The 57,671-nt window shown below is 35.4% G+C and carries 46 protein-coding genes and 1 pseudogene (2 of these 47 cut by a window edge); 36 read left to right on the forward strand and 11 right to left on the reverse strand.

Annotated elements, in window-relative coordinates; all coding sequences use genetic code 11:
- From ACTQ5K_RS01505 to ACTQ5K_RS01520, 4 genes are all read left to right on the forward strand, one after another.
- A protein-coding gene (locus ACTQ5K_RS01505; protein WP_441993338.1) for a sensor histidine kinase crosses the window boundary here: on the forward strand, positions 1-702 show its 3' end. Its footprint begins 1,104 nt before the window's first position; only the last 702 of its 1,806 coding nucleotides appear in the window; its start codon lies beyond the left edge, outside the window; it ends in the stop codon at positions 700-702.
- The gene (locus ACTQ5K_RS01510; RefSeq protein ID WP_441993340.1) at positions 683-2,257 is read left to right on the forward strand and encodes a response regulator transcription factor; all 1,575 of its coding nucleotides are present in this window, start codon (positions 683-685) and stop codon (positions 2,255-2,257) included. The genes ACTQ5K_RS01505 and ACTQ5K_RS01510 overlap by 20 nt, the downstream gene beginning before the upstream one ends.
- 111 nt (positions 2,258-2,368) lie before the next feature.
- On the forward strand, positions 2,369-2,923 hold the full coding sequence (locus ACTQ5K_RS01515; RefSeq protein WP_441993470.1) for a methyltransferase: 555 nt from the start codon (positions 2,369-2,371) through the stop codon (positions 2,921-2,923).
- 344 nt (positions 2,924-3,267) lie between these two features.
- Positions 3,268-5,208, forward strand: a complete 1,941-nt coding sequence (locus ACTQ5K_RS01520; RefSeq protein ID WP_441993342.1) for a bifunctional diguanylate cyclase/phosphodiesterase — start codon at positions 3,268-3,270, stop codon at positions 5,206-5,208.
- Positions 5,209-5,326: 118 nt separating this feature from the next.
- Here ACTQ5K_RS01520 and ACTQ5K_RS01525 read toward each other — a convergent pair whose 3' ends face one another.
- Entirely contained in the window at positions 5,327-5,521 is a 195-nt protein-coding gene (locus ACTQ5K_RS01525) for a hypothetical protein (protein ID WP_235249026.1), read from the reverse strand.
- Between the two features lie 134 nt (positions 5,522-5,655).
- On the opposite strand from ACTQ5K_RS01525, the gene ACTQ5K_RS01530 reads away from it, so the two are divergent.
- A complete protein-coding gene (locus ACTQ5K_RS01530; protein WP_235249024.1) occupies positions 5,656-5,886 on the forward strand; it encodes an excisionase family DNA-binding protein in 231 nt (76 codons plus the stop codon).
- Positions 5,887-5,957: 71 nt separating this feature from the next.
- Here ACTQ5K_RS01530 and ACTQ5K_RS01535 read toward each other — a convergent pair whose 3' ends face one another.
- Positions 5,958-6,269: a winged helix-turn-helix transcriptional regulator gene (locus ACTQ5K_RS01535; RefSeq protein ID WP_235249011.1), complete on the reverse strand. Its 312-nt coding sequence runs from the start codon at positions 6,267-6,269 to the stop codon at positions 5,958-5,960.
- A 151-nt stretch (positions 6,270-6,420) separates the two neighbouring features.
- Here ACTQ5K_RS01535 and ACTQ5K_RS01540 point away from each other — a divergent pair, with 151 nt between their 5' ends.
- Entirely contained in the window at positions 6,421-7,275 is an 855-nt protein-coding gene (locus tag ACTQ5K_RS01540; RefSeq protein ID WP_441993345.1) for a VOC family protein, read from the forward strand.
- Between the two features lie 108 nt (positions 7,276-7,383).
- Positions 7,384-8,223 (forward strand): STAS domain-containing protein, encoded by an 840-nt coding sequence (locus tag ACTQ5K_RS01545; protein WP_251627738.1) that lies wholly within the window; start codon positions 7,384-7,386, stop codon positions 8,221-8,223.
- Between the two features lie 273 nt (positions 8,224-8,496).
- On the opposite strand, the gene ACTQ5K_RS01550 is transcribed toward ACTQ5K_RS01545, so the two are convergent.
- The 3 genes from ACTQ5K_RS01550 to ACTQ5K_RS01560 all read right to left on the reverse strand — a co-directional run bounded on the left by ACTQ5K_RS01550 (position 8,497) and on the right by ACTQ5K_RS01560 (position 11,872).
- A complete protein-coding gene (locus ACTQ5K_RS01550; RefSeq protein WP_235248996.1) occupies positions 8,497-9,162 on the reverse strand; it encodes a hypothetical protein in 666 nt (221 codons plus the stop codon).
- Between the two features lie 167 nt (positions 9,163-9,329).
- The gene (locus ACTQ5K_RS01555; RefSeq protein WP_031537162.1) at positions 9,330-10,715 is read right to left on the reverse strand and encodes an alkaline phosphatase; all 1,386 of its coding nucleotides are present in this window, start codon (positions 10,713-10,715) and stop codon (positions 9,330-9,332) included.
- Positions 10,716-11,164: 449 nt separating this feature from the next.
- Positions 11,165-11,872, reverse strand: coding sequence for an aspartate/glutamate racemase family protein (locus ACTQ5K_RS01560; RefSeq protein ID WP_251627737.1), 708 nt, complete (start codon positions 11,870-11,872; stop codon positions 11,165-11,167).
- 115 nt (positions 11,873-11,987) lie between these two features.
- Between ACTQ5K_RS01560 and pdxR the strand changes: the two genes are divergently transcribed.
- The 5 genes from pdxR to ACTQ5K_RS01585 all read left to right on the forward strand — a co-directional run bounded on the left by pdxR (position 11,988) and on the right by ACTQ5K_RS01585 (position 21,562).
- On the forward strand, positions 11,988-13,394 hold the full coding sequence (pdxR, locus tag ACTQ5K_RS01565) for a MocR-like pyridoxine biosynthesis transcription factor PdxR (RefSeq protein WP_031540244.1): 1,407 nt from the start codon (positions 11,988-11,990) through the stop codon (positions 13,392-13,394).
- Between the two features lie 91 nt (positions 13,395-13,485).
- Positions 13,486-14,526 (forward strand): SepM family pheromone-processing serine protease, encoded by a 1,041-nt coding sequence (locus ACTQ5K_RS01570; RefSeq protein WP_048716468.1) that lies wholly within the window; start codon positions 13,486-13,488, stop codon positions 14,524-14,526.
- 213 nt (positions 14,527-14,739) lie between these two features.
- Positions 14,740-14,931, forward strand: coding sequence for a hypothetical protein (locus ACTQ5K_RS01575; protein WP_031540242.1), 192 nt, complete (start codon positions 14,740-14,742; stop codon positions 14,929-14,931).
- A gap of 818 nt (positions 14,932-15,749) precedes the next feature.
- Positions 15,750-18,401, forward strand: coding sequence for a PBP1A family penicillin-binding protein (locus tag ACTQ5K_RS01580; RefSeq protein ID WP_053094386.1), 2,652 nt, complete (start codon positions 15,750-15,752; stop codon positions 18,399-18,401).
- A 431-nt stretch (positions 18,402-18,832) separates the two neighbouring features.
- Positions 18,833-21,562, forward strand: a complete 2,730-nt coding sequence (locus ACTQ5K_RS01585; protein ID WP_035416695.1) for a tetratricopeptide repeat protein — start codon at positions 18,833-18,835, stop codon at positions 21,560-21,562.
- A 68-nt stretch (positions 21,563-21,630) separates the two neighbouring features.
- Here the strand turns inward: ACTQ5K_RS01585 and ACTQ5K_RS01590 are convergent, their stop codons facing one another.
- The 5 genes from ACTQ5K_RS01590 to ACTQ5K_RS01610 all read right to left on the reverse strand — a co-directional run bounded on the left by ACTQ5K_RS01590 (position 21,631) and on the right by ACTQ5K_RS01610 (position 26,384).
- A complete protein-coding gene (locus ACTQ5K_RS01590) occupies positions 21,631-23,280 on the reverse strand; it encodes a glutamine--tRNA ligase/YqeY domain fusion protein (RefSeq protein ID WP_048719018.1) in 1,650 nt (549 codons plus the stop codon).
- A 357-nt stretch (positions 23,281-23,637) separates the two neighbouring features.
- Entirely contained in the window at positions 23,638-23,964 is a 327-nt protein-coding gene (locus tag ACTQ5K_RS01595; RefSeq protein WP_031539531.1) for an AzlD domain-containing protein, read from the reverse strand.
- The gene (locus ACTQ5K_RS01600; protein ID WP_031539532.1) at positions 23,961-24,686 is read right to left on the reverse strand and encodes an AzlC family ABC transporter permease; all 726 of its coding nucleotides are present in this window, start codon (positions 24,684-24,686) and stop codon (positions 23,961-23,963) included. The genes ACTQ5K_RS01595 and ACTQ5K_RS01600 overlap by 4 nt, the downstream gene beginning before the upstream one ends.
- 181 nt (positions 24,687-24,867) lie before the next feature.
- Complete coding sequence (locus ACTQ5K_RS01605) at positions 24,868-25,083, reverse strand: hypothetical protein (protein WP_048719012.1); 216 nt, start codon at positions 25,081-25,083, stop codon at positions 24,868-24,870.
- A gap of 83 nt (positions 25,084-25,166) precedes the next feature.
- Positions 25,167-26,384 (reverse strand): MFS transporter, encoded by a 1,218-nt coding sequence (locus ACTQ5K_RS01610; protein WP_031539538.1) that lies wholly within the window; start codon positions 26,382-26,384, stop codon positions 25,167-25,169.
- Between the two features lie 487 nt (positions 26,385-26,871).
- Between ACTQ5K_RS01610 and ACTQ5K_RS01615 the strand changes: the two genes are divergently transcribed.
- The 14 genes from ACTQ5K_RS01615 (at position 26,872) to ACTQ5K_RS01680 (ending at position 44,801) form a co-directional block, all read left to right on the forward strand.
- Entirely contained in the window at positions 26,872-28,218 is a 1,347-nt protein-coding gene (locus ACTQ5K_RS01615; RefSeq protein WP_031539540.1) for an aspartate kinase, read from the forward strand.
- Between the two features lie 330 nt (positions 28,219-28,548).
- On the forward strand, positions 28,549-29,358 hold the full coding sequence (locus tag ACTQ5K_RS01620; RefSeq protein WP_031539541.1) for a basic amino acid ABC transporter substrate-binding protein: 810 nt from the start codon (positions 28,549-28,551) through the stop codon (positions 29,356-29,358).
- Between the two features lie 195 nt (positions 29,359-29,553).
- Positions 29,554-30,210, forward strand: a complete 657-nt coding sequence (locus ACTQ5K_RS01625) for an amino acid ABC transporter permease (protein ID WP_031539543.1) — start codon at positions 29,554-29,556, stop codon at positions 30,208-30,210.
- Positions 30,207-30,929 carry an amino acid ABC transporter ATP-binding protein gene (locus tag ACTQ5K_RS01630; protein WP_031539545.1) on the forward strand — a complete coding sequence of 241 codons (723 nt, stop codon included), beginning with the start codon at positions 30,207-30,209 and terminating at the stop codon, positions 30,927-30,929. Before ACTQ5K_RS01625 ends, ACTQ5K_RS01630 begins: the two co-directional genes overlap by 4 nt.
- Positions 30,930-31,246: 317 nt before the next feature.
- Positions 31,247-32,452: an amidohydrolase gene (locus tag ACTQ5K_RS01635; RefSeq protein ID WP_031539569.1), complete on the forward strand. Its 1,206-nt coding sequence runs from the start codon at positions 31,247-31,249 to the stop codon at positions 32,450-32,452.
- Between the two features lie 43 nt (positions 32,453-32,495).
- Positions 32,496-33,710: a M20 family metallopeptidase gene (locus ACTQ5K_RS01640; protein WP_441993354.1), complete on the forward strand. Its 1,215-nt coding sequence runs from the start codon at positions 32,496-32,498 to the stop codon at positions 33,708-33,710.
- Positions 33,711-34,083: 373 nt separating this feature from the next.
- Positions 34,084-35,106 carry an ABC transporter ATP-binding protein gene (locus tag ACTQ5K_RS01645; RefSeq protein WP_235248897.1) on the forward strand — a complete coding sequence of 341 codons (1,023 nt, stop codon included), beginning with the start codon at positions 34,084-34,086 and terminating at the stop codon, positions 35,104-35,106.
- Positions 35,103-36,113, forward strand: coding sequence for an ABC transporter ATP-binding protein (locus ACTQ5K_RS01650; RefSeq protein WP_235248885.1), 1,011 nt, complete (start codon positions 35,103-35,105; stop codon positions 36,111-36,113). Before ACTQ5K_RS01645 ends, ACTQ5K_RS01650 begins: the two co-directional genes overlap by 4 nt.
- Before the next feature lie 15 nt (positions 36,114-36,128).
- The gene (locus tag ACTQ5K_RS01655) at positions 36,129-37,079 is read left to right on the forward strand and encodes an ABC transporter permease (protein ID WP_031539562.1); all 951 of its coding nucleotides are present in this window, start codon (positions 36,129-36,131) and stop codon (positions 37,077-37,079) included.
- Positions 37,080-37,091: 12 nt separating this feature from the next.
- Positions 37,092-38,018, forward strand: a complete 927-nt coding sequence (gene opp4C, locus ACTQ5K_RS01660) for an oligopeptide ABC transporter permease (protein WP_031539559.1) — start codon at positions 37,092-37,094, stop codon at positions 38,016-38,018.
- Between the two features lie 49 nt (positions 38,019-38,067).
- Positions 38,068-39,687, forward strand: a complete 1,620-nt coding sequence (locus ACTQ5K_RS01665; protein ID WP_031539558.1) for an ABC transporter substrate-binding protein — start codon at positions 38,068-38,070, stop codon at positions 39,685-39,687.
- Between the two features lie 519 nt (positions 39,688-40,206).
- On the forward strand, positions 40,207-41,964 hold the full coding sequence (locus tag ACTQ5K_RS01670; RefSeq protein ID WP_441993358.1) for an ABC transporter ATP-binding protein: 1,758 nt from the start codon (positions 40,207-40,209) through the stop codon (positions 41,962-41,964).
- The gene (locus ACTQ5K_RS01675) at positions 41,927-43,756 is read left to right on the forward strand and encodes an ABC transporter ATP-binding protein (protein ID WP_441993360.1); all 1,830 of its coding nucleotides are present in this window, start codon (positions 41,927-41,929) and stop codon (positions 43,754-43,756) included. The genes ACTQ5K_RS01670 and ACTQ5K_RS01675 overlap by 38 nt, the downstream gene beginning before the upstream one ends.
- Positions 43,757-44,102: 346 nt before the next feature.
- A complete protein-coding gene (locus ACTQ5K_RS01680; RefSeq protein ID WP_031539551.1) occupies positions 44,103-44,801 on the forward strand; it encodes a GTP pyrophosphokinase in 699 nt (232 codons plus the stop codon).
- A 556-nt stretch (positions 44,802-45,357) separates the two neighbouring features.
- Here ACTQ5K_RS01680 and ACTQ5K_RS01685 read toward each other — a convergent pair.
- Positions 45,358-46,635 (reverse strand): annotated as a pseudogene (locus tag ACTQ5K_RS01685) (IS110 family transposase).
- Positions 46,636-47,363: 728 nt separating this feature from the next.
- On the opposite strand from ACTQ5K_RS01685, the gene ACTQ5K_RS01690 reads away from it, so the two are divergent.
- From ACTQ5K_RS01690 to ACTQ5K_RS01735, 10 genes are all read left to right on the forward strand, one after another.
- Entirely contained in the window at positions 47,364-48,518 is a 1,155-nt protein-coding gene (locus tag ACTQ5K_RS01690) for a DEAD/DEAH box helicase (protein WP_031540218.1), read from the forward strand.
- Between the two features lie 193 nt (positions 48,519-48,711).
- Positions 48,712-48,945, forward strand: a complete 234-nt coding sequence (locus tag ACTQ5K_RS01695; RefSeq protein WP_284561467.1) for a hypothetical protein — start codon at positions 48,712-48,714, stop codon at positions 48,943-48,945.
- Between the two features lie 394 nt (positions 48,946-49,339).
- Positions 49,340-50,476: a GerAB/ArcD/ProY family transporter gene (locus ACTQ5K_RS01700; RefSeq protein WP_349204144.1), complete on the forward strand. Its 1,137-nt coding sequence runs from the start codon at positions 49,340-49,342 to the stop codon at positions 50,474-50,476.
- Between the two features lie 124 nt (positions 50,477-50,600).
- Positions 50,601-51,719: a GerAB/ArcD/ProY family transporter gene (locus tag ACTQ5K_RS01705; protein WP_349204145.1), complete on the forward strand. Its 1,119-nt coding sequence runs from the start codon at positions 50,601-50,603 to the stop codon at positions 51,717-51,719.
- A complete protein-coding gene (locus tag ACTQ5K_RS01710; protein WP_441131323.1) occupies positions 51,716-53,308 on the forward strand; it encodes a spore germination protein in 1,593 nt (530 codons plus the stop codon). Before ACTQ5K_RS01705 ends, ACTQ5K_RS01710 begins: the two co-directional genes overlap by 4 nt.
- Positions 53,305-54,501 carry a Ger(x)C family spore germination protein gene (locus ACTQ5K_RS01715; RefSeq protein ID WP_441993365.1) on the forward strand — a complete coding sequence of 399 codons (1,197 nt, stop codon included), beginning with the start codon at positions 53,305-53,307 and terminating at the stop codon, positions 54,499-54,501. The genes ACTQ5K_RS01710 and ACTQ5K_RS01715 overlap by 4 nt, the downstream gene beginning before the upstream one ends.
- 166 nt (positions 54,502-54,667) lie before the next feature.
- Positions 54,668-55,018: a lmo0954 family membrane protein gene (locus ACTQ5K_RS01720; protein ID WP_441131325.1), complete on the forward strand. Its 351-nt coding sequence runs from the start codon at positions 54,668-54,670 to the stop codon at positions 55,016-55,018.
- A 20-nt stretch (positions 55,019-55,038) separates the two neighbouring features.
- A complete protein-coding gene (locus ACTQ5K_RS01725) occupies positions 55,039-55,689 on the forward strand; it encodes a PspA/IM30 family protein (protein WP_441993367.1) in 651 nt (216 codons plus the stop codon).
- Between the two features lie 288 nt (positions 55,690-55,977).
- Positions 55,978-56,712 carry a cell wall-active antibiotics response protein LiaF gene (liaF, locus tag ACTQ5K_RS01730; protein WP_251627713.1) on the forward strand — a complete coding sequence of 245 codons (735 nt, stop codon included), beginning with the start codon at positions 55,978-55,980 and terminating at the stop codon, positions 56,710-56,712.
- Positions 56,709-57,671, forward strand: partial view of a sensor histidine kinase gene (locus ACTQ5K_RS01735; protein WP_251627710.1) — the 5' portion only. The gene runs 84 nt beyond the window's last position; only the first 963 of its 1,047 coding nucleotides appear in the window; the start codon lies at positions 56,709-56,711; the stop codon falls past the right edge of the window. The genes liaF and ACTQ5K_RS01735 overlap by 4 nt, the downstream gene beginning before the upstream one ends.

Consider the following 57,671-nt stretch of genomic DNA (forward strand, 5'->3'; position numbering starts at 1 on the left):
GACCAAGAATATAAATTACAAATTGAAAATAAATCAGCACAATTGAAAGTATTACAATCACAGATAAATCCTCATTTTTTATATAATAGCTTTCAGTCTATTGGAACACTTGCTCTAAAGATGAAGGCAGTGCCGGTCTACTCCTTATTGACGTCCTTATCGGATATGATGCGTTACAGTATGAATATGAGAGACGAAATGGTTCTATTCTCTAAAGAAATAAAGCACGCTAAATCATACCTCGGTCTTCAGAAGCAAAGATTTGAAGAAGAATTGAATATAAAGATGAATATTTCACCGGATACGGAAGAAATATTCGTTCCAAAAATGATTCTCCAACCAATCATTGAAAACTGCTTTAAACATGGATTTAGCGAGGAGATGGAGGATGCATCCATCTCTATTTGTTCTTATATAAAGGAGGAGGAATTAATATTTATTGTTCAAGATAATGGAAGAGGTGTAAAAAAAGAAACATTGGAGATTCTTCGCAAAGGATTGTATCGAAGAGAAACGATGAAGGAGGGAAAAGAACAAGAATCAATTGGTTTAAAAAATATTTACGATCGCTTGCAGCTTTACTATGGGGAACAAGCTACCTTAGTAATGGAAAGTGTGGAGAATAAAGAGTTTACTGTAATGGTTCGTATTCCAGTATCTTTACAAGAGGGAGTGGGAGGATATGCGGGCACTAATCGTTGATGATGAAAAGCATGTAAGAGAAGGAATAAAGCTACTAGCTGATTGGGAAGGAAATGAGATTACGGAAATTTACGAAGCAAGTAATGGAGAAGATGCCATTAAAATTATTCGATCATTAAATCCTGAAATAATATTCTCTGACATGAAAATGCCGAAGATGGATGGAACTCAGCTTTTAAAATGGATGGATGAGCATTACTGTGCAGGGAAAACAATTGTTGTTACCGGTTATGATGATTATCATTATATGCGAAAAGCGATGCATTATGGTAGCTCAGACTATTTGTTGAAACCAATTGATCCTGAAATGCTGAATGATACATTGATAAGGGTAGTGAATGAGTGGAAAGCGGAGGAAATGGAAAGGATAAATAAACTTAGTAAAAACCAACTTATTAATAAAATGAAGCCGGCATATCGAGACCAAAAGTTAACGCAGATTATTAACAATGTTCCAGTGGACAAATTTGTGTGGGAAGAATTTCGTTTAACAAAGGCAGCGGCATATACAATTGGGCTTCTACAAGTAAGTAATATAGCCGTTGAGCAATTTGGTGGAGATAAAGATATTACCTTTTTTACGCTATTAAATATAATAAATGAGCAACTCAGCAAAAAAAGTGGTGGAATTGCATTCAGATATATAACAAGTAAAGGGGAAATTGTCCTTCTTTTAAAAAAAAATAAAAAAGAATCACTTATCATAGCTAAGGAAATACAAATTAATATTCAGCAATTATTAGGTTTGACTTGTACGATTGCAATAGGGATCGAAGTAAACTCTGCAGTACAGTTGAGTCTTTCTTATCAACATGCTAAGTCTATGATAATGAATAGAAATGTTTTAAGAAATAACCAAGAAAAAATTGTGATAAATAATGATGAAAAAGAGATTAAAAGTTTAATGGATTATGGTAGTTCTATTAAAATTGCCATACAAACAGGTGAAATGGATGTTTTTCATTCACTTATTGGACAAATTCAAACAGATTTCATTCAAAAAAAGCAATTATGCCTCAGGCAGCTTTTTCATTTGGAAAATGAATATCAGATGATAAGTGCTAGATGGTACAAAGAATTTAATATTCCGTTTAGCCTACCTACAGATTTAGAGGAGAGAATTCAGCCATTTCTTGATAAAGAAGATGTATTTCAGTTAGAAGCATATAAAGACAGGAAGAAAAGAGAAATTGCATTGTTTCTTAGACGAGTAAAAAGACAAAATACAAGAACATCCAAAAATATTATCCAAGAAATTGAAAAGTACATAAAAGCGAATTTTCATCGAGAGATTAAACTTCAGGAAATTTCAGAGCGTTTCTATATAAGCAGAGAATATATATCGCGAAAATTTAAACAGGAGTATCATATAAATATTTCTGAGTATTTAGTATCCATACGCATACAAAAAGCACAAGAATTATTGGAAAATAGTAATCTAAAGGTGTATGATATTGCAAATTTGATCGGCTATCAAGACGATAAATATTTTCGCAAAGTATTTAAAAAAATAGTTGGCATCTCCCCAAACGAATATCGTGAGAAGAAAAAATAGATAAGCTAAAGTAAAAATTTATACTTTGATCTACTCGGAGGTATTCAGAAATAAAAAAGAAAGGTGTTTCAAGTGAACTACGATAAATTACTACATATCGAAACCGAAAAAATGCAATTAGGATTCAATAAATCATCCCATTATCATCGGTATGAACCTACTCCATACGAGCATTTAGAACAGCTGTTTCAAGAATTTCCCCTTTATGAGACTGATCATATAGTCGATTTTGGATGTGGGAAAGGTCGATTGAACTTTTTTATTCATCATTTATTTCAATCTACTGTAACTGGAATAGAAATGAACGAAGAATATTATCAAGATGCTTTAGTAAATTTAGAACACTATTCAAAAAACAGGAAGAGTAGGAAAGAGAAGATACGCTTTCTGTTAGGGAAAGCAGAGGATTATTCAATACAGCCACAAGATAATTATTTTTATTTCTTTAATCCTTTTTCTCTGCCACTCTTTCAAAAGATTGTCAGCAATATAATGTATTCGCTAGAAGAAAACAGTCGCCTGGTGAAAGTGATTCTCTATTACCCCTCAGATGAATATCAATTTTTTATGGAGAGTCATCCATTTTTTGAAAAAGAGGTGGAGGTAAAAGTAGGGAATAAAAAGGATAAGGACAAGTTTATAATATATAAATCTATGTATTGGTAGAAAAAATTTATAGCATGGGTTAACATTTTTTATATTTGTTTATGTTTTCCATGGGATATAATACCAAAATGAAACCATTGTCTAAAATAGATTTATCCTTTATATTCAAGTATATAAGTAAAAAGACTTAGGATAAAAGTCGTTTTAAAATTGTAAAATACGTAAATGGGAACAGCTGCTAATTCAAGAATGATATCCCTCATAGACGTATTTATAGAGGGGAAATTACTATTTTTACATTACCAAGTGTCGATCAAGTAACCTATATACAGGTTGAATATTCAGTTCCTATCATTGCTTTATCTGTATTTATTGCATGTTTAGCTTCATATACGTCCCTTTCTATGAATGAACGAATCGTTTATCATAGTTTTTTTCATCGCTATATATGGTTAGGTTTAGCGGCGATTACGATGGGTTTCGGGATTTGGTCTATGCATTTTATTGGGATGAGCGCGGCTAAGCTTCCGATTGATATGACTTTCAATATACCATTAACGATTCTTTCCTTAGTGCCAGCTATATTAGCTACATTTTTGGCTTTCAGTATATCTAGTAAGGCAAAGAATTCTAGTAAATGGATTGCTTTTGCTGGAATCTTTATGGGGATTGGTATAAGTAGCATGCATTATATTGGAATGAAAGCAATGAAGTCAGAGGCTGATTATGCCTACCATTTAGGCTATTTTATTTTATCTATTTTCATCGCTATAATAGCTTCTTTTTTTTCGTTGTTTATCTTTATGAAGCTACAAAAATATATGAATAACTTTATTGTGAAAATTGTTACCTCCCTTTTGATGGGTGGAGCGATATCAAGTATGCATTATACAGGGATGTATGCCATTCGATATTATGTAGATACAGAAATGGAACTTACCCATACGCACTCACACCATGTTAGTATAAAAGCAATTATTATTGGTGTAACAATCGGTATCTTTGTTATTTTATTATTTTCTATTTTGTCTAGCCTATTGGATCGCTATGTTGATTATCGCTTAAATTACTTTGATGCATTAACAAAGCTTCCAAACCGAAGACAGTTCGAAAAGTTGATCGAATCCTCCACTTATTTTAGTGGTCTGGCAATCCTTCATATCCATGACTTAAATAAATGGAATGGCAAGTATGGTTATTACTTTGGAGATAAAATTATAGGTTATATCGAAGAATTATGTACGAAACTAATACAAACGAATGTAGAATTGTTCCGAATAGAGGGAAATCGTTTCGCGATTGTCAGTACGACTAATGAAGCCTTAGATAAATTAATGGTGGAATTGAATCAATTAACTGCTATTTTATCTAGTCCGGTGACTATTGATGATCGAATCATCAAAGTTGAGACAGCAATTGCATTATCAGTCAATGAGAAAAAAGCATCTTCCAAGCTGCTATATGAAAATGCTGTCGCTGTTTTAACACATTATTCCATTCGATTTGATAATGAAATCATCCTGTATGATCCAGAAAAACATAAACAGACTTTTGCTAATCATCTTGTGAATGAGATAGAGGATGCCCTATTGGAAAAACATCTATATTTAGTTTATCAGCCAAAAGTATTTCTAAAGTCAACGGAAGTCGCTGGATTAGAAGCTTTATTAAGATGGAAGCACCCTTTATATGGAGAGTTGTCGCCAGGTGTGTTTATCCCAATTTTAGAAGCATCTGATAAAATGTATGATGTCACAGACTGGATTATTGAAGAGGTATCTAAGCAAATTGATGTCTGGCAACAGCAAGATAGATATATACCTGTAGCTATTAATATACCTGGCTCCTATGTAACCTCACCAAGGCTAATGACAAGCTTAACCACTAGTGTAGAGAAATACAAGTTAATGCCCCATTTGATTGAGTTAGAAATAACAGAAACAAGTGCAGTTGGTAATATTGAAGGGGCAATTCAAACTGTTCAGGCTTTTAGAAATGTTGGCTTTACCGTAACACTGGATGATTTCGGAACAGGGGTTTCCTCTTTGTCTTATTTGAAAAGAATTCCCGTCAACACCTTGAAAATTGATAAATCCTTTATTGATGGGGTTCCAGAATCGCAAAAAGACGGAGAAATTATTAAAGCGATTATAGCTCTCGGAAGTTCCTTGCATTTAAGCATTGTAATAGAAGGGGTAGAAAGAGAAGAACAGATTAACTATTTAGCTTCTATAAATGAATGGCCAATTATACAAGGGTATTATTATGCGAGGCCAATGACTGTCTTTGCCTTGGAAGAGTGGCTATTCCATTTTCAAAAGGGTGAAACAGCTATCCAGCAATAAGAGGAATCAAGATCATCCGTATCGATGTAAAAGAAAGGATGATCTTTCTTTTTGCAAAAGTATCTTTATTTTGTAACTAGGATTTTGCAGGATGAATTCATTCTCTTATGTGGGAGAGCTATTCTGCGTAAAGTTTGATATCTTTAGAGAATACTCCTGTCTTTTCACTATCACAGGAAAGCTTTTCTAATGGAATAGATGTTGAACGTGGAGCAGTTACTTTTCTAGTTTTTGCGAAGAAAGACTGATAAAATATGAAAGAGAAACAACAAAAGATCATTACTAAAAATAGGCTGTTTAGTACGAAACTCATTTATGCATCCTCCTTTGATTGTACCGATAACTTAACTATACAGTTGATTAATGAAGACAATATAAAGAAAGAGTTAATTTTAAATGGAATCCGTGTAAAGAAAAAAGGCTATTGAATAAAAAAGAGGTGGATCAATGTATTTATCAGTGAAGGAAACTGCCGAATTGCTTGCTGTATCAGAAATAAAGGTGAAAAATCTGATTTTACAAAATCAAATTAGAGCAATTTTTGATGGAACCGATTATCTTATCAACAGAGAGCAATTTAATACACATTTTAAGCAAGTAGAGAAATATAAAAAGTTTGTGGAAGAAGTATGGAGTGAGCCGATTCCAGAAGATTTAGACATTAAAGATGAGGATTAAAATGCTATAGATAAATAGGATATCTTCGCATGAAACCATTAAGGTTTTGCAGAGATATCCTTATATTAGGTTTACACTTCTAGCCAAGAATGGGACCAATTTTCAATTTCTTTCATAATTGGCTCTAATGAACGCCCTTTTTCTGTTAAAGAATATTCAATTCTAACAGGAGTTTCAGGATATACCTCTCTTGCTACAATTCCAGCTTGCTCTAAATCCTTTAATCTCTCCGATAAAAGTCTTCCGCTTATTCCAATGGAGGATTCCATAGTACAGAAACGTTGAGGACCGTTCAATAGCTGATAAATAATTAAACCAGTCCAACGTTGGCTTAAAATACTCATTGCTTTTTCAAACCTTGGACAAATTGTCATTTGGTTCATTTTAATATCCCCCCTTCCAATAATTATACAATAAATATTATTTTAAGTAAAAATATTATGAAATGTAATTAGATTACTTTACAATCGTTAATTATTAAAATAAAATTACTTACATAAAGTAAGTGAGGAAGATGGTTAGGAGGAGAAAGAAATGACATTTCACGGAAACCCAAATATTTATGCAAATAGTGTCAAGTTAAAGGTAGCTGATTTAGAAGAGTCACTATTATTTTACCAAAATGTGATTGGTCTTTCGATTGCAAGCAAAGAGAAGAAACAAGCAGCATTACGTGCAGGAACAGGGGAAGCATTTTTATTTATCGAGGAATTAGATCAAGTCGAGCCCAAGAAAATGCGGACAACAGGACTTTATCATTTAGCAATATTAGTCCCTTCCAGAGAGCATCTTGGAAATGTATTTAAGCATTTGCTAGAAACAGGATATCCATTACAAGGTGCCTCTGATCATTATGTCAGTGAAGCAATCTATTTAGCTGATCCGGATGGAAACGGAATTGAAATATATTGCGATAAAAATCCAGCAGATTGGCAATGGGATGGAAACCTTGTAAGAATGGATACTGCCTATATGGACACAAAAGGAGTGCTTGCAGCTTCTAGTAATAGCAAATGGAATGGTCTTCCTGATGGAACTATTCTTGGTCATATTCACTTACATGTTGCAGAATTAGAAGAAACAGTTGATTTTTATGTAAAAGGATTGGGCTTTGATGTCGTTCAAAAATATGGATCTCAGGCATTTTTTCTTTCCACTGGCCGCTATCATCATCACATCGGTTTAAATGTCTGGAACGGTATTGGTGCACCTGTTCCAAAGAAAAATCATGTTGGTTTAGCTTATTATGATTTACAGATACCTAGTGAGGAAAAGCTTGAAGAATTGACACAAAGATTGACAGAGCTTGGAGCAACTCTCACAAAGGATAAGGATAATTTATACACATATGATCCTTCGGGAAATATGATTCGTTTGGTTACTGCTTAAAAAATAAAAAAATTGCATATTTCCCCTAATCTTATTAAACTTTTAATTAAAGAATATGAAAATTCTAGGCGTGTTTAAAAGTAACAAATTTTAGAGGTGGGGAAGTAGTTGCACTATAATGAAGGAGTTTACCAATATTTTATCGATAATACAGATAGATTAACAGAAGAGTGGTATAACGATCTAACAAAAAATGATCCGAAAGGTGTCTATGCAACATCTGACCCACATGTAATTGAAATCATGAAAAAACAAAATAATGATTTTCATTACAGACTTGCTGGCCTTTTTATTAAGGAAAAGCAACTATTTCTTGAAGATATAGAGGAATGGATTTTTGAAATTGCAACAGATCAAGCACATTTAGATACGCCAATCCATTTTATTATTCGTGAATTTATTCGTACGAGAGAACAATATTTTCAGCTAATTGAAGAATATGCCACAGAACATGATGTTAGTCATAAGCGGGTAATTGGATGGAATCATTCTGTTATGAAAGTTCTAGATAAGATAATTTTAAAATATACAGAGGAGCATCATCATTATTCGAACCGACAGCTTGAAGCACAGCAAGAAATGATTAATGAGCTAAGTTCTCCAGTTATTTCCTTGAGTAAAACAAGAGCACTCTTGCCCCTTGTTGGAGATATCGATACTGCCCGTGCTGCTGCAATATTGGAAAACACAATCAAACAATGTGCAGAAAAAAAGGTATCTCAGTTATTTATTGACCTATCTGGTGTAATTATTATTGATACCATGGTTGCTCATCAAATCTTTCAACTTATTAATGGGCTAAGCTTAATTGGGGTCAAAACGACGCTATCGGGTATTCGACCAGAAATTGCTACAACTGCAATCCAACTAGGATTATCATTTGAAGATATTTCGATTGCTTCCACGCTTTCTAAAGCAATTGAACAAGATGTTCATTTCCAAAAATAATTGATTAAAGGCTATTTTCGTAAAAATGAATTAGTGAAAGGGACGAGTAGTTTATCGCTAAATTCCTATTGTATGAAATATAACGACTATCACGCAGGATAATGGAGTGGACATCATTGAGGTTCTAATCATTATGATATTGTATGCTAGTAGGAAAATATACGTCAAGATTACCTTGCTGGCTCACACAAGCGCAAGCTCGCTGTAAAAAGGTTACCTGACGTACTTGTTCTCTTTCATCGATTTAGAAGTAATTAATCTATGTTATTATTATTATTCAAAATGGAAATCTAGTGTTTTAGCCTTATTTAGTAGCTTTTCTTGTTCATTATAAACATCACTTGTACTTAACTGAATTTCATTGATAGGGGAATTTTCTATAATGAAACCTATATTACCATTCTTTCGTTCGCCTGGATTTAACACCCCATTGAGCTCTTCTAAATAAATATCCTTCTCCCAAGTGATCATTTCATCTGTATTCGTCTGAATAAAAGCAATTGGAGAGAATTTCTTTTGTTTGTTCGATTGATTTACGATTTCCACGAAAAACTTAACGAAAATGAATTGCTCATCATGTGTATAGGTATGATAGAAGTCAATTAAGCTATATGCAGGTCGATAATCGATTATCTTGGCATCTTTGACTGTCAGTTTTATCGAATCAATCTGAATGCTCTTCGGTTCTTCATCAAGGGCTTTTAATGTTGCTTCGCCTTTCCTATCCCGGTAGAAATCGCCTACAGCTATTAGAGAAGTATCATCAATAACTTGTGGGTTTTGAATATATGCATCTGTTGAAACAGGAATAACAGGAACATTTTGCATGCTTGTTTCTTTTTTCTCTACTTCCTGAATGGTAATTACTTCAGTCTCTTTATTGCTGTTGCACCCAGCTAATAAGAGAAAGGCAAATGAATACATAAAAAAGCGTTTCAAGGTTGAATCCTCCCAATTGAAAAGCTTCCCTTCAAATAGAAGCCGAAGAGAAGCCTATTTTTTTTCAGAATCTCTGAATTTTAAGAGATGGAAATCTCCACCGCCTATCAGCAAGATGATATTCCGGCTGCGGGCGATAGCAACAAACATTACGAAAATAGCCTTTTTTAATTGTCCGTGATTTTTACTTTTGCCTGCAGTAGGTCAAAAATAACTTTAGCATGATCTGTATTGTCCTTTTGTCCAGCAAAAAGATTGCTAGAAGGTCCATATGCATAAACAGGAACGTCTTCTCCAGTATGACCACCTGTAGTCCATCCCGTGTTGGTCCGTTTATTGAAGATATCTTCAATCGCATTGTCAATACTAGTTAAATCTTTTGTTTCAGCTGCTTTCTGAACGGATTGAACTTCTTCTGACTTTAGGGATAGATTGATATACTTTTTCAAAGTAGATTCAACAGATGCGCCATTGGTAATCAATTCTGCCATAAAGTCAGGTGTCTTTGTTGCTGCTTTGATTGGCTCTCCGTACCAGTTGTAATCGCCGTTTGCTGCAATCGAGAATCCTCCTGTAGAATGGTCAGCAGTAGCTACCACTAATGTGTTTTTATCCTTTTTGGCAAAGTCGATTGCTGCCTTATACGCTTTTTCGAAATCTTCCATCTCACTCATTGCAGCGACAATATCATTATCATGTCCAGCCCAGTCAATTTGGCTGCCTTCTACCATCAGGAAAAAGCCCTTTTTATTTTTATTTAAGCTTTCAATTGCAGTTTTCGTCATTTCCTCTAAGGAAGGAGTTTCTTTGTCTCGATCTATCATTTTTGGCATGCCTGCTTCAGCAAATAGTCCAAGTAGCTGGGTATCTTTATTTTTCAGTAAATCATCGCGATTGGTGACATAATTGTAGCCAGCTTTTTTGAATTCCGTCGTTAAATCTCTGTCCTGACGAACAAATAGATCTGTTCCGCCGCCTAATAGAACATCGACTTTATGCTTTCCATTTATCATTTCATCGAAATAGTCATCGGCTATTGCATTCATATTTTTGCGGCTTATATCATGGGATCCAAAAGCAGCTGGCGTCGCATGTGTAATTTCAGATGTTGCAACAAGACCAGTAGATTTTCCCTTTTCCTTTGCAGCTTCCAAGACAGTTTTCACTTCCGTTTCGTCATTGTCAACTGCAATGGCATTATTATATGTTTTGATACCAGCTGACATAGCAGTTGCTGCAGATGCAGAATCCGTCACATTTTGTGCAGGATCTTCTGGATATGTCATTTGCTGACCAACCAAGTAGGGATCGAAATATGTATTTTCTGCTATTTTTGTCTCTGGATTATCTTTTAAATAGCGATACGCAGAAGTGTAAGAAACACCCATTCCATCTCCTATAAGGAAGATAATGTTTTTAGGCTTGCCATTACTGCTTCCGTTATTTTTTGCTTCTGTCTCTGTTCCAAAGAGTGCTGTTGCTATCCCAGCAACGGATAAAGAGGAGATTACGGCGATTGGTAATAACTTTTTTTTCCATGATTTAGTGTTCAAATTGTTTCCCTCCAAATGATTGATTCGCTTTATTATCATGGAAGGACGTTAAGTTTGTTTTACAGCCGTTTAGAGAAAATGTAAAAAAAACTAGGATAAAGGTACCCTAGTTAATAAGGAGGCCACTGAAAAAGTCTAGTTCTCCAAATTAAATGAGGTTTTATTTATTTGAAAGCGAATAATAAGTTGGTTTGGAGAGGCGTCCGCTCTACTCCTACGGGAGATGCGAGAAAGTCCGAGACCCTGCAGGAGCGTAGCGACGAAGCGGCTCGGCGCTCGCCCCGTGGAAAGCGAGCGGTAAGCCTCCGAAAACAAAAACCTACACTAAGTTAGAATGGTTTGGTAACTACCGATTCACTAGGTAATTCACTTTTTCAGTGGCCTCGTTAATAAGACATGGTATTTTTTTGGTTCGTTTCGAGTGAGGAAAGAAAGGACTTTACTAAGCTTTATTTTAAAGCGAATTCTTTACTGAGCGCGTAGGAAACAGCGGCTTTAGCATGTAAAAAGGTAGTATCAAATAATGGAATAGAGCTATCTTCTTGTTTAATAAGTAACGGTATTTCTGTACATCCTAATATAATACCTTCTGCACCTTGAGCTAGCAGTTTGTCGATAATGCGCAAATATATTTCCTTTGATTCAGGAAGAATAATTCCTTTGCATAATTCATCAAATATGATCCGATGGACAACTTCTCTATCTTCTTTCTCGGGCACAATCGTTTCTATTTCTTGCTCTAATAGTGCCTCTTTATAAAAAGAATGCTCCATTGTAAACATGGTTCCTAATAAGCCAACTTTTTTCAAATCAGCTTCTTTTACAGTGCTTCCTGTAGCGTCTGCAATATGAAGCAAAGGAATAGATATGGCTGCTTGTACTTCTTTTGCCATCTTGTGCATCGTATTTGTACAGATTAAAACAACATCAGCGCCCCCTGCTTCCAATGTTTTTGCAGCGTGTACCATTAATTCCGTTGCCTTTTCCCAGTGACCAGCTTTTTGCAGTGCAACAATTTCTTCAAAATCAAAAGAATAAAGAAGGCATTTGGATGAGTGTAATCCTCCCATTTCTTCCTTTACCAATGTATTCATATATCGATAATAATCTGCCGTTGATTCCCAGCTCAAACCACCAATAAGTCCAATCGTTTTCATAGTAAAACTCCTTTCGACCATTTTTTTCATGATATCATGGTATACTGGTATAGGATAGAGCCAGAAAATATATACTTTTATAGTACCAGTTTAGTCTTTATTGGAGGAAATTCCTATGATTTTTATTACGATTGACCGATCTCAATCTATCTCTCTAACCCAGCAAATTTATGATCAGGTTCGTAATGGCATATTAGAAAAACAATTAAAAGAAGGAGAGAAATTACCTTCTTCGAGAGAATTGGCAGGCACTATTGGAGTTTCCCGAAATATTGTTCTAGAAGCGTATGAGCGTTTAATTGCAGAAGGATATTTGGAGGTTAGACCAAAGGCAGGAACCTTTGTAGCACTGGGGACCTCCCTTTCGTTTGTTGAGAGACCGAAGAGGAAAGACACTCCCAAAAAAGCGGAGGATGAAAAAAATACATATATTGATTTTAAAGCTGGCAATCCAGCAATAGATTATTTTCCTAGGAAGAAATGGGCTCAAATAACGAAGGAGATTTGTCTACATTCATCGGAATCCGTCTTTGGATATGGAGAAGCTGCAGGGATGAAGGAGTTGAAGGAAGCACTTGTTGACTATTTAAAAAGAGTAAGAGGGGTACAATGCAGGGCAGAGCAAATTTTCATTACATCTGGTGCTACTCAAGGGTTGAAGCTTATTACGGAAATGCTTGGAAAAGATAATAAAAGAATTGCAGTTGAGGACCCGGTAACAGATGAAATGAGGAATATTTTTACATTTGGTAATGCGAAGATTTTTCCTGTTCCCGTAGACGAAAATGGAATTAACCCAAATAGTTTGCCAGAACAATCACCAAGCTTTGTTTTTGTAATTCCTTCCCATCAATTTCCGTTAGGTGGAATCCTATCTATTCAAAGAAGACTTCAGCTAATAGAATATGCGAAAAGGATGAATTGCTATATTGTGGAAGATGATTATGACAGTGAATTCACTTATGAAGGGGCGCCTGTACCGTCCATTCAAGGTATAGCACCTAACCATGTGATTTATGTGGGTACTTTTAGCAAAATACTTTCCCCAGGACTGCGGATTGGATATGTTATTTTACCAGAGGAATTGGTCGATTCCTTTGAGCAAATTAAATGGTTTTCAGATAGACATACATCCTCACTAGAACAATTAGTATTAGCCCAGTTTATCAGGGAAGGATATTTAGATCGACATGTACGCAAAATGAAAAAAATCTATAAAGAAAAAAGAGAACGATTGGTTTCAGCCATTCAACAAAATTTTCAAGGCGCAACCATTATAGGTAAATCAGCAGGCATGCATTTAGTTGTAGAGATACCAGGAGTAGATTTTTGTCCAACATTCATACATAAAATGGAACAATCAGGAGTGAAGGTATACCCCATTGAACAATATAGCTTAGTAAAAGGGAAACACAGGGAAAGAATTGTGATGGGATATGGTGGACTAACTTTAGAGGAAATCGAAAAGGGTGTCCTTTTATTAAGAAAAACAATTGAATCAAATAGAAAATCCATTTTTTAATGGAATAAATAGCTGAAATTCATTCTTTTTTCATTTAATGTATGTAAATATATTTATAGAAGCAAATTATTATCCTAAGGAGTATGTAAATATGAATAAATCAAGAAAAAGCATCTTTTCAAGAAAGTGGTTAACCATACTTTTTGGGGTACTCATCATTCTCTTATTCATCCCAACCCCCTATTATTTAAACCAGCCAGGCTCCATTGAAGCACTTGCGCCAAAAGTGACGGTAGAAGATGGAACTAAGTCAGAAAAAGGAAGCCTCAATTTAACAACTGTTTATTCGATAAAGGCAAATAATCCATATATTTATTTATACGGATTAGTCGCTCCTCATACGGAAATACGAAAAGAGGAAGAGGTAAAAGGGAATCTTAGTGACGAAGAGTATAATAAGCTATTGCTTCATATGATGGATACTTCTAAGCAAAATGCGATTATTGCTAGCCTCCATGAAGCAGGAAAAAAAGTTCAATTTGACTATAATGGCATTTTCGTTGCACAAGTATTAGAAAATTCCAAAGCAAAGTCAATTATAGAAGTTGGAGATATTATTCAAAAGGTAGATGGCCAAGAATTTACGAAAAGTGATGAATTAATTGCGTATTTAAAAGACAAGCAAGCAGGCGACACTGTCCAGCTTGAATTTATACATGGGAAAGAAAAGAAAGAAGCATCCGTTGAAGTCATTGTATTAGATAAAAAAACAGGACAAGTCGGAATTGGCATTGCACCTGAAGATAATATGACAATAAATCCTTCGATCAATGTTGCGATTAATAGTGAAAATATTGGCGGCCCTTCAGCTGGATTAATGTTTTCTTTAGAAGTTTATAATCAAATTGTGGAAGAGGATTTAACAAAGGGTTACAAAATTGCTGGTACTGGCACAATGGATGCAGAGGGAAATGTAGGACAAATTGGTGGAATCCAGCACAAAATAGTTGCTGCCCATAAAGCAGATGTAGATATATTCTTTTATCCAAAAGATATAACAGAAGATGATACCAATGAAAAGGAAATTAAAGAGCAAGTGGAGGAAGAAGGCTACACAGATATAAAAATCGTGCCAGTAAGCACATTGGAAGAGGCAATCGATTACTTGGAAAAGCTTCCTGAAAAGAAATAAACTTTACATATTGCTCATTTCAGATTTACAGAATTTCTCCGGATAAAATATAATGTTTACCTAGTGTCTCCTTAATTTATTTAAGGAGATTTTTTCATGTAAGGCTGTTGAACTAAAAATTCTGTTTAGAAAAGAGTGAAATGGGAAAGGTATATATAGATAGTGGAAAGTACGATGGGAAGTTGGGAAACGGCATTTACAAGGAGGTTCACCATGTCAGAATTTTTTAGTGGTCTTTTTAATATTCTTTATGGAGCTTTTGGAGTTCCTCTCCTTTTAATCGTTCTTATTATTCTTGTCATAGTTGTATCACAAAGAAGACGAAAAAAACGGATGAAACAAGAAGATTGGATGGGACATTCTCCTGTAGAGAAAATTGAAAAAGAGGATGAGAAGAAAAAATAATGAAGAGTCAAAAAAGGAGACAAACGCAAGAGCGTTTGTCTCCTTTTTTTGTGAGGGGCGGTTTAGACCACGTTAATTTTTTTTATCTATATTAGAATTGATTTCTTTCTTTGCTTACATCAAGTAAGCCCCCACCATTTTGGATTGAGGCCACTGAAAAAGTGAATTACCTGGTGAATCGGTAGTTACCAAACCATTCTAACTTAGTGTAGGCTTTTGTTTTCCGAGGCTTACCGCACGACTCACCGGGGCGAGCGCCGAGCCGCTTCACAGCTCACGCTCCTGCAGGGTCTCGGACTTTCTCGCATCTCCCGTAGGAGTCGAGCGGACACCTCTCCAAACCAACTTATTATTTGCTTTCAAATAAATAAAACCTCATTAATTTGGAGAACTAGACTTTTTCAGTGCCCTCTTTGGATTCTCGTTGATTATATACATCGGATTTTAAATCACAAAGTGCTTTCTTGATAAATTAGGAAAAATAAGTCCCTTTAACCTCAAATAGCTCCCCAGTTAGACATTTAAAAGATATGGATTCCCTCCTATTTTTACTCTTATAAAAGAATTATCATAAATCTAGCAGTTCTACCATTTTGTCAAAAATGATTGGATGCTATGATTTGTAAATCAAAAAACATATTTTTCAAACGAATTTTTAAAGTGAAAATCTATAACACTAAAACAGAAACATATTATTTAAAGCTGTGTCTATTTTCTCTACTAGATCATACAAAATCGAAAATGAGGTGAAAAATCTGCTATTAAGAAAGTGAATATAGACAAAATGGAATGTTTATATTTTATTAGCAGCTACTCGAATGACTGAAAATAATCATTCTCGCGTTGAGCGAAGAAAAAAATTACAAGAAGAACAACGTTTATCAAAGAATCAGAAACCAAAGAGAAGATTCTGGAAAAAACTCTTATATTTTAGCCTTATCGTTGGAGTTGTACTCTTTTTGGTTGGAGTTGGTGCAATTATTTTGATTATCAAAGATGCTCCAAAGTTTGACGAAACATTATTAAAAGACCCTTTATCGTCTAGCTTATTTGCTAGTGATGGAAAAACAGTCATCGCCGAGGTAGGGACAGAAAAACGTGATGATATCGGTATAGAACAAATTCCAGAGGTATTAAAGGATGCTGTTTTAGCAACCGAGGATTCTCGTTTCTACAAGCATCACGGAATTGATGTAAAACGAACAATGGTTGCGATTTTTAAAGTAATTACGACAAGATCGTTAGAAAGTGGTGGAGGAAGTACCATAACACAGCAGCTAGTAAAAAATTCTTTTTTATCGATTGAACAAACACCAACAAGAAAAATCCAGGAATGGTACTTAGCAATTCAACTAGAACGTCGCTTTACTAAAGAGCAAATACTGGAAATGTATTTCAACAAAAACTTATACGGTTGCGATATTTATGGAGTAGCAAAAGCATCGGAGCGTTTCTTTGGTCTAAATGTGGATGAATTAAACCAATTAACACTTGAACAAGCTGCGCTTTTAGCAGGAATTCCACAAAGTCCGAATCGATACATGCCAATCGTTGAAGACAACTTAGAACGTGCAGAAGAACGAAGAAATATGGTTCTTAACTATATGAATAGACATCATTATATTTCCAAATCAGAAATGATAGAAGCACAAAGTACCCCTATTGAAGAGACGATAAACATACAGAAACCGAAAGCAAATAAATATGAGGCCTTTGTAAATACCGTGTTAAAGGAGGTACAAGACAAAACAAATGCGAATATTTTCGAAGATGGATTAGAAATTTATACAACCATCGATTCTGACATACAACAATTGACAGAAGATGTGCTGTCCACCAATGATTATGTCAGCTTCCCAGAAAATGAAAAGCTGCAAACAGCTGTTGTAATTACCGATACACAAACTGGAGAAATTAAAGCAATTGGTGGTGGGAGAAATTTTCAAACTAATTCTTATAATTATGCCATTATGATGAAACGTCAGCCAGGTTCGACAATTAAACCGATTCTTGACTATGGTCCTGCCATTGAAAAATTGAACTGGTCAACAGCCCATAAGATAAAAGATGAAAAATATCATTACAGTGATGGGACTCCGATTCGAAACGCAAATCGTACCTATGCAGGGAGTAAGACAATTAGAGACCACCTTGTTTGGTCACGCAATATTCCAGCATTAAAAACATTTCAAGAAGTTGGTGCAGAAGCTGCAACTGAATTTGCTAGAAGTCTAGGTTTCCCAATTTCAGATGAACAAAAAGGAAATGAAGCAAACTCCATTGGTGGGATTGATGCGGCTTCTCCACTTGTGATGGCCGGTGCATACTCTGCCTTTGGTAATGCTGGTTACTATATAGAACCCCATACTATAACAAAAATTGTCTATTCAAATGGGCGTGTTGAGAAATTAGCACCGACTGAGAAAAAAGTAATGGCAGATTATACAGCTTTCTTAGTGACCGATATGCTAAGGTCAGTCGTCCATTCAGGTACTGGGGCTAAGGCGAATATCGCTAATATAGACCTTGCTGGAAAAACCGGAACGACGAACTTTGATGAAAAAACCGTTACGAAATACAGCCTCCCAAATAATGCTGTAAGGGATGCATGGTTTGTGGGGTATACTCCACAATATACTGGAGCCGTATGGACTGGGTATGATAAAACGACTTCTTCGAGTGATTATTTAAATAGCACAACAGACGATCTTTCCCTACTCGTTTTCAAAGCCATTATGTCGAAGGCAGCAACAAGTCAAGAGCGATTTAAGCAGCCTGAAAGTGTTGGGAAATCGGGAATGGAGTATTACGTAAAGGGTGGAGAGAAACCACAACCGCCGAAACCAGTGACACCAACCGATTTTGGCGCCATTTATGAGGAAGAAGCAAATCAAATTGAATTAGCATGGAACCACTCTTCGATTAGCGGTTTTGAAACAAGCTTTGAAGTTACTTATACAGTAGATGGAAAAACAACAAACTTAACGTCTACAAAGGATAAAAAGGTCATTCTTCCGAATCCTCATAAAGGCGAAGAATATGTCTTTACGGTTGTGGCAAGTGTAGAAGGAGTAAAAAGTGATGTAGCTTCCACTGCCATCACAGTGGAGGAACAAGCCAAAGCACCAAACAGTCCAAGCAATCTCCAAGCAACCTATGATCAAGCATCAAATAGCATTTTGATTCATTGGCAACCTAGTAGCGAAGGTGAAAATAACCAATACATTGTTTCCTTTACGGTTAATGGAATCCCTCAAACCTTAGCAACGACGTCAGAGCAACAAGCCACATTGAAGAGGCCACAGCCTGGACAAACGTATATGATCTCAGTAACTGCCACAAATGAAGTAGGTTCTAGTGAAGCGGTGTCTACGTCTGTTACGGTTTATTCTACTCCTGGCGGAAGTGGAGAAGATAATGGATTTGGTGACATTATCCTTCCTGATGCAAATACTGGCACAACTCCGTAAGTGAAAAAAGAAAATGGTCTCCAAATTCAAGGGATGATCATTTTCTTTTTATATCAAATCAACTAGAGAAAGATTTTTAAGTAGGTCAAAAGATACAAGGAACTTTTTTTCTGGATAGATAAAGCAGGAAAGAAAGGTACGATTGGCACTAGAGGAAGAGAATAATAATAAGTAATCTAAATATAATAGTGTGATAAAAGAGCGAACATTCTGCAATCTTATGATAGAGACTTCAGTTAAGTAGGAAAAACAGGTAGGATTACCTAACTGTTATTATATTGTAAAGAGATTGATTCAAATTAGAAATCCATGAAATAATCTAGTTTGCTACAATGAAGGATAGCCTACTAAGACATAATTAGAAAGATTTTTGCATAAAGATAGTATTTTAAAAAGAGGAAGACACTCTAAATGGATGGCAGGGGGAAGTTATGACATTAGAAAAAAAACTAATCGAAAAAACGTATTATGAAGGATACTTAAAAGATAGAGACGAATCACCAATTGAAGTCTTAGGACAATTATATATTGCTGAACAAAGAAAAAATGTTCCTGATTTAACTTCTATCCGCTTTGCGCAAGGGGAATTATATTTTCAATACCATGATTATGAAGCGGCTATTTTTAAATGGGAGAATATTAGTAATGAATTAGAACCATGGGCGCAAAAGAACCTTGCAGATGCCTATTTGGAATTAGAGGAATATTCAACTGCAGAAAGCTTTTATAAATCAATTGTTACCGATTCTGATCTTTTAAAGACAGAAATTTCGATGCAGCTATTTTCTTTATATTTTCAAAAAGAAAATCATGAAATGGCGTTAGAGATTATCAATAATCTTGTCGCAACTAATCCTGATTATGCCAATATAACAACTGTTGCTAAATCGTATTATGAAGAACAGCAAAATTGGGAAAAAGCAATCCAGCTTGCTGTTAATGAAGGGAAAAGAACAGATGCATTAAAATGGTATGAAGCGCTGATTCATTATAGCAACCTTGGTGTAATCAATCAGTTTGAGCCATCTTATTTTATGGAAAACTTGAAAAGTCTTCAAGAATTAGATACTGCTACTTTTGAGAGATTGGCGATATCATTATGGAAAAACTATGAAGATAGCGCACATTATTTAACATGGGTAACTGTGTTTAATACAGTCTATGAGCCAGCACCAAGTGAAGCTGAAGAGGGACTGACGCTTATATTAGAAAAAGCATATGCTCATTTAATTAGTGGTAGCTATCCTATTAAAGAAGTACAAGAAATCGTTCCAGCACTTTTATCCAATTATTTCTTATCTTCTGCTGGAAGACATGTTGTAGTTGCAGCATCTGCTGTTTTAGCTTGGAATGAAATGTTTAAACATTCTATTGAATATTCCGTTGTATCAAAAGCTGAAATGGTCATTAATGAAGCACCGGAAGCGAATGTTTCGTTCCAACAATTTATGAATTTATTTGAATCTATTATAGATTGGGCAGATAAACATGATATTCCACTAGATAAGAAATTTACCCAAAAAGTGCAGGATTACCTTCCATCTGATCATTATCAATTATTGATGGTAGGATCACATGGAAGTGGTGTGAATGCTTATATTAATGAGCTTGTAGGGGAAACTGTTCTGGCGGAAGAAGCAAGCGCGATTCTAACAGTAAAAGATAATGATTATCTTGAGATTAAGGAAGTAACGAACGCTGGATTACGTCCAATTGATACACTAACCAATTTTTATAAAGAGCTTTTGATGCAACAATCAGATTCTGTGAATCCGAGAGTGTTTCAGTTAGATACACCTTCTCACTTTTTAAATCAAAATAGATGGACTGTTACTACTGCTCCTTTTGTTGAAAAAGAATCTTATGCAGATTATGCCATGCTGGCAGACAGTCTCTTATTTGTTATAAATGAACACTCTGTTTTTTCTTATAATGAATATGAGCGATTAAAGCAATGGAAGGAAAAGTCATCGTTCTTAACTGTTCAATTCTTAATTTATATGGATGATGCGGAAAATGAGAAAGTGGCAACAAAACGATTGCAAAAGGCAACAGCTGCTATTCAGCATTATTTCCCAGATAGCAAAATATTTATCTATTCTAAGCAAGAGGATAGAAAAATGCAATTAGATGAGGTCAGTCTCTACTATCAACAGCATTTTGAAGGAAGAAACATGAAGGAAGAACGTCTACAAAGCTGCATTTCCATCATTCAAGATTTAATTACAAATCTATTAGATAAGCGACTAGATATGGAAAATAGTTTAAAGGGATCACTAGAATTGTATGAGGAAATGGTAAGTAAGCTTACTGGTGCAAAAAATCAGCTTATGGATATGGAAACGTCAAAAATTGAATCAATTACAAAACAATTTGAAGAAATCAAAACAGAAACGCAAGAAGCAATGAAGAAAGATATTCCAGCTATTTTAAAAGGCTGTAAGGATTTTGTAAAAGAAGATAGTGATTTTACTAAGATGCATGTTGCTCTTAATGAAGAGATGAATAAACGTATAAATCACTATATAAACGAAACGTTATCACCGCGCGTTCATCGAAGTATAGAGGAATGGATTCACTCTTCCCATAAACAATTAGAGCAAGGGCAGCAATTTCTTCAAGAGCTTTGTGAAGGATTTAATGGCATATATAAAGAGCATCCTTTGGAACTTATCTGTGACTTTACAATCATTGAAGATTGGAGAAGGGATGCACGCCGCTTATCAAGTGGGCTACGAATCGATCCATTAAATATTTTCAATCGCTTTAATGCGTCTCAAGTATTTTTAAAGAGTGCAGGGAAGCTACTCGGAGCTATTCAACAAAATAAAAAAATGCTCCAATCAAAATATCAAAAGTATATCGAAACGGAAGACTTTTCTGAAGTGGTTTCATCTGTTTCAGCAGCTGTTTTACAGCATTTTGATTTCTATGAAAAAGGATTGGAAAATGATATCAAGATGTTCTTTATCAGTCCAAAGGTAACATTAGAGCAGGTTGCTGAAGAAAAATCAAAAGACATAGTGGAATACAAAGATTTACTAGAACGTTTAAAGAATAATCCGGAAATGTTCCATGATCCATTGAAATTATTCGAATTACGTTTGCTGCAGTACGATTGGCTTGCTAATACAACTAAGCCTGCAACGACATGGATATAAGTGATTGAAAAAAGGGAGAAGATTAATCGAAATAGTGATTATTCTTCTCCCTTTATTTCTAGCAAATATTATAATTTAAATGAGCTTTTCAAGGAAACAATGCGGTTAAATACAGGCTTTTCAGATGTTGTATATTTAGGGTCCACATTAAAATAGCCATGACGGAAGAATTGAAATTTATCTTGTGGTTTAACATCCTTCATATTTGGCTCAATAAAGCCTTGAATCACTTCTAGAGAATTAGGATTTACATAGTCTAAGAACGTTTTTCCTTCTTCTATTTCCTCCTCTTCATCACTAATAAGTGGTTCGAATAAGCGGAATTCAGCAGGGATAGCTTGCGTTGCTTCCACCCAATGCAATGTTCCTTTTACTTTTCTGCCAGTAAAGCCAGTCCCACTTTTTGTTTCTTTATCATACGTACAGTGAAGCTCCATTACATTTCCCTCTTCATCTTTTATTACTTCTTCACATTTGATGAAGTAAGCATGCTTTAATCGCACTTCATTTCCTGGGAATAAGCGGAAGTACTTCTTCGGGGGATTCTCCATAAAGTCTTCTTGTTCAATATAAATTTCACGAGAGAATGGAATTTGTCTCACTCCCATCTCTGGATTTTCTGGATTGTTTTCCGCATCTAACATTTCTATTTGTCCTTCTGGGTAGTTCGTGATGACGACTTTTAAAGGATTTAGGACACCCATTGTACGAGGAGCTTTTAATTTTAAATCTTCACGAACAAAATGATCAAGCATTGCAGAATCAACTGCTCCAGATCCTTTTGAGATACCTAATTCCATACAGAAATTACGGATTGCTTCTGGCGTTACACCTTTTCTTCTTAAACCAGAGATAGTAGGCATACGAGGATCGTCCCAACCATCCACATATTTTTCGTCTACTAGGAGTTTTAATTTCCGTTTACTCATTACCGTGTTTGTAATATTTAAACGACCAAATTCAATTTGTTGAGGCGTGCTTTCCATTTCACATTCACGAACAACCCAATCATAAAGAGGGCGTTGGTCTTCAAACTCTGTTGTACAAAGAGAGTGTGTGACACCTTCAATCGCATCCTCTAACGGATGAGCAAATGCATACATTGGATAAATACACCATTTATCTCCAGTATTATGATGTGTTGCATGGGCGATACGATAAATAACAGGATCTCTTAAGTTAATATTAGGAGAAGCCATATCAATTTTTGCGCGAAGAACCTTTTCACCATTTCCAAACTCTCCGTTACGCATTGCTTCAAATAATTGAAGATTTTCTTCCACAGAACGGGTGCGATAAGGACTTTCTTTCCCTGGTTCTGTTAACGTACCACGGTATTCACGAATCTCATCAGCAGATAAATCATCTACATAAGCTAGCCCTTTTTTGATTAATAGAACAGCACGCTCGTACATTTCTTCAAAATAGTCAGAAGCAAAGAGCAGATTTTCCCATTCATATCCAAGCCATTCTACATCTTCTTTAATAGAGTTAACATATTCAATGTCCTCTTTTAAAGGGTTTGTATCGTCAAAGCGCAAGTTTGTTTTGCCGCCAAATTCATCTGCCAACCCAAAATTAATAAAAATGGACTTAGCATGTCCAATATGTAAATAGCCATTTGGTTCTGGCGGAAAGCGAGTGATAACTGTATCATGCTTACCTGTTTCTAAATCTTCTTTCATGATGTTTTTTATAAAATTAGAGCCAATCTCCAAGATTATAGCCACCTTTCTTTTATGTATGAATACTTTTAGTTTTGAATGTTGAGCCTAGTAACTCGTTTATATCGAAAATATCCAAACGATCTTAGTATGATTATATCAATAATATAACCAATATTTTATTATAAACTTCATAGAAAGGAAACGAAAGTACAATAAATTTGTAAATTTTTATGGTTTTGGAAAATGATTTGTATAGTTTTGGATTAATTTTGAAGAAATAGCCATTTTAGTTAGTGAGAGGCTTTTATGAGAAGGATGAACGCCAAAAAAGCAGGAGGAAGAGGGGAAGTTGGTTTTCATTAAAATAAAATGCCCCCTTTAAGCAAAAGAGGCATTTAACAAAAATAATTACATACTCAATCGCACAATAGCCATACACACCACTCCGAATAATACGGTAGTTAATAAGCTTTTGCTAAGAAAAGCAACAATGATAGTCGGGATAGTCGCAAGAAGGGCTTCCCAATTAATACGGATACCAGTACTTCCGCTAGTTTCTAAAAGACTTTCTACAATTAATCCAGTAAATATACATACCGGGAGATAGGAAAGCCATTTTTCAACTGGTTCAGAAATGGTGAAATTGCGTGCTACTAAAAATGGAATAACTCTCGGAATAAACGTAACAAGTGTACAACCAATTAATAAAAGAATAAAGCTAGTGTTACTCATCATTTATCTGTCACCACCCCAATTGTAGCAACAATGATTGTTGATATAATGACACTTAAGCTGCTTGATAAAAAAGTAGAGAAAACAAGCATGCATATGATCATCAATGTGATTAATAATAAATAGTGTTTCAGCTTAGTAGGTTTGATTGTTTGCAATTGCAGGATTAATAACGCAATAAACATGGCGGGCAAAGCATAATCTAATCCAAATTGTTCAGGATCTGGGAACCAGCCACCGATATATCCCCCGATTGTACATGCTCCAATCCAAACAAGGTAGGCAGTAAGATTTAGTCCATTCATCCAGCGATCATTAATAGGCTCTTTTCTAGCAATTTTCGTAATAGCTACTCCAAATGACTCGTCTGTAACAAGGCTTCCAATACCGATATTTTTCAGTACGGAATATTGTGTGAATTTAGGTGCTAATGCTGAGCTTAATAACAAGTGGCGCAAATTCACAATGAATGTAGTAAGGATAATGGCACTAATGGGACTTGCAGCTGCAATCATTGCACAGATAATAAATTGAGAGGCACCTGCATAAACAAATGTGGCAAGAAAGAAAACATGGAATACAGATAATCCAGACGATACACCTACCACGCCCATTGCTAGGCCAATGCTGATATAGCCTAGTAACGTTGGAATACAGTCCTTCACCCCATCCAAATAGGAGAGTGTTTGTTGTTCTTCTTGTTTTTCTAATTTTAAACTTTGCACGGTCAATCCCCTTTATTGCGAATTAGTAATTACATTTATTATATAAGGGAGAAAAATTTTAGGCAATGCCTTAATAGATGAAGTAGTAGGGGTGAAAATTTGTGGTTATTTTACGCAAAGTTAGAATGAAAGCCATCACTGCCATTTATTGCAGTAGTTTGGAATTCTGAAAAGAAGCGTATTAAATAATAACACAAAAATAAAAACCATTCTCATCATATCTAGAAGAATGGTTTTGTTTATATTTCTTTTCTTTTCGTGTTAATTTTTCCTGTTTTGTCTTTGTTGTTTTCGTGATTGGTACGATGGATCCCCAGGAGCCTCTTCGCATCGTTGTATCAAATCCACTTTCTCTTAACGCTTTTTCCCGTTTCTTTCTTGCCGCTGATTTAGCCATTGCGTTTCCTCCTTTTGATGTGAATCATTTCCTTAATTATACATCATAAAGGAGAACAATGTTACTAGTTATACATTGGGATGTTAAGAAATCGACTGTTTCGATAACTTAGGATGTCGATGCATCATTGCAAAAAGAAAAATACCGCTTGCTAATAAGAGAAAGCTGGTTGAAAAGAATACCATGGAGAAACCAAAATTACCAGCGATTATTCCACCAAGAGCAGGGCCGATAATATTTCCGAGAAAACGGAGACTTGTTTCATACCCCATTACTTCTCCTTGCATGGCAATTGGTACTTCTTGACGAATATAAGCTATACGTACTGGAACCATTCCACCAATCGCTACACCAAGAATAAAGCGGATAATAAGTAATTGCCAGTATTGATTAACAAATCCCCCTGGAAAATAAATGATCCCAGCAATAAATAAGAGAATAACAAGTACTTTCAGATGACCTGAGCGATCTCCCATTTCTCCCCATTTCCTTGCCATTAGCAAGTTACCTAATCCTGCTGCTGAGAAAGCTAATCCAGCGAAAAAGGCAATGTTCTCAGGTCCGTGCAAGTCACTGACATATAGAGAAAGAATTGGTTGGATGCTAAAATGGGCAATTTGAATAAAAGCCGAGATAAGTAGTACGGTGATGAAAACAGGATTCTTAAGAATATGGGCTAATACCTCTTTGCTTGTATAACTGCTTTTCGTACCCTTTTGAACAGGGAGAACAAATTCTTTCGTCGTAAATACTAGAATGGCAGAAATAAAGATTGCAAGTGAGGTAAATCGGAAAGTCGCTCCATAGCCGAAGCTATCTGCTAAGACGCCTCCAAGCAATGGACCAATCAATGCCCCTGTAATACTTCCTGTTTGTAATGTTCCTAACACTTTTCCCGCAACTTTTTTTGGTGTTTGAGTGGAGATAAATGCTTGAGACATTGGGATAAAGCCAGTAAAAAATCCTGTGAAGAACCGAAGAATAAAAACTTCCCATACAGAATTAGCGAAACTCATAAGAAATATCGATATACCAAGCCCGATTGCCAAGATGATAAGAATTGTTTTTCTGCCAAACTTATCGCCAATTTTTCCCCAGATTGGCGAAAATAAAAACGCTGCTACAAAGGTGACAGAGAAACAAAGTCCTGACCAATGTTGAACAAATTCTGGCGAATATTGACCAAAGGATTCAATATAAAGCGATAAAAATGGGAGAACCATGGTCATACAGGCACTTATAAAAAAGTTGGCAAACCACATGATTCCTAAATTGCGTTTTGAATATTGTTGGTTTTCCATTTTGTAAAAACACTTCTTTCTAATATAGTAGAAAATTTTTCATTAAAGGCCTCCTCCATCTAGGATGGAAAGAGAATTCGAAAGGAAGGACGAGGAGATTGTAAAAAACAGCACAAACAATTTCGCTTAACTAAATATTAGTTTAACGTAAAATTTACATAAAAGAAAGTATTTTGGATGTTTTTTTCCAACAGATGTTCGATGTTTAATAAAAGAAGAAGAGGTATCTATCAAGAAAAGACTGTAATGTAGTGGTTGTAGAGTTGCAAAGGAGTGAATAATTAACTGAAATTACCAATGGAGGATTTTCGTACTTTTTTATTGGAATTCTTGTGAAAAATAATTAAAATGCATTTGTTTTTCTAGAGTATACAAATGTATTTTTAGAAAGGATAGCACTTGATTATTTAGTGTGAAATAGTGATAATAGCGATAGTGAATAATTTTGAAAATTATTACTATTTAACAATTAGTGGGAGTTGTCGAAATGAAGGTTGTCAAATTTGGGGGTAGTTCATTAGCTACGGGGAATCAATTGGAAAAAGTATTGCAAATAGTTAAAGCAGATAAGGAGAGAAGGATTGTTGTTGTATCTGCACCTGGAAAAAGATATGAAGAAGATACGAAGGTTACAGATTTATTAATCCAATGCGCAACAGCTGTCATAAATGGGGATAGCCCTTCCCCTTATTTAGAGGAAGTGTTAGCCAGGTATGCAAATATTGCCAAAGAATTGGATCTTTCCAGTGATATCATAGCAAATATAAAACGAGATTTATTAGAACTAATAAATAATTCCGCTGATAAAGATGCTTTTATGGAAGCGATGAAAGCTAGTGGCGAGGATAATAATGCAAAATTAGTTGCACACTTTTTTAAAGATAGAGGATTAGATGCAATCTATGTTAGTCCGAAAGAAGCGGGCTTAATTGTAAGTGATCATCCTGGAAACGCTCAGGTGCTTGCTGAATCATATGATCGACTATTCACTTTAAGGGAACAAAAGAACATTATTGTTTTCCCAGGCTTTTTTGGATACAACGAATCAGGAAAAGTTGTTACTTTTTCAAGGAGCGGCTCCGATATAACTGGTGCGATTCTTGCAAATGGAGTGAAGGCGGATTTATATGAAAACTTCACAGATGTTGATGCAGTATACTCCGTCAATCCTTCCATTGTTAAACAGCCAAAAGAAATAAAGGAGTTAACCTATCGGGAAATGCGTGAATTGTCTTATGCTGGATTTTCTGTATTCCATGCGGAAGCACTTATACCGGCTTACCGTGCAGGAATTCCTGTACAAGTAAGAAACACGAATAATCCTTCAGCACCAGGAACAAGAATTGTTGCATCAAGAAGCAATACAAATGGACCGGTAGTTGGAATTGCTAATGATAAGGGATTTTGTTCTATTTATATTAGTAAATACTTAATGAATCGTGAAGTTGGCTTTGCAAGAAAAGTCCTATCCATATTAGAGGAGTATCATATTTCTTATGAACACATGCCGTCTGGGATTGATGATTTAACAATTGTTTTGCGTCAGGATCAATTAACTGGAAAAAGCGAACAAGAAATATTAGCAAAAATCTCCGATGAATTACATGTAGATGAGATAAAGGTAGAGCATGATTTAGCACTTATCATGCTTGTAGGAGAAGGCATGCGTCATAATGTTGGTACAAATGCCCGTGCATCTAAAGCACTTGCAGAAGCAGGAGTAAATATTGAAATGATAAACCAAGGATCATCAGAAGTAAGTATGATGTTCGGCGTGAAAGAAACAGTCGTAAAAAAAGCGGTAAAGGCAATTTACGAAGAATTTTTTCAATAATTTAACGCGGAAATGATAATGCTATAGCAAAGAAATATTAGAGGATGCAGGGAAAAGAATAGGAAAATTTTTTGAAAAAGAAGAAGTTCAACTTTCAAATCTTTATTTGAAAAAGAGCTTCTTCTTTTAATTTGTGTCTATTATTCAAATCTTGAGAAATTTTAAAAAGTTTTCTTGTATATAAATTAACAAAAAGTTATAATAAATGCATTATAAAAGATAGATATATTAAGATAAGATTGGTTAAGGAAAAGTTTTTTTATCTGTTATTATCGGAAAATTCTATATTATATAAATATAAAATTTTACATCAAAAGAGGGGGAATTACATTGAAGAAAAAAGGGTATTTATTTGCTTTATTTATGTCGATAGTACTAGTTCTAGCTGCATGTGGTACAAGCTCAGAAAAATCAAATAGTGATGAAGAAGGCAAAAAGAAATTGAGAGTAGTAACCGACGCGGCCTATGCACCATTTGAATACATGGATAAAGACAAGATTATAGGTTTTGATGTGGATATTTTCACTGCTGCTGCAAAAGAAGCAGGATATGATTTTGAAATTGTTAATGTTGGATGGGATCCTGTTTTTGCGGAATTAGAAAATGGAACAGCAGATGTAGGTTTATCTGCCATTACGATTAACGATGACCGATTAAAATCTTATGATTTCTCTATTCCTTATTTTGAAAGTACTAATAAAATTTTAGCTCCAGAAGGAACGGATATTGAAAAAGCTGCTGATTTGGTAGATAAGACAGTAGCAGTTCAAGCAGGAACAACAGGTGCAGATGCAGTGGATGCACTATTAGGAAATGGCAATGAGAAAGTGAAAAAATTTGAGAATAATAATTTAGCTATTCTTGAAATGAAAAATAATGGTGCAGATGCAGTTGTTGCAGATAATGCAGTACTAGAAACCTATGCTAAAAATAATCCACAGGATAACTTTACGGTTATTGAAGATAAGGAAGGATTCGAATCTGAATATTATGGTTTCATGTTCCCTAAAGGAAGCGAAATTGTGGAGGATTTAAGCGAAGGGCTTAATGCGATTTTAGATAATGGAAAATATGCAGAAATATATAAAGAATGGTTTGGTCAGGAACCAGATATTGAAAATTTAAAAGCACAACAATAGAAATATTACAGATGAGGAAGGGTACTCAAAAATAGGCATTTCCCCGCTTGAACAATTAGGGAGCACAAATTTCTTCCATATTGTAGCTAAGTGAGGGAAGGTCCTTCTGAGTACCTTTTTTTAAAGAAATTTGAGGTTTTCTATTACTTAAAAAGTAAATGGATAGCAGTAATACTGTTTTTTGGAGGAGAAGTAATGGATTTTAATTTCACGATAATTTGGGAATATGCTGATTTATTTAAAAAAGGTATATTAGTAACCATTCAATTATCCTTATATGCAATTGTGTTTGGGACCATTTTAGGATTATTAATTGGTCTTGGTAAAATAGCAAAAAATCAGTGGATTTCCCTTCCGTTTCGCTGCTATATTGCGGTTTTCCGTGGAACGCCCCTTTTTGTACAAATCTTAATTATTCATTTTGGGTTCATCCCGTTATTCTTGAACACTACAAATGCTATGGTAGCAGCAATAGTCGCATTATCGCTAAACGCGGCTGCTTATATTGCAGAGATTTTTCGAGCCGGAATTGAATCTATTGACCGCGGACAGATGGAAGCTGCAAGGTCTTTAGGAATGACCCATGTACAGGCAATGCGCTACATAATCCTGCCACAGTCAGTAAAACGAATGATCCCACCACTTGGCAATGAATTTATCGTTTTGATTAAAGATTCCTCTTTAGCAGCGGTTATAGCTGCACCGGAGTTAATGTATTATGCAAGGCTCATGATGGGGCAATATAATCGAGTTTGGGAGCCATATTTAACAGTAGCTGTTATATACCTAGTTCTAACTTTAACATTAAGCTTCTTCTTAACTCGTTTGGAAAGAAGGTTGAAAACAGAATGATTGTTGTAGATAAATTGAAAAAGTCTTTTGGAAATAATGAAGTATTGAAGGATATTAGTATAACGATTAACCCTCAAGAGGTAGTTGTTATTATTGGCCCTTCTGGATCTGGAAAGTCTACTTTTCTACGTTGTATCAATTTATTAGAGAGTATAACAGATGGGACCATTCACATTAAAGGGAAGAATATTACCGATAAGACAACTAATATTAATGAAGTTCGTAAGGATGTAGGCATGGTATTTCAACAGTTTAATTTATTTCCCCATAAAACGGTTCTGCAAAATATCATGATTTCTCCAATGAAGGTAAAGAAAGTATCGAAGGAAGAGGCCGAGGAAAAGGCACTGGCGTTATTAAAGAAAGTGGGCTTAGAGGATAAAGCAAAAGTATATCCTGATTCCCTTTCAGGTGGACAAAAACAGCGTGTAGCAATTGCAAGAGCTTTAGCGATGGAACCAAGTATTATGTTATTTGATGAGCCTACATCTGCCCTAGATCCAGAAATGGTAGGAGAGGTATTGGAAGTAATGAAGGATCTTGCAAAGGAAGGAATGACAATGATTGTCGTAACACATGAAATGGGATTTGCTAGAGAGGTTGGCGACCGAGTTATTTTTATGGATGGAGGATATATTGTAGAAGAAGATACTCCAGTAAAGCTATTTAGTAATCCTAAGGAAGAGCGAACAATATCCTTCTTAAGTAAAGTCTTATAGGAATTTACGAAAACAACCTTGCAACTCCATTTTCAAAAGGAGTTGCAAGGTTGTTTTTTTATAGAATTTAGGAATGTCATTTCGTCTATAAGAAAAGAAAATTGTAAACGATAACAACCTTTATATAGAAAGATTTGATAAAAATGTAGCAGTTATAAATTTAATTCTGAATATTTCGATGATTAAAAATTCTTATTATACTTTATTGGAAATTACCGTTAATATAAAAGAAATCGAAATGAAGTATTGGTTTAAGCTCCATTTTTTCTTCTCAGGAGGTATGCCTTATTAAGAGCAAAATTATTAGGAGGGGTAGTATGTTAAAAAAATGGCATAGTGAATTAGCGCAGATGTTTGATCAAATGGTTGAATGGAGAAGGCATTTTCACCAGTACCCGGAACTATCTTTCCAAGAGGTGGAAACACCAAGAATGATTGCTGAAATTTTAGAAGGATTCGGTATTGAGGTAAGGAGAAATGTAGGCGGTAGAGGAGTTGTTGGAAAAATCTATGGTGCGAAACCTGGAAAAACAATTGCATTGCGTGCTGATTTTGACGCTCTACCAATTCAAGATGAAAAGGATGTACCATATAAATCAAAGGTCCCTGGTGTCATGCATGCATGTGGGCATGATGGACATACCGCCACCTTATTAGCAGTGGCAAAGGTTCTTCAAGATAATAGAGACAGTATTACAGGAAATATTGTATTGCTTCATCAGCATGCAGAAGAGATGTCGCCAGGTGGAGCAAAGGCGATGATTGAAGATGATTGTTTAAAAGATGTAGATGTTGTTTATGGCTCCCATCTATCTTCTCTAAATGAATTAGGAAAGTACTATTATAAACCAGGCTATTCCCAGGCGGCAGCCGACGCTTTTGAAATTACGATTAAAGGAAAGGGCGGACATGGTTCTGCTCCCCATGAAACGGTGGATGCTATTGCTATCGGTACTGCATTAGTAAGCCAGTTACAATATATTGCTAGTAGACGGGTTGATCCATTAAATCCTGTTGTATTGTCTATAGGTTCCTTCCATGGAGGAAATGCTAAAAATGTAATTGCCGATACTGCGGTGATGACAGGAACTGTAAGAACGCTAGATAAAGATTTGCGTTTATTTATGGAAGAAGAAATTAAATTAATGGCAAATGAAATTTGCGAAAGTATGCAGGCTACTTGTGAGATTAATTATATTAAGGGTTACCCTGCAGTTTATAATCATGAGGAAGAAGTAGAGGTTTTTGAAAAGGTCATTGAAGATTCACTTGATAAGAATATGTTAGTTCGTTCCGTACCAATTATGGGGGCAGAGGATTTCTCCTATTATTTGCTTGAAAAGCCGGGCATGTTTTTTCATACAGGGGCACAGGTAGCAGATGGAAAAGCTTATCCTCACCATCATCCAATGTTCGATTTTGATGAAAGGGCAATGATTAATACTGGAAAAGCGTTCCTAAGTATTGTCGATAATTATGTATCGTCACAGGTGAAAGAAAATCTTGCTGAACCAGTTCGATAAAAAGGCATTTTCGAAAAATAAATGGGATGGGAGCGATTAATAGATGTTAGATAAATGGTACAAAGAAATCGAAGCAATGTATGACCAAATGGTAGAGTGGAGACGATATTTACACGAAAATCCAGAGCTGTCTTTTCAAGAAGTAAATACAAGTAAAATGATTGGTGACTTATTAGAAAGCTTCGGTATTGAGGTCAGACGGAATGTCGGTGGAAACGGAGTTGTCGGCAAAATTTATGGGGCAAAGCCAGGAAAAACGATTGCTTTACGAGCAGACTTTGACGCATTGCCTATTCAGGATGAGAAAGACGTTGATTTTAAATCGAAGGTACCAGGTGTGATGCATGCATGTGGACATGATGGGCATACCGCTACCTTATTAGCTGTAGCGAAGGTTCTACAAGAGAATGCGGATGACTTAGCTGGAAATGTGGTGCTGCTACATCAGCATGCTGAAGAATTGCCGCCAGGGGGAGCCATTGCGATGATTGAAGATGGGTGTTTAGATGGGGTCGATGTTGTTTATGGTGCTCATTTAGCTTCTGGTGCTGAACTAGGAAGTGTTCTTTATGGAATAGGACCTGTTTCAGCTGCAAGTGACGCCTTTGAATTAAAAATCCAAGGAAAAGGTGGACATGGTGCTTCTCCACATCAAACGATTGATTCTGTTGCAGTTGGTGCCCAAATTGCTAATCATTTAAAACATATTGTGAGTAGAAGGGTTAACCCGCAAAAGCCTGCAGTAATTTCGATCGGTTCATTCCATGCAGGAAATGCAGGGAACGTCATAGCAGATACGGCTGAACTAACTGGAACAGTCCGCACATTCGATGAGGATGTTCGGTCCCTGATTGAGGAAGAGATGGAGCAGTTGATTAGTGGTGTATGTAAAGCATTTCATGCAGAATATGCATTTAATTATGCAAAAGGCTATCCATCTACTGTTAATACAGCAGATGAAACGAATATTTTAGAAAAGTGTTTGATCGACGTCTTACCAGAAAGCAAGCTTGTAAAAATAGAAAAACCAGGCATGGGTGGAGAAGATTTTTCTTACTATCTGCAAAATCGTCCTGGATGTTTCTTTTCGGTTGGAGCTCGAAATGAAGAAATTGATGCTGTGTATCCTCATCATCATCCAAAATTCACTTTTGATGAAAGGGCATTGCTTCATACAGCTAAAATATTTTTAAGCTTGGTAGATTATTATACGAATGCAGAAAAGACGGAGGCTTTAGTAAATAGTTCTACTATATAAAACTAGAATTAGATTCTAGCATTCTCTAAGTAGTATGCGCCTATCAGCTAGCAAACTTCTGATCACCTCTTTTGCGTAGTCAACATCAGTTCACTAACGTTCACTGTGTTTCCTTTATCGAAAGAACGTGTTCTTCCAGTTTGTACGCTGATAACCAGGCGCTTACGCTTTACGAAATAACAGGGATTAAGATTCTAAGTTAGAGACCAATCTAGCTCCAGCGCCTATCAGCTAGCAAACTTCTGATCACCTCCCTACGATAAGTCAACATCAGTTCACTAACGTTCACTGTGTTTCCTTTATCTCAGTCGGTGTTCTTCCAGTTTGTACGCTGATAACCAGGCGCTTACGCTTTATATTTAGGAGGGGAAGTATGGGGGAGAATATTTTAGAAGTGGATAAACTGCAAACGGCTTTTCGGACGGATAAGGGAGAGGTTGTGTCGGTAGAAGAGGTTTCATTTCAGCTTCAACCAGGTGAAACCATTGGTATTGTGGGAGAGTCTGGATGTGGTAAAAGTGTAACTTCTTTATCCATTATGAGGTTGCTAGGAAAACATGGATATATCAAAAACGGTTCGATTAATCTGAATGGAAATGATTTAACAAAATTAACAGAAGCAGAAATGCGTAAGGTTAGAGGAAATGAAATATCTATGATTTTTCAAGAACCAATGACCTCTTTAAATCCAGTTTTTACAATTGGTAATCAAATGGTGGAATTGATTCGTTTACATATGGGTTTAAATGCTAAGAAAGCTAAAAGCTATGCGGTAGAAATGCTTAAGAAAGTAGGTATTCCGAGAGCGGAGGTAATTATAGATGAATATCCACATGCGCTTTCTGGAGGAATGCGACAAAGGGTAATGATAGCGATGGCGCTATCTTGTAAACCTAAGCTATTAATTGCAGATGAGCCAACTACTGCATTAGATGTAACGATACAGGCACAGATTCTTGAATTAATGAAAAGCTTAAAAAATGAGTCAGAGACAGCTATTATGATGATTACACATGACTTAGGTGTAATTGCAGAAATGGCAGATAAAGTAATTGTCATGTATGCGGGACAAGTAGTAGAAGAAGCAGATGTCTTTACTCTTTTTGATGAGCCGAAGCATCCTTACACGAAAGGCTTAATCGACTCTATCCCACACCTAGAGTATGATGCTCAGGAAAAGCTATATTCCATTCCCGGTTCTGTTCCAACGTTGCAGCAAATGCCTAAAGGCTGTAGGTTTCACACACGATGTCCTTACGTGACTGAAAAATGCATTGCCGAAAAACCTCCCCATATTAGCATAGACAATAAACGAAATCATAAAGTTCGTTGTTGGCTATATGAGGAAAAACAGCAAGAGAGTATGTCAAATGAAGAGAGGGAGGTTACTGTATGAGCATAGAAACTTTACCTATAAAAGACGGAATATTCAAACAACTACAACCGTTAGTAGAAATTCAAAACCTAAAGAAATACTATCCAATTAAGAAGGGGATTTTATCGAAAACAGTTGGTCATGTCAAAGCGGTGGATGGGCTTAATTTTTCGATTTATCCTGGTGAAACCATTTCCCTTGTCGGGGAGTCTGGTTGTGGGAAATCCACTACAGGAAGAGCAATCGTAAAGCTTGATCCACCGACAGACGGAAAAGTGTTATTTGAAGGAAAGGATATGGCGACAATTCAGCATAAGGAATTAAGAAAAATTAGGACGGAGATGCAAATAATCTTTCAGGATCCCTATTCTTCTCTTAATCCACGTAAGCGAATAGGCGATTTATTGGCAGAACCATTAATTGCCCATCGACTTGCCACGAAAGAAGAGGCAAACAAAAAGGTAGACCAAATACTTGAAATAGTAGGATTAACTAAATTTCATAAAAGTAGATATCCTCATGAATTTTCTGGTGGTCAAAGACAAAGGGTTGGCATTGCTAGAGCGCTTATGCTAAATCCGAAATTGATTGTTTGTGATGAACCAGTGTCAGCATTGGACGTTTCTATTCAAGCACAGGTGTTAAATCTATTAAAAGATTTGCAAAAGGAATTTAACTTAACCTATTTATTTATCGCGCATGGATTAGGAGCAGTTAAATATATAAGTGATCGAATAGCTGTTATGTATCTAGGAAAAATCGTTGAAATTGGAAAAACAGAAGAAATCTTTAAAAATCCCAAGCACCCCTATACGAAAGTATTGTTAAGTGCTTATCCTATTCCTAATCCCCATCTTCGAAATAGAGAAAGGATTGTCGTGGAAGGAGATGTTCCAAGTCCAGCAAATCCACCAAAGGGCTGTAGATTTCATACAAGATGTCCAATGGCTCAAGCTATTTGTAAGGAGAAGGAGCCGCTATTGAATGCTACAGATCATTCAGTCGCCTGCCATTTTCCACTAAATTAAAGGAGGGAGATTTGATTGTTTCAATATATTATTAGGAGATTATTAATTGCCATTCCAGTGTTGCTGGGAGTAACTGTTTTTAACTTTTTCATTATTAACCTAGCTCCAGGTAACCCTGTGGATATGTATATTAATCCAGATACAACCCAGGCAGATATCGATGCGAAGAAAGAAGCATTGGGACTTAATGATCCTATTTACATTCAGTACTTTAGATGGCTCGGAAATCTTCTTCAAGGAGATTTTGGATTTTCTTATACCACGTATGAACCAGTATTGGACTTAGTGCTAAATAGAGTTGGGCCAACCTTACTTCTTATGAGCACTGCCTTAATTATTGCTTATATCATTGCCATTCCAATTGGAATCTTAAGTGCCACCAAGCAGTATTCGTGGATTGATTATTTAACAACTACCTTTTCCTTTTTAGGTGTATCTATTCCTAACTTTTTCTTAGGATTAGGAAGTATTTATGTTTTTGCTCTCGTTTTAAATATTTTACCTACAGGTGGGATGTTTACACTTGGTAGCAACGGTGGATTTGCTGATACATTATTTCACCTTATTATGCCAGCAGCTATATTAGGGACTGCCATTGCAGGAAGTACAGTCCGTTATGTAAGAAGTAGCATGCTAGAAGTATTGGGGCAGGATTATTTGCGGACTGCTCGAGCGAAGGGATTAAAGGAATTTATCGTTACCAACAAACATGGATTAAAAAATGCGCTTATTCCTATTATTACTATTATTGGGATGGAGATACCGATTTTAATTGGTGGGGCAGTAGTAACAGAGCAAATTTTTCAATGGCCTGGTTTAGGTCAATTAACGATTCAGTCCATTTCATCACGGGACTATCCAACATTAATGGCGATAAATTTTATCGCAGCACTTGCTGTACTCTTCTCTAATTTGATTACTGATATTTTATATGCTGTTGTGGATCCAAGAATAAAGTATAACTAAGGGGGAGTGAACATGAGTATTCCTAATGTGAAAATGGATACGGATTTACCAGTAAATAATGTGGTGATTCCTGTTCAAGAACAGTTGGGGAATGAAGAAAGCTACCTGAAACTAATTACAAAGCGTTTTTTTAAACATAAGCTAGCAGTTGGTGGGCTGATTATTTTTTCATTAATGGTTTTGATTGCAGTCTTTGCTCCAGTAATTGCACCACATAATCCATATTCGGTAGATGGAGAATTTGCGGCACCTCCTTCTGCTGTGAATATCCTTGGTACAGATGAAGTGGGCAGAGATTTGTTTAGTCGCCTATTATATGCTGCTAGAGTTTCCTTATCAGTAGGAGTAGGGGCAGTTGCAATCTATGTTGCCATTGGTACCATTCTAGGAGCGATTGCAGGATACTTTGGAAAATGGGTAGACATGGTCATCATGCGTATTACAGATATATTTATGTCATTTCCGTATTTAATGGTTATTTTAGTCCTTGTAAGCATAATGGGACCTAGTCTTTTTAACGTTATTTTGGTATTAGGCTTGCTTGGTTGGCCGTCAATCGCCAGATTAGTAAGAGGGTGTGTACTAACAATTAAAGAAATGGATTATGTAAAAGCGGGGGTTGCCCTAGGCTATTCAACGCCTAAAATTGTATTTCAGCATATTCTACCAAACTGTATTGCACCTATTTTAGTAAATGCTACATTTGGTATTGCTTCTGCCATTATTATGGAAGCTTCCCTTAGTTTTCTTGGAATGGGCGTTCAGCCTCCAACAGCAAGCTGGGGAAATATGTTAAACGAAGCTCAATCTATTACAGTACTAGCAACGCAGCCCTGGTTATGGATTCCTCCTGGAGTAATGATATTACTTGCCGTTTTATCTATTAACTTTATGGGAGATGGATTAAGGGATGCAATGGATCCGAAGAGCCTTAAATAATGGAGTTTGTTATTTACTAACATTATAGAAAATAGACGGGGGAAAAATCATGAAAAAATTTAAAACAATATTTAGCATGTTTTCCATTGTGATATTATTGTTGCTTTCAGCATGTGCTGGTGCAAATAATACAGCATCAACAAGTGGAGGGTCAAAAGAAAATACGATGTATCTCGGCCTAGTAAATGCTCCAGTAAGCTTTAATCCAATAAACTCTTCTGATATTGCAGCAGCATGGTTAGAAAAGTTTATGTTTGATACTTTCCTAGAAATGACGGCACCATTAGAATTCACACCAAAACTAGCAGAATCGTTTGAGACAGAGGATAATCAAACATTTACAATAAAGATTAATAAGGATGCAAATTGGTCAGATGGCACGCCAGTTACCTCAGCAGACGTTGCCTTTACTTTGAATTTAGTTGCCAATCCAAAGACTGAAACAGCTGTTGGAGCTTATTTAACCCAATTAGACGGGTTAACGGTAAATGGAAAACTTCCAGACGGTGTAACAGAAATACCTTCTTTAACGATTGTTGACGATAAGACAATTCAATTTAAAACAAAGGAACCTGTTGATCCGAATATGGTAAAAGAACAGTTAGGATCAAAATTTATGATTCTACCAGAACATATACTAAAGGACGTAGCACCAGAAAATTTACAAAAAGATCCTTTCATGATGAGTCCAACTGTAACCAATGGACCTTTCAAATTTGTTAAGTATGCGAAAGATCAGTATATCGAATATGCGAAAAATGATGACTACTATTTAGGAGAAGTAGAATTAGATAAATTATTCGTGAAAATCATGCCAGCTGCAAACCTTGTAGCCCAATTACAAACAGGGGAGATTCATATGAATGCAGCCGGAGGTATCGGGAAAATAGCAGTTCAAGATTTTGAAACAGTAGAAGGCTTTGATAATGTAACCACAAAAACAGAGAAAACGTATGGATATCAAAACATGAGTTTTAATATGGATACAATGTCAGACCAAAAAGTGAGACAGGCAATTGCATATGCAATCGACCGTCAAAAGATTGTTGATCAATTGCTGAAAGGGGAAGGAGAAATTATAGACGGACCTTATACGTCTATCAGTCCATACCTGAATAAAGATCTAGAAACATACACATATGATCCAGAAAAGGCGAAGCAACTATTAGAAGAAGCCGGATGGGATTTCGATAAGACGATTGAATTCGTTGTACCAATCGGAAATAAAGTACGTGAGCAATCAGCAAATATTATTGCAGAAAATCTAAAAGCGGTTGGCTTAAAGCTTAATACGACAACGTATGATTTCCCAACTATTATGTCAAAAGCGAAAGCTGGAGATTATGATTTAATGTTAATTGGTTTTACTAATACAATTGATCCAGATTTAACTACGATATATGGTTCAAGTGGATCAAGCAACTACACGATGTATAACAATCCAAAGGTAGACGAATTACTTGAAAAAGGAAAACAAGAACCAGATACAGAAAAACGTAAACAGATTTATAATGAACTTCAAGAAATTTGGAGTGAAGAACTGCCAATCTTTACATTATATTCTGACTATGACTTTGCAGCAGTATCGAAAGATGTAGCATTTGGAGGACCAAAGATTTTCGGTTTCCATAATGAACTATATAAATGGTCATTGACAGGTGCAAACTAATAAAAAAAGAACGACTGAGCCTATTTTGGCAACGTCGTTCTTTTTTTAGTGAGTAGGGGGATTGCTAGTGATAAGTGTTTAAGTGTAGAAAGGAAAAGAGAGAGCGGCTCTCTAAGCCCGAAAGCGAGAGAAAAGGAGTGACAAGGTAACAGAGAGCCACTCTCTAATCCCTCTTCTTTAAATAAACAATCAAAAGAGTAACAGATAAAAATTCTACATCTTGTTTCAGAATAGATACCGTAATGAGTGGTAACAAAAGTATCTGTAACTGGATAATTATAATCTGATTGCGTGTGGAGACGTCACCAATAAAATAAAACAATGTCTTTCTAGCACAATCTAACGAAAAATTCCCCCTAAATACTCCCGAAATCTTCTTCTGAAGGATGAAAATTAGTGTTTTCTAACTGACTAAAAAGAGGTATGATAAAAATAATGTTTAGTAAACCTAAAGAAATTTCATCGATGGTTGGAAAGGACGGATATTTCAACCAATCAGGACAAAGGCTGGAGGGAATAATGTCAAAAATATTTGGTAGACTTCGAGTATATAAACTAAGTATAACAATTGCTCTTTTTCTTATGTTAACAGAGCTTGCAGTAGAATTAGTTCAACCATTAATCATGGCAAAAATTATTGATGATGGATTGGCTCATCAAGATACAAAAGTTGTCCTAATTTGGGGAGGGCTGCTAATTGTATTTTCCCTTGTAGCCTTTGCTGCGGGAATCATAAATACGTTTTATTCTTCCCATGTTTGTCAGAATTTTGGCTATAGTCTTCGGAATGAGCTATATCAAATCATTCAATATTTTACCTTTTCAAGTAGTAATGTTTTTGCAAGCTCCTCTTTGATTACGAGATTAACTAATGATATTACCCAATTACAAAACACCATATTTATGGGATTGCGATTTTTATTAAGGGCACCACTTTTAATTGTAGGCGGAATCGTTATGTCCTTTCTAGTTAATGTAGAGCTGGCACTAATTCTGGCAGTGACCATTCCATTAATCGTGATTATGTTTATTTGGGTAATCAAAATAGGGAGAAAGCTTTTTCAATCTGTCCAAAAGAAGTTGGATCATGTTAATAGTGTCATGCTTGAAAATTTAACAGCTGTCCGATTGATTCGTGCTTATATACGGAAGCAATTCGAAAGAAATCGTTTTACACAAACAAGTGAAGAGCTAAAAAATCTTACACAAAGAGCATTAAGAATCATGGAAACAACGGTACCGCTTTTACTTTTTGCAATGAATTTATGTATTATTGCGATACTTTGGATTGGTTCTGGGCAAATAAATACTGGTGAAGCTCAGATTGGGGAGGTAGTCGCGGTTATTAACTACACATTAAGGATAACTTCTTCTATTTCTGTAGTCAGTATGTTAGTAATGGTTATCTCCCGCTCAAAGGCTTCAGCAGATCGTATTCAAGAGATTATTGATATAGAAGAAAAGGATACGGATAATCCGGAAGGAAATAGGAAATCAAAAATTAAAGGAAAAATTAATTTTCAACATGTATCCTTTTGTTATCCTTCTAATAGAAAAAACACCATTGGAAATTTGCAATTTACCATTCAGCCAAAAGAAAGAATTGCGATATTAGGAGCGACAGGATCAGGGAAGACAACACTTTTCCAATTGATTCCCAGACTGTATGAACCAACAGAAGGAACGATCTTAATTGATGATAAACGGATCGATTCCTACTCATTAAATGCGCTAAGAAAGCAAATAGGCTATGTACCACAGGAATCGATGCTCTTTACTGGGACGATTAAGGAAAATATTATGTGGGGAAATCCCAATGCTACCTTTGAAGAGGTGGTGCAAGCTGCAAAGGATGCCCAAATACATGAAACGATTATGTTAATGCCTAATACATACGATACGAGAATTGGGCAAAAGGGAGTTAATTTATCGGGTGGACAAAAACAGCGTCTTTCGATTGCGAGGGCACTTGTCAGAAAACCAAGTATTCTTCTTTTAGATGACAGTACAAGTGCTTTAGATTTGAAGACAGAAAAAAAACTGCTTGATGCAGTCGCCTCTTATCAATGCACACTTCTGCTTATTACCCAGAAAGTATCTACTGCTATGAAGGCAGATCGGGTGATGCTAATAGAAAATGGGGAAATTGTAAGCTTTGCTCCCCATGATCAATTATATAAAACAAACAAGCTTTACCAAAAAATAGTCCAATCACAGTTAGGGGAAGGAGAGTGGGAGAATGCAAAAGGAACTAACCGATCCATTTCACTATCCTAAACCTGATATAAAGCCAGATGCTACAGTTGTTAAAAAAGGAAAAAAACCAAAGAATATGGGGAAAACCTTATATCGGTTATGGGGATATCTTGCCCAAAAAAAAGGGTTGCTGATTCTTGTTTTAGTGATGGTTGCACTAAGCTGTGCATTAGGTTTATTGGGACCATATGTATTAGGAATGTCTATTGACCATTTTATTGTAAATAGAAATTTAGACGGATTTACAGGAATGCTATTATTTCTTGGCTGTATTTATTTTCTTAATTCCATTGCATTATTTTTACAAAGCTATTGGATGATTGGAATATCACAAACAACTGTTTTTCAGCTAAGAGCAAATTTATTTCATCAATTTCATGAATTACCGATAAGTTATTTTGACAAAAAACAGCATGGGGAACTAATGAGCCGTGTTACCAATGATATTGAAAACGTAAGCTCCACCTTAAATAGCTCTGTTATTCAAATCTTTTCTAGTATAATCACTTTAATCGGGACCGTAGTGGTGATGTTTATACTAAGCCCGTTGTTAACGGTTCTGACTTTAATAATTGTTCCAGTAATGTTTTTGGGGATGAAATGGATAACAAGCAGAACGAGTGTGTTATTTAAGGAGCAGCAAAAGAACTTAGGTGACTTAAATGGATTTATCGAGGAATCTATTTCTGGTCAAAAAATCATAAAAACATTTTCCCTAGAGAAAAAAATGATTAATGATATGAAAGAAAAAAGTGATAAACTTAAGAATTCTGCTTTTTGGGCACAAGTATATTCAGGATTTATTCCAAAGCTAATGAATATGTTAAATAATGCTAGCTATGCGATTATTGTTGGAGTTGGCGGGCTGTTAGCACTGAAGTCAGGTGCTGTATCAATTGGAGTAATTGTTATTTTCGTAGAATATTCAAGACAATTCACTCGGCCATTGAATGATTTATCTAACCAATTTAATACTTTACTATCTGCAATTGCTGGTGCGGAAAGAGTATTTGAGGTATTAGATGAGGAAAGAGAAGAAGAAGATGAGAAAACGGCAAGCGAAATAAAAGAGACAAAGGGAGAAGTTCAATTCAAGCAAGTTTCCTTTTCTTATGAGACAGATAAGGAAATATTGAAGGATATTAACTTTAAAGTAAATCCTGGCGAGACAATCGCTTTTGTTGGACCAACAGGAGCAGGAAAAACTACGATTATCCAGCTTATTACGAGATTTTATGATGCAACAACTGGAAGTATATTGGTGGATGGTCATGATATAACAAAAATAAAAAGAGAAAGCCTCCGTTCACATATGGGATTTGTCCTTCAGGATAATTATTTATTTGAAGGAACGATACGGGAAAATATTCGATACGGCAGACTGAACGCAACCGATAAGGAAGTCGAGGATGCAGCAAAAATGGCGAATGCTCATGGCTTTATTGAACATCTCCCAGATGGGTATGATACGATTCTTTCTGCAAATGGAAATGGAATAAGTCAGGGGCAAAAACAATTGTTATCGATATCACGAGCAATCCTTGCTGATCCGTCCATTCTTATTCTCGATGAAGCCACAAGCAGTATTGATACCATTACAGAAGTGAAAATACAAGAGGCTTTAAAGCGCTTGATGAAAGGGAAAACTAGTTTTGTTGTTGCCCATCGGCTTAATACGATTAAACACGCAGATATGATCCTTGTCTTAGATAAGGGAATGATTATCGAAAAAGGTTCTCATGATGAATTATTGAAAACAAGAGGATTTTATTATGAACTACATCAAAATCAGTTTTCAGAAGCAGCAGAATAGTATTTTTATAAACGGAATTTTTATCTAATACACCGGTTGGTCAGTAAGGCTATTAAGCTTATTGAACAGTATTTCCCTTTCTTAATGTCTTGTATATAAAGGTTCAAGGGAGTACTGTTTCTTTTTTAATAAAAAATAGTATTGGATATAAATGATATTTGACTGACCGGTCATTTTGGTTTACTATATAAATATATTCGGTGCAAGTCAACACCCGAAAATAGCTCGAATTATATAAAGGTGGATGTTGAAAATGAAAACTATTGACCAAATTATTGAGTTTTTAAAGAGTATCGGAGTAGACGCAGAAAAGGTTTATCGGAATCCAAAGGAGACTTACTAGTAGATGGAAAGCGTAAAACACCTCAAAACATATATGGAAGATAATCATTTTGATTTAAATGAATTATCAAATGAACTAAATGAATGGAAAAATAGCTTAATCATATACAACTTTGCTCTAGACGAGATAAATACGAAATTAAAAATTATAAATGAAGAATTTCAATTTATTCATAATCATAATCCGATTGAACATATAAAATCGCGCATTAAGGATCCAAGAGGAATCATGCAGAAGTTACATCGGAAAGGACATGCAATTTCAATTGAAAACGCGAAGAAATATATACACGATATTGCTGGAGTCCGTATTACATGTTCATTTATATCGGACATTTATGAAGTTTTTAACATTATAGAAAAACAGAATGATATTAAGGTCCTACAGGTGAAGGATTATATAAAAAATCCAAAAGCCAATGGCTATAAAAGCTTACATTTAATCATCAGTATTCCTGTATTCTTAAGTACTGGTATGCAAGAAGTATGTGTCGAAATTCAAATTAGAACAATCGCGATGGATTTCTGGGCAAGCCTAGAGCATAAAATCTATTATAAATTTGATAAAGATGTTCCTAGACATTTGCTTAATGAATTAAAGGAAGCAGCAGATGCAGCACATGAATTAGATGTGAAAATGAAGAAAATTAAAGACCGAGTCGATATTTTTCAAACTGTTGGTAAACAACAAACGTTAATATAAGTTGAGGGAGGCTGGGACAAAACTAAAAAACTAATCTTTAAAGACGAATAATCTCTAAAGTAGCTTTTAAATAAAGCTACTTTCTCATGATGGTTTTCAATGTTTTTAAATCTAGATAAGTGTAAAAACTAAGTCGTTCCATTGCGCTACGGACGCACGATGCGCCGGGGAGGAAGCTAAGCCTCCCTCTAGAAATGTTGGAATATCAACCTTTAAAGCCTTTTTATGGCTAGTGAAAAATATTTTTCAATCATTAACTTGTTAAGGATTTCTAAAAATTCAAGAACTTGTAAGAAGATACTTACGCTTCGCTAGAGCTAATTGGAAATCATTAACTCTATCGTGCTTATGTGATGCACATTGGATCTCTGCAAAACTTATGAAGACTAACCCTCCCATGTCTCTTGGCATCTAGTGCGTACATTCCTTCGTTCGGTCTTTACATAAGGCAGAGGCTGGCGATGCTCCTCGAGGGACTCTTGGTCTTATGGCTCAAATAGTGCCGGCTTCTCCGTGTCATCCTTTTGTTTAGATTCTTAAACTACTAAGAAGTAGCTCAAGCTGCCTCTTGGAGACAATGGAGGTCTGTCATCATAAGACTTGCATTAAAATGCACATGTTTTACACACAAAGCATATAGGATTTTAAGTAGTTTCCCACTTAATACTACCATGGCTTCTTTCTTTTTCAGTGGATTGACAGTACGAGTTGTATAGTACTGATATAGAGATTTAAATGCTATGTTATGTTGAATCAAAGGAAGAATAACTCTATATAATATAGCTCTGAGTTTCCTTCTACCCCTTTTTGAGATTTTCTTATGGCCTTTATGTTTGCCAGAAGAGTTTTCCCTTAGTGTGAGTCCCGCTAATTTAATTAGTTGGCGTGGATGCTCATATTGGCTAAGAGAGCCAGTCTCAGAGAGTAATTCAACTGCTGTATTTTCACCTAGACCAGGAATAGATAAAATATACTCGTAGTCGATCAATTGTTGAGCTAGTTCAGTTAATCTTAATGATAAGACTTCTAATTGTTTTGAAAGAGCTTTGAATTGAGTAAGCAAAGTTTCTATCTCAAATCGTGCCATTTCTAATCCTTCTTTTAATCCGATGGACTTGGTGGTTAGTACTTTTAACTTTTGAATCTTAGAAACAGAAAGACATTTTAGTCCTTCTACGTTTTTGTAAAGCTGAATCAGTTCTTCCTCACTCTTCCCATCAAAATCCATTGGTAATGGTGTCATTTCAAGCACTGCGCAAGCGTTCTTCCCAAAACTTTTGAATAGGTGCTGAAACTCAGGGAAATAAAGATCTATCCAACGAATCATACGGTTTTTAATTGATGTAATATCTTCTTGTAATTTAGATCGCAGACTCGCTCCATTACGAAGTTCTGCTTCTACTCCAGTAAGTATTCGAGAAAAAGTAAACCGTCCGTCACGTATTAAGCTAGCGATAACGCGAGCGTCTTTTTTGTCATTTTTGGTTTAAAGGTTATCATCTAATTCTTTCGTTCTATTAACGTGCATTGGATTTACCATTACATATCGGATATCCTGCTCAACCAGATAGGCAGCTAAGTTCATCCAATAATGCCCCGTGGGTTCAAATCCAACGATAACCTCTGATTTTTGGTGGCAAGATTGTAAAGACTCTATTTTTTTAACTAGCTGTTCAAAACCATCTTCTGATTGATAAAAGGGAAATGATTTCTCTAATACACGACCGCGATCGTCTACCGCACATGCAAAATGTTTCTGCTTGGCAATATCGATACCAATGACCAAAGTTTTTTCAGAAACTTGATTAATTTTGTGATTAATATTACTATTCATTATATGTCCTCCTGTTTGGTGATGAGTTTCGATTGGTAAGTTGATACTCAAGCATCATACAAGAGGACTTTTTATTTTGCAAGACCCCATTAGGATTCTAAACAGGAATGCTCCTCGCTGCGAGGGCACTGAAAAAGTCTAGTTCTCCAAATAAAATGAGGTTTTATTTATTTGAAAGCGAATAATAAGTTGGTTTGGAGAGGTGTCCGCTCGACTCCTACGGGAGATGCGAGAAAGTCCGAGACCCTGCAGGAGCGTAGCGACGAAGCGGCTCGGCGCTCGCCCCGTGGAAAGCGAGCGGTAAGCCTTGGAAAACAAAAGCCTACACTAAGTTAGAATGGTTTGGTAATTACCGATTCACCAGGTAATTCACTTTTTCAGTGGCCTCCTCGCTGCGCTGCGGGGTCTCAGCCTTTCCTCTATTTCCCGCAGGAGTCGAGCATCCTCCGCTCCATTACACTTCGTTTTTTAAACCTTTTTTAAAACAATAAACACGAATTTTCATGCAAATTAATTACATAACAGTTCGAGTTTATTGTTGAATGAAATGCTTATGTCCCAGCCCCTTTTTTATTGAGGGTGATCCAAAGTAAGCGTACCCCCATCAAAAATATATATTACCTCAATAAAAAAGGTTTCATATCAATTTTTCAGTAAATAATTTATAATAAGAAGACATATTTTAAAGTTAGATGCAATTCGTCTAACTTTTTTAAAAGGAGAACGAAATGAAAGAACAGCAATTTTGGAATACATTTAAACCATTTATACAGCAGAACTGGGAGAAAGCGAATTTTAAACACGCGACATCTATCCAAGCACAATCCATACCACTTATATTGGAGGGAAAAGATGTAATTGCTGAATCCCCAACAGGAACGGGAAAAACACTAGCTTATTTATTGCCAGTTATAAATAAAATTGATACGGACTCAAAGAATATCCAGGCGATTTGTCTTGCTTCTTCTCAAGAGCTTGTTATGCAAATTTTGGCAGAAGTACAAAAATGGGGAGAGGGTAGCGGTATTCGTTCGGCTTCGTTTATTGGTGGAGCCAATGTAAAAAGACAATTAGAAAAGCTGAAAAAACACCCTCATCTTGTTATTTGTACACCTGGAAGAGCGTTAGAGCTGATTAAACAGAAAAAATTGAAAATGCACGAAGTAAAAACAGTTGTACTAGATGAAGCGGACCAATTATTGGTATCAGAGCATATTGAATCTGTCCGACAAATTGTAAAAGCCACTTTAAAAGATAGACAAGTTGTCTTATTCTCTGCAACCTTACCAAAACATACAGAAGATATTGCCAAGGAACTTGTTCAAGATGCAGAAATTATCCGTGTGAAAAAAGATAAGGTGATTGATGCAGCAGAAGTGGAGCATATTTATTTTCAAGCAGAATATCGAGATAAGGTAAAACTTTTAGAGCCAATCTCTCGTTTGAACAATGCGAAAATTCTTGTGTTCGTAAAAGATATTGGCAATTTAAATGTAATTCATGAAAAATTGACCTATAAAAATATTCAAACGAGTATTTTGCATTCTGATTTGAATAAGATGGAGCGTCAGAAATCATTAAAAGATTTCCGAGATGGAAAGCGTAATATGCTGCTAGCAACAGATGTGGCAGCTAGAGGGCTTGATATTCAAAATATCACGCATGTGGTCCATTATGATTTAGCTACTGATCAGACACAGTATATTCATCGTTCCGGTAGAACGGGGAGATTTGGTGCATCAGGAGTGGTAGTTAGCTTAGTTACAGAAAGAGAAGAAAGAGAACTGAAGCAAATGGCTAAAAAGCTAAACTTAAGATTATCACGTAAAAGCTTTTATCATGGGGAAATCATTGATTATCAAATGAGAGAAAAAAAGAAATAATACCATTTCAATATAAAGCTGTCATTAATCCAAAAAATTGGGTAGATGACAGCTTTTTTATTTGGCAAAAGGGTAAGGGGTGGCAAGCCTAAACAGACTAATCTTAGATAAAAAATGAAAAATTAGGCATAAAAATGGAGAAATTTCACAAGATAATACCATTAATAAACAAAGCACTTAAAGGAAGGGTTAAATGGTAACTTTTGCTTATCTATTAATATTTACATCTATGGGTATTTTGACCGTTGGCTTAGATATTATTGTGTTTCATGAAGGGTTTATGAAATGTTTTAAAAAAATTTATGAGGCGGAAGTTGGGGCAGGTGCAATTACAATTGTATTTACTGCAATATTTGGCTTCGTTTGGTCTGTCATTGTGGATTTTCGTTTATGGAAAAATAAAAAAAGGGAAAGCAGAAGATACTAGGATGAACATTATCTAATTATTTGAGTGTATTTGCTAAAAGATTCTGTTTTGTTCAAAGTATTCAGGCTAATTCGGTAAGGTAACAGTCTAATAAATAGAAGCAAGGTAGATTTATTGGAAGTACGAATCCTATCCCAACAAAAAGAGACATCGAAGGAAGAGGAAATTCTGAAAAAACCGACTGATGGAAGGATCACTTGATCTAGATTAAGAGACCACTTTTAAATAGCGGATTAATTTTTAGTGTGCTTTCACTCTTAGAAGAAGGGTACAACTACACAGTCTTGGAAAGCAAACTTAGAACATCACAAGGTATATATAAGTACATGTTTTTTAATTGTATACATAAGGAACCAAGGCGCTTGCGCTTTTCTAAAAGGAAGTGTGTAACAGCATGTTAAAAGAAAATATTTCGTTAACTCAATTGGCTGCAGTAATTTTTAATTTCCAAATTGGTAGTACGATTGTCATTGGCCTTGGATTAAAAGCGAAGGAGGATGCATGGATTGTTCTTCTGATTGCTTTAGGGTTAGGCATAATTATTACCATGTTTTTTATTTATATGATGACTTTGGCACCGGGGAAAAATTTATTTGAGATGTTTGAGTATTGTTTTACGCGGCCAGTTGCCATTGGCCTCAGTTTTGTTTATGCCACTTACTTTTTTTACTATAGTTGTCGTATTATTAGGGACTTTGGAGAGTTAATTGCAAGTACGGTACTTCCTATAACACCAATTGAAGTATCGACAATCATGCTTGTCATTGTGATGGGATATATTATGTATATGGGATTGGAAGTTCTTGCTAGAACTGCAGAGATCTTTACTCCATATGCCTTTATCTTTATCCTACTTTTATTTATTTTTTTGTATGCAGGCAATAACTTCGATTTTTCCAATATTCGACCAATATTAAAGGATGGGTTTAAGCCACTATGGAGTATTATTTTTCCCTATGAAATTGTTCGACCCTATGGCCAATTGATTATTCTAACCTACATATTGAGCAATGTTTCAAATGCCAAATACAGCAAGAAAATAATTATTTATAGTGTACTTATATCAAGCCTTTTATTGCTGGTAACGTCGATGATGATTGTTTTGTCTCTAGGACATGATATTGCCTTGCGCTCCAATTTTGCATTATTGAGTGCTGCCCGGCTTGTATCAATTGGCAATTTTTTGCAGCGGATAGATGCAATTGTTGTTTTCTGTATGATGCTAGGAACACTCGTGAAAAGCTGTATCTATATTTATGGGGGATTAAAGGCTTTGGAATATATTTTTAATCAAACATTTCGATATTTTGCCTTTCCAATGGTATGCGTGGTTGGTGTTTTTACAACCTTAATTGCTCGGAATTATTCCGATCATATGAATGAAGGGTTGCAGTCTAATCCTTACCTACTACATATTCCTCTGCAATTTGGCTTACCATCACTAATGGTGCTTATTATGATGATTAAGCATTGGAACAAATCTAATACTAGGAAAAAGGTTAATAGAGATTATAGCGAACACGGTTCATAAAAAGTGCGATTGATTATAAAGAAGATACCATTTCGGATGAAGTGATGCTTAAATGCCAACTAGCAATGAAATAGCTGATTTAAATACTGGATGAAAATTATAACCAATAAGGTGCTGAATGATTATGTTGACAGAAAAACTATCTTTAACACAAATATTTACGATGATTATCAATTTCCTTCTTGGAAGCTCTATCGTAGTTGGCATAGGAATGGAAGCCAAGAGAGATGCGTGGCTGGTTGTTTTAATTGGAATGTTTGTCGGCTTACTTATTATGAATTTTTATCTTTATTTCATGTCATTGCTACCGGGAAAAAATATATATGAGATAATCGAATATTGTTTTTCTCGAAAAGTTGCAGTTATTCTTGCTCTTGTTTATCTAAGTTATTTTATCTATATTTCTGCAAGGGTTATTAGAGACTTTGGGGAACTAATCACAACTGCCATTCTTCCTGCAACACCTATCGAATTTACGATATTTACGCTCATGTTAGTAATTGGCTATATATTGTATCTAGGAATTGAGGTTTTAGGGAGAACGGCAGAGATATTTAGCCCCTATATGTTTGTATTTGTATTCTTGCTGTTTATTTTATTATACGCTGGAGGCAAAATAAATCTTACGAATATACAGCCAATTCTTAGCAGTGGAATAATGGAAGTTATTAAATCGACCATACCTTCGATTATTGCATTTCCTTATGGAGAGCTTATAGCATTTACGGTTATTTTAGCAAATATAGGAGACTTTAAAGCGGCTAGAAAGGTATGTTTAATAAGTGTATTTATTGCTAGTGTAATCTTATTGTCCTCTGTTTTTCTCATCATTGCTACATTAGGAGAAAATACTGCAACCCGCGCAAATTTCCCATTATTGATTGCTGCAAGGCTTGTTAGCATTGGTGAGTTTCTTGAAAGAATAGATGTGTTAGTTGTGTTTATTATGATGCTAGGAATATTGATCAAAAGTTCAGTGTTTTTATATGGAGGCTTAAAAGGAATAGAGTATATTTTTAAGATTCCATTTCGCTATTTTGCAATGCCGGTATCCTGTATAGTAGCGATGTTTTCAATCTTTATTACGATAGATTTTTCCGATCATTTGGTAGAAGGATTACATGTAGGTATATTTCTACTCCATCTTCCACTTCAATTTGGATTTCCTATTTTGATTGTGTTTGTACTGTTAATAAAAAAATGGAAGGAACAAAGGAATGAAAAAAGGGAGATAAGAGCATGAATTATTTTAAAAAGATACTGTCTATAAATAGTAAAAAAGAAATACCCTCCAATGTAGTTCCAACAAAAGCAAAAGAGATAGGCTTAGATAAATTAACATTTGAAGAGCTAAAATTAGAAATTAATAAAACCTTTGGGAATACGGCTGATTTGCAGTCTGATGACATTCGTGTAGGTAAAAGCGATGGACGTATTTACTATTTAGAAACAGTAGTTAATACAGAAATGTTAAAAGAAATGTTAGGAAATACGTTAGAGAATTCAGTGGATAAAGATATTGTCATAGAAACAGTAGAAGATTTGCATAATCTAAGTAAAAGAAGCTTTGGGGTATCAGGATATAAATTATTGAACACGATGAATCATATAGTTTCTTCTCTCTTGGAAGGCCGAATTGTAATTGTATTCAGAGGGGTTGGGCAGGCACTTAGTTTAAATTATTTAAACAGTGAGGGGAGAGCGGTAGCAGAGCCTACTACACAAACAGTAGTAAGGGGACCAAAAGACTCTTTTGTAGAGGATGCCTCAACCAATATAAATTTAATAAGAAAAAGAATACGAAACCATCATTTGCGTTTTGAGAAATTTATGCTTGGAAACGAAACGCGGACAAATGTTTATATGGGTTATATGTATTCTATTGCAAATGAAAAAATAGTAAACGAGGTGCGTTCAAGACTAAATAAGATTGATATTTCTGCCGTGTTTGAGTCTGCAAATGTCGAGGAATTAATTATAGATAAAAGCTTGACGGTCTTTCCACTTGCTATGAATACAGAACGTCCAGATGCAGTAGCAACTTATTTAATGGATGCGAAGATTGTCATTATAATTGACGGCTCCCCTTTTGTATTAATAGTTCCAGCTGTTCTTACTGATTTTTTTACATCTCCAGAAGATAACTATCAAAACTATTTTATGAGTAGCTTTGTTCGAATGATTCGCTATTTGTCCTTTATGATTGGCTTAATTATGCCGTCCGCTTATGTAGGTGTATTGACCTTTCACCCAGAGCTTTTACCAACCACCTTACTATTAAGTGTTATTGCTCAACGGGAAGATGTTCCTTTTCCAGCAGTAGTAGAGGTATTTATTATGGAGATTACATTTGAAATTTTAAGAGAAGCAGGGGTAAGGATGCCACGGGCTGTAGGTCAAACGGTTTCTATTGTTGGTGCATTAGTTATTGGACAAGCTGCGGCTGAAGCAGGGATTATTTCAAACATTATGGTTATCATTGTTGCGATAACGGCGATTGCTAATTTTGTATTCCCGAATTATAACTTTGCAAACGCATCGAGACTTATTCGATTCGTTCTTATCATTGTTGCATCTGTATTAGGTTTATATGGTGTTCTTTTAGTGCTTGTATTTATGGTTGCTCATTTAAGTTCCCTTCGTTCTTTTGGAGTTCCATATTTAGCTCCAGTTGCTCCATTTATCGTTGAAGATCAAAAAGATGTATTTGTCCGATTTCCACTGTGGGCAATTAGTAAGAGACCATCCTATTTAAGTCCGAATGTAAAGAATAAGCAAAAGCCCCAAGGATCTCCATCTCCTCCTAAGCATGAAGGTGGGGACAAAAAGTGAAAAGAGTAGCTGTCTTTCTATGTATACTAAACTGTTTATTTCTATTAACGGGCTGTTGGGATCGAAAAGAATTATCTGAAATTAAAGTAGTTGCAGGGATGGCAATTGATAAAGGGGAAAATGCAAAATATAAAGTGTCTGTAGAGGCGTTGAATGCAGCAGAATTAAGCACCCAATCTGCAGGGGGAAATGCGCCTACGGTAGTTGAAGGGATTGAAGGGGATTCTATCTCAGAAATTACCCATCTTTTTAATGAATATTATGCACAGATTTTAATATACTCTCATATGAAAGTGCTCGTAATCAGTGAGGAAGTAGCAAGTGCAGGAAGACTGGATTTTATTGATTTTTTGGAAAGAAACAGAGAGATAAGAGATGACTTTAACATTATTATCGCTAAAGAAGGGAAAGCAGAAGATATTTTAAAAATAGCTGCCCATTATAAAAAGGCATCTTCTTTAAAGCTATCTCCACAATTGGATCATTTGCTGGAGGATTGGGGAGGAGACCCTGGAATGAGTATTATTAATTTTATCTCTGAGCTAAATTTGGAAGGAAAAGAACCAGTGCTTGCTACCGTAAGGCTAAAAGGAGATGTTGAAAAGGGGATGAGTATGAAAAATATTCAGAAGGTAACCCCTGATGCAATTGTTGTGGTAGATTCACTGGCGATTTTTAAAGATGGTAAGTTAGTGGGGTTTCTGAGCTTAGAGGATACTAGGAATTATTTATGGACGAGGAATGATATAAAGACTACTTCTTTGACACTCGAATGCAAAAAGGGAGACTTTAGCGCGATTCGAGTAACAGAATCGCAAACAGAAGTAACGTCTAAGATGAAGAACGGTAAGCCTTTTTTTCATGTAAGTATAAAAGCAGAAGGATTTATTGAAGGAACTCAATGTTATAATAACGTGGAAAAGCTTGGAACGATTGCTAAATATGAAAAGTTAATCAATGAAACTTTTTCAAAAAAAATAACAGATACCATTACAAAGGTCCAAAAACAATACCAAGCGGATATTTTTGGATTTGGAGAAGTAATGAGAAGGCAAGATTTTAATTCTTTTATGAAAGTAAAAGATAACTGGAATGAAGAATTTGCTTCAGGAGATGTAAAAGTAGATATGGATTTTGTTTTAAGAAGGTCTGGTATACGTTCAAAGAGCTTTTTAACCGAAACGGAAAAATAAACAGGAAACATAGAAAAAACTGGTCATTGCGAACAGTTTTTTCTATGTTTTTTTTGGATTAGCTCCATCTAAGACTAAAGTTGTAGAGGAAAATCAAGCTAAGGCACGTTATGAAAAGAACAAGTAAAAGGTAACATAGTAGATAAGAAAGGAGCGAAAACACAAAATGAAAAAATTTGGTTTATTTATTATTGGAGCAGCTGCTTCTATTATCCTTTTATCACAGATAGGTCCATTATTAGGTTTAGTAATTAGTGCAGCCATTCTTTATTTCGCTTTTAAGCAATATGTAAAGGCGACAAGTACAGCAGGAAAAGTTGGGTGGGGGATAGCTGGAATTATCATGCTTATCATAACTGCAAGTAACCTTCCAGCAATTATTGGTTTGGCAGCAGCATATATATTGTATCTTGTTTATAAAAAATGGAATAACAACAAACAATCTATTATCACAAAAAAATCATCAGATGACCCATTTCAAAATTTTGAAAAGCAATGGTCAGAACTAAACAAATAAGAGAAGGAGAGGAATTAGGCATGACGAATTTATTAGAAAGAATGAAAAATACTGTATTGGTTGATATAAATAATTTATTGGATAAGAAGGAAGAAAAGAATCCGCTTGCGCTTTTAAATCAATACGTAAGAGAATGTGAAAAAGAGACAGATAAAGTAAAGAAATTAGTGGAAAGACAATATAAATTAAAAGAGGAATTCTCAAAAGAATTACGCCAGGCAGAAGAAATGGCAGAAAAAAGGAAAAGACAGGCAGAGGTTGCTCGTAAAGCGGAAGAAGAAGAGCTTTCTTCTTTTGCTCAACTAGAACAAACTCATTATGAAGAAAGAGTAGTCCATTTAAAGGAATCGTTGAGAAATACCGAGCAGCAATTGCATGAAATCGAAAAAAAATACATGGATATGAAGCATAAATTAAAAGATATGAAGATACGTCAAATGGAGCTAATGGCAAAGGAAAATATCACAAAGGCACATCATACAATGAATAAAGTTTTAGAAGAAAAACAAGCAAGCCCAACAAATCAAGCGCGCTTTACCGAAATGGAAGAATATATTGAAGAACTAGAGAAAAAGATAAATACAGAATACTATAAACAAACAATGGATGAAAAGTTAGCAGCTTTAGAGAAAGATATGCTAAAAAAAGAAGATGATACCATTTCTCTATAAAAAAATGATATCCTAAAAGAGGCTGGAGCTACAAAAGCCAGCCCCTTTTATTTTTGATATAGACAAACAGAAAGAATTAAATAAAATTTCAAAGATTGTTTTAATAAATTATGTAGGTAACCACGTTGTAAAACGGGTGATTGGAGTGGAAAGCAACCTACTCATTCAACGTGTATTGTCATTTTTAGTCTGTCTTAATTTAATGATTTAGTATTAGCCATTTATTTTTTGTAGGGAGAAACAATCAGATTTTCACCATAATAAAACAAAGAAGGGAGAGAATAGCCAATGTTTAAACAACTAAAAGATCATTATGCGAATTGGGTATATGTGGTTGGAGGGTTTTTATTATTAGAAATCTTTGTCTTTAATCCAGGACTAATCTTTTCCCTTCTTGTTTCCATTGGTATGATGTATATCTCAAAGAAATCTCTGCAAGGCGGAGTCGGAAAAATCCTATTTTGGGTTGGTTTACTGATTTTGATCGTTAGTATCCTAAATATGGTTACCGTAAAAATAATTTTATTTATGATTCTTGCCTATTATCTTTTTCAATTATTCCAAAAGAAGAATACTACTGATGTGATTAAACCGATAATTAAAGATAAGGAAACAGAACCATTTACACAGGAGCCAATCATAAAGAAGGAGCCCTTATTTACTAATTCATTCTATAATCGCAATATTACGCCAGATCATGTATATGAATGGCATGATATTAATATTCAATGTGGAATAACGAATACAATGGTTGATCTTAGCTATACCGTTTTGCCAGAAGGAGAAACGGTTATGATGATCAAAAATATTGTAGGAGATGTAAAGCTGTATATCCCTTATGATATGGAAGTTAGCATTAATCACTCCATTTTCTTCGGTTCTTATCATATATTTGGAGAAGAAGAAGAGAATGCTTGGAATAAAAATGTAAGCATCCGGACTGCTAATTTTTATCAAGCAGAAACAAGGGTGAAGATTTTCACTTCCTTTATTGCTGGTAGCTTAGAGGTGAAAAGAATATGAGTATTATAACTAGACAAATCTTGTGGGGAGTATGTATATCCCTTCTTTTACTTGTATTCTTTTCCATTTGTTATTTATTTGTTTTTCCTCCAGAAAACTGGGGAGCTTTGTGGGAAAAAGAATTAATGGATGTTCCGTTTGTCTTATTTATAACAAGTGTCGATATTACATTAGGTATTCTAATTGGTTATTTGTCCGGCTTTTCCTGGAAAAAACAAATTCGTTCCATGGAACAAGCTCTACATACGATGGATAAAATGGAGTACCGTCCTGTTGAGCCAATTGGTTCAACAGAGGAATTACAGTCATTGAGCTATAAGATGATTCAATTGCAGAATCAATTAGTAGAACAAACGAAGCTTTCACAAAAGCTTGTAAAAGAGAAAGCAGAGGATGAAGAGGTGAAAGTGCAAAGTATCATTATTGCAGAACGAAATAGGCTAGCAAGAGAGCTACATGATTCGGTTAGCCAGCAATTATTCGCAGCATCCATGCTATTGTCAGCGATTAATGAAACAAGACCGAAAACAAATGATCACGAGTCTCGGCAGCTACAGCTAGTAGAGGAAACGATTCATCAGTCTCAATTAGAAATGAGAGCCTTATTGCTTCATTTACGTCCTGCTGCATTAAAAGGGAAATCATTAAAAACAGGAATTATTGAATTATTGCAGGAGCTACAGCAAAAGGTCAGCTTAGAAATAGAATGGAAATTAGAAGATATTGATTTGGATAAAGGAATGGAAGATCATCTTTTTCGGATTCTTCAAGAATCTGTATCCAACACATTAAGACATGCAAAGGCAAGTTCCTTACAGGTCCAGCTTATTCAAAGAGAATCATTTGTCATTTTACGAATAATAGATGATGGAGTTGGTTTCAATATTGATAAAAGAAAGGCAGGCTCTTATGGACTTCAAAACATGCATGAAAGAGCAGCAGAAATAGGTGGGGTATTA

It is taken from the genome of Niallia sp. Sow4_A1 (assembly GCF_052116745.1).
Classification (GTDB): Bacteria; Bacillota; Bacilli; order Bacillales; family Cytobacillaceae; genus Niallia; species Niallia hominis.

Bases quoted from the DNA above. Each gene is read 5' to 3' on its own strand.
- ACTQ5K_RS01510 (WP_441993340.1), top strand. From the start codon at position 683: ATGCGGGCACTAATCGTTGATGATGAAAAGCATGTAAGAGAAGGAATA.
- ACTQ5K_RS01515 (WP_441993470.1), top strand. From the start codon at position 2,369: ATGCAATTAGGATTCAATAAATCATCCCATTATCATCGGTATGAACCT.
- ACTQ5K_RS01520 (WP_441993342.1), top strand. From the start codon at position 3,268: ATGAATGAACGAATCGTTTATCATAGTTTTTTTCATCGCTATATATGG.
- ACTQ5K_RS01525 (WP_235249026.1), bottom strand. From the start codon at position 5,521: ATGAGTTTCGTACTAAACAGCCTATTTTTAGTAATGATCTTTTGTTGT.
- ACTQ5K_RS01530 (WP_235249024.1), top strand. From the start codon at position 5,656: ATGTATTTATCAGTGAAGGAAACTGCCGAATTGCTTGCTGTATCAGAA.
- ACTQ5K_RS01535 (WP_235249011.1), bottom strand. From the start codon at position 6,269: ATGAACCAAATGACAATTTGTCCAAGGTTTGAAAAAGCAATGAGTATT.
- ACTQ5K_RS01540 (WP_441993345.1), top strand. From the start codon at position 6,421: ATGACATTTCACGGAAACCCAAATATTTATGCAAATAGTGTCAAGTTA.
- ACTQ5K_RS01560 (WP_251627737.1), bottom strand. From the start codon at position 11,872: ATGAAAACGATTGGACTTATTGGTGGTTTGAGCTGGGAATCAACGGCA.
- pdxR (WP_031540244.1), top strand. From the start codon at position 11,988: ATGATTTTTATTACGATTGACCGATCTCAATCTATCTCTCTAACCCAG.
- ACTQ5K_RS01570 (WP_048716468.1), top strand. From the start codon at position 13,486: ATGAATAAATCAAGAAAAAGCATCTTTTCAAGAAAGTGGTTAACCATA.
- ACTQ5K_RS01575 (WP_031540242.1), top strand. From the start codon at position 14,740: ATGTCAGAATTTTTTAGTGGTCTTTTTAATATTCTTTATGGAGCTTTT.
- ACTQ5K_RS01580 (WP_053094386.1), top strand. From the start codon at position 15,750: ATGACTGAAAATAATCATTCTCGCGTTGAGCGAAGAAAAAAATTACAA.
- ACTQ5K_RS01585 (WP_035416695.1), top strand. From the start codon at position 18,833: ATGACATTAGAAAAAAAACTAATCGAAAAAACGTATTATGAAGGATAC.
- ACTQ5K_RS01595 (WP_031539531.1), bottom strand. From the start codon at position 23,964: ATGATGAGTAACACTAGCTTTATTCTTTTATTAATTGGTTGTACACTT.
- ACTQ5K_RS01605 (WP_048719012.1), bottom strand. From the start codon at position 25,083: ATGGCTAAATCAGCGGCAAGAAAGAAACGGGAAAAAGCGTTAAGAGAA.
- ACTQ5K_RS01610 (WP_031539538.1), bottom strand. From the start codon at position 26,384: ATGGAAAACCAACAATATTCAAAACGCAATTTAGGAATCATGTGGTTT.
- ACTQ5K_RS01615 (WP_031539540.1), top strand. From the start codon at position 26,872: ATGAAGGTTGTCAAATTTGGGGGTAGTTCATTAGCTACGGGGAATCAA.
- ACTQ5K_RS01625 (WP_031539543.1), top strand. From the start codon at position 29,554: ATGGATTTTAATTTCACGATAATTTGGGAATATGCTGATTTATTTAAA.
- ACTQ5K_RS01630 (WP_031539545.1), top strand. From the start codon at position 30,207: ATGATTGTTGTAGATAAATTGAAAAAGTCTTTTGGAAATAATGAAGTA.
- ACTQ5K_RS01635 (WP_031539569.1), top strand. From the start codon at position 31,247: ATGTTAAAAAAATGGCATAGTGAATTAGCGCAGATGTTTGATCAAATG.
- ACTQ5K_RS01640 (WP_441993354.1), top strand. From the start codon at position 32,496: ATGTTAGATAAATGGTACAAAGAAATCGAAGCAATGTATGACCAAATG.
- ACTQ5K_RS01645 (WP_235248897.1), top strand. From the start codon at position 34,084: ATGGGGGAGAATATTTTAGAAGTGGATAAACTGCAAACGGCTTTTCGG.
- ACTQ5K_RS01650 (WP_235248885.1), top strand. From the start codon at position 35,103: ATGAGCATAGAAACTTTACCTATAAAAGACGGAATATTCAAACAACTA.
- opp4C (WP_031539559.1), top strand. From the start codon at position 37,092: ATGAGTATTCCTAATGTGAAAATGGATACGGATTTACCAGTAAATAAT.
- ACTQ5K_RS01665 (WP_031539558.1), top strand. From the start codon at position 38,068: ATGAAAAAATTTAAAACAATATTTAGCATGTTTTCCATTGTGATATTA.
- ACTQ5K_RS01670 (WP_441993358.1), top strand. From the start codon at position 40,207: ATGTCAAAAATATTTGGTAGACTTCGAGTATATAAACTAAGTATAACA.
- ACTQ5K_RS01675 (WP_441993360.1), top strand. From the start codon at position 41,927: ATGCAAAAGGAACTAACCGATCCATTTCACTATCCTAAACCTGATATA.
- ACTQ5K_RS01680 (WP_031539551.1), top strand. From the start codon at position 44,103: ATGGAAAGCGTAAAACACCTCAAAACATATATGGAAGATAATCATTTT.
- ACTQ5K_RS01690 (WP_031540218.1), top strand. From the start codon at position 47,364: ATGAAAGAACAGCAATTTTGGAATACATTTAAACCATTTATACAGCAG.
- ACTQ5K_RS01695 (WP_284561467.1), top strand. From the start codon at position 48,712: ATGGTAACTTTTGCTTATCTATTAATATTTACATCTATGGGTATTTTG.
- ACTQ5K_RS01700 (WP_349204144.1), top strand. From the start codon at position 49,340: ATGTTAAAAGAAAATATTTCGTTAACTCAATTGGCTGCAGTAATTTTT.
- ACTQ5K_RS01705 (WP_349204145.1), top strand. From the start codon at position 50,601: ATGTTGACAGAAAAACTATCTTTAACACAAATATTTACGATGATTATC.
- ACTQ5K_RS01710 (WP_441131323.1), top strand. From the start codon at position 51,716: ATGAATTATTTTAAAAAGATACTGTCTATAAATAGTAAAAAAGAAATA.
- ACTQ5K_RS01720 (WP_441131325.1), top strand. From the start codon at position 54,668: ATGAAAAAATTTGGTTTATTTATTATTGGAGCAGCTGCTTCTATTATC.
- ACTQ5K_RS01725 (WP_441993367.1), top strand. From the start codon at position 55,039: ATGACGAATTTATTAGAAAGAATGAAAAATACTGTATTGGTTGATATA.
- liaF (WP_251627713.1), top strand. From the start codon at position 55,978: ATGTTTAAACAACTAAAAGATCATTATGCGAATTGGGTATATGTGGTT.